Annotated in this window: 36 protein-coding genes; 12 read left to right on the plus strand and 24 right to left on the minus strand. The window is 73.0% G+C overall.

The genetic code is table 11. The features are described from left to right. From ABWU78_RS15650 to ABWU78_RS15665, 4 genes are all read right to left on the minus strand, one after another. Window positions 1-206 (minus strand): segregation/condensation protein A (locus tag ABWU78_RS15650; RefSeq protein WP_439158902.1); only part of this gene is annotated, 206 nt, incomplete at its 3' end. Beyond that, entirely contained in the window at window positions 190-1,053 is an 864-nt protein-coding gene (locus ABWU78_RS15655) for a ParA family protein (RefSeq protein WP_253050717.1), read from the minus strand. The genes ABWU78_RS15655 and ABWU78_RS15650, both read right to left, overlap by 17 nt. Before the next feature lie 235 nt (window positions 1,054-1,288). Beyond that, window positions 1,289-2,242, minus strand: coding sequence for a site-specific tyrosine recombinase XerD (xerD, locus tag ABWU78_RS15660; protein ID WP_253049648.1), 954 nt, complete (start codon window positions 2,240-2,242; stop codon window positions 1,289-1,291). Window positions 2,243-2,272: 30 nt separating this feature from the next. Next, window positions 2,273-3,301, minus strand: coding sequence for a heme o synthase (locus ABWU78_RS15665; RefSeq protein ID WP_439158903.1), 1,029 nt, complete (start codon window positions 3,299-3,301; stop codon window positions 2,273-2,275). A 354-nt stretch (window positions 3,302-3,655) separates the two neighbouring features. Here ABWU78_RS15665 and tkt point away from each other — a divergent pair, with 354 nt between their 5' ends. From tkt to ABWU78_RS15695, 6 genes are all read left to right on the plus strand, one after another. Next, on the plus strand, window positions 3,656-5,818 hold the full coding sequence (gene tkt / locus ABWU78_RS15670) for a transketolase (protein WP_439158904.1): 2,163 nt from the start codon (window positions 3,656-3,658) through the stop codon (window positions 5,816-5,818). 115 nt (window positions 5,819-5,933) lie between these two features. Further along, the gene (gene tal, locus ABWU78_RS15675; protein ID WP_253049652.1) at window positions 5,934-7,073 is read left to right on the plus strand and encodes a transaldolase; all 1,140 of its coding nucleotides are present in this window, start codon (window positions 5,934-5,936) and stop codon (window positions 7,071-7,073) included. A 145-nt stretch (window positions 7,074-7,218) separates the two neighbouring features. After that, a complete protein-coding gene (zwf, locus tag ABWU78_RS15680) occupies window positions 7,219-8,760 on the plus strand; it encodes a glucose-6-phosphate dehydrogenase (protein ID WP_253049653.1) in 1,542 nt (513 codons plus the stop codon). A 112-nt stretch (window positions 8,761-8,872) separates the two neighbouring features. Continuing rightward, window positions 8,873-9,790 (plus strand): glucose-6-phosphate dehydrogenase assembly protein OpcA, encoded by a 918-nt coding sequence (gene opcA, locus ABWU78_RS15685; protein WP_353709213.1) that lies wholly within the window; start codon window positions 8,873-8,875, stop codon window positions 9,788-9,790. Further along, entirely contained in the window at window positions 9,787-10,575 is a 789-nt protein-coding gene (pgl, locus tag ABWU78_RS15690; RefSeq protein ID WP_353709212.1) for a 6-phosphogluconolactonase, read from the plus strand. Before opcA ends, pgl begins: the two co-directional genes overlap by 4 nt. After that, window positions 10,572-11,258 carry an O-methyltransferase gene (locus ABWU78_RS15695; RefSeq protein ID WP_353709211.1) on the plus strand — a complete coding sequence of 229 codons (687 nt, stop codon included), beginning with the start codon at window positions 10,572-10,574 and terminating at the stop codon, window positions 11,256-11,258. The genes pgl and ABWU78_RS15695 overlap by 4 nt, the downstream gene beginning before the upstream one ends. 57 nt (window positions 11,259-11,315) lie before the next feature. Here the strand turns inward: ABWU78_RS15695 and ABWU78_RS15700 are convergent, their stop codons facing one another. The 9 genes from ABWU78_RS15700 to uvrC form a co-directional block, all read right to left on the minus strand. Further along, window positions 11,316-11,663, minus strand: a complete 348-nt coding sequence (locus ABWU78_RS15700; RefSeq protein ID WP_047232819.1) for an RNA polymerase-binding protein RbpA — start codon at window positions 11,661-11,663, stop codon at window positions 11,316-11,318. A gap of 128 nt (window positions 11,664-11,791) precedes the next feature. After that, a complete protein-coding gene (gene secG, locus ABWU78_RS15705; protein ID WP_253049657.1) occupies window positions 11,792-12,034 on the minus strand; it encodes a preprotein translocase subunit SecG in 243 nt (80 codons plus the stop codon). Window positions 12,035-12,241: 207 nt separating this feature from the next. Then, entirely contained in the window at window positions 12,242-13,015 is a 774-nt protein-coding gene (gene tpiA, locus ABWU78_RS15710; RefSeq protein WP_439158913.1) for a triose-phosphate isomerase, read from the minus strand. 108 nt (window positions 13,016-13,123) lie between these two features. Beyond that, window positions 13,124-14,323, minus strand: a complete 1,200-nt coding sequence (locus ABWU78_RS15715; protein ID WP_353709209.1) for a phosphoglycerate kinase — start codon at window positions 14,321-14,323, stop codon at window positions 13,124-13,126. A 157-nt stretch (window positions 14,324-14,480) separates the two neighbouring features. Continuing rightward, window positions 14,481-15,485 (minus strand): type I glyceraldehyde-3-phosphate dehydrogenase, encoded by a 1,005-nt coding sequence (gene gap, locus ABWU78_RS15720; RefSeq protein ID WP_021481805.1) that lies wholly within the window; start codon window positions 15,483-15,485, stop codon window positions 14,481-14,483. A 351-nt stretch (window positions 15,486-15,836) separates the two neighbouring features. Continuing rightward, window positions 15,837-16,817 (minus strand): DNA-binding protein WhiA, encoded by a 981-nt coding sequence (whiA, locus tag ABWU78_RS15725; protein ID WP_047232822.1) that lies wholly within the window; start codon window positions 16,815-16,817, stop codon window positions 15,837-15,839. Between the two features lie 81 nt (window positions 16,818-16,898). Further along, window positions 16,899-17,864, minus strand: coding sequence for a gluconeogenesis factor YvcK family protein (locus tag ABWU78_RS15730; protein WP_253049662.1), 966 nt, complete (start codon window positions 17,862-17,864; stop codon window positions 16,899-16,901). Between the two features lie 3 nt (window positions 17,865-17,867). Then, a complete protein-coding gene (rapZ, locus tag ABWU78_RS15735) occupies window positions 17,868-18,854 on the minus strand; it encodes an RNase adapter RapZ (RefSeq protein WP_253049664.1) in 987 nt (328 codons plus the stop codon). 20 nt (window positions 18,855-18,874) lie between these two features. Next, complete coding sequence (gene uvrC / locus ABWU78_RS15740; RefSeq protein ID WP_353709207.1) at window positions 18,875-21,088, minus strand: excinuclease ABC subunit UvrC; 2,214 nt, start codon at window positions 21,086-21,088, stop codon at window positions 18,875-18,877. A 114-nt stretch (window positions 21,089-21,202) separates the two neighbouring features. On the opposite strand from uvrC, the gene ABWU78_RS15745 reads away from it, so the two are divergent. Beyond that, window positions 21,203-21,688 (plus strand): OsmC family protein, encoded by a 486-nt coding sequence (locus tag ABWU78_RS15745; protein WP_439158905.1) that lies wholly within the window; start codon window positions 21,203-21,205, stop codon window positions 21,686-21,688. 103 nt (window positions 21,689-21,791) lie between these two features. Here the strand turns inward: ABWU78_RS15745 and uvrA are convergent, their stop codons facing one another. Next, on the minus strand, window positions 21,792-24,776 hold the full coding sequence (uvrA, locus tag ABWU78_RS15750) for an excinuclease ABC subunit UvrA (protein WP_253049670.1): 2,985 nt from the start codon (window positions 24,774-24,776) through the stop codon (window positions 21,792-21,794). Between the two features lie 120 nt (window positions 24,777-24,896). Between uvrA and ABWU78_RS15755 the strand changes: the two genes are divergently transcribed. Beyond that, on the plus strand, window positions 24,897-25,604 hold the full coding sequence (locus tag ABWU78_RS15755) for an MBL fold metallo-hydrolase (protein WP_353709206.1): 708 nt from the start codon (window positions 24,897-24,899) through the stop codon (window positions 25,602-25,604). 93 nt (window positions 25,605-25,697) lie between these two features. Next, the gene (locus tag ABWU78_RS15760; protein ID WP_053370964.1) at window positions 25,698-25,997 is read left to right on the plus strand and encodes a YciI family protein; all 300 of its coding nucleotides are present in this window, start codon (window positions 25,698-25,700) and stop codon (window positions 25,995-25,997) included. A 64-nt stretch (window positions 25,998-26,061) separates the two neighbouring features. Here ABWU78_RS15760 and ABWU78_RS15765 read toward each other — a convergent pair whose 3' ends face one another. The 4 genes from ABWU78_RS15765 to uvrB all read right to left on the minus strand — a co-directional run bounded on the left by ABWU78_RS15765 (window position 26,062) and on the right by uvrB (window position 31,747). Continuing rightward, window positions 26,062-27,189 carry a protein kinase family protein gene (locus tag ABWU78_RS15765; protein WP_439158906.1) on the minus strand — a complete coding sequence of 376 codons (1,128 nt, stop codon included), beginning with the start codon at window positions 27,187-27,189 and terminating at the stop codon, window positions 26,062-26,064. Window positions 27,190-27,192: 3 nt separating this feature from the next. Then, on the minus strand, window positions 27,193-28,320 hold the full coding sequence (locus tag ABWU78_RS15770) for a TerC family protein (RefSeq protein ID WP_439158907.1): 1,128 nt from the start codon (window positions 28,318-28,320) through the stop codon (window positions 27,193-27,195). After that, the gene (locus ABWU78_RS15775) at window positions 28,320-29,324 is read right to left on the minus strand and encodes a TerC family protein (RefSeq protein ID WP_439158908.1); all 1,005 of its coding nucleotides are present in this window, start codon (window positions 29,322-29,324) and stop codon (window positions 28,320-28,322) included. Before ABWU78_RS15775 ends, ABWU78_RS15770 begins: the two co-directional genes overlap by 1 nt. 314 nt (window positions 29,325-29,638) lie before the next feature. Next, window positions 29,639-31,747, minus strand: coding sequence for an excinuclease ABC subunit UvrB (gene uvrB, locus ABWU78_RS15780; protein WP_253049680.1), 2,109 nt, complete (start codon window positions 31,745-31,747; stop codon window positions 29,639-29,641). 247 nt (window positions 31,748-31,994) lie between these two features. On the opposite strand from uvrB, the gene ABWU78_RS15785 reads away from it, so the two are divergent. Beyond that, a complete protein-coding gene (locus ABWU78_RS15785; protein WP_439158909.1) occupies window positions 31,995-33,356 on the plus strand; it encodes a choice-of-anchor A family protein in 1,362 nt (453 codons plus the stop codon). Window positions 33,357-33,430: 74 nt separating this feature from the next. Here ABWU78_RS15785 and ABWU78_RS15790 read toward each other — a convergent pair whose 3' ends face one another. The 3 genes from ABWU78_RS15790 to ABWU78_RS15800 form a co-directional block, all read right to left on the minus strand. Next, window positions 33,431-34,048 carry a pyroglutamyl-peptidase I family protein gene (locus tag ABWU78_RS15790; protein ID WP_439158910.1) on the minus strand — a complete coding sequence of 206 codons (618 nt, stop codon included), beginning with the start codon at window positions 34,046-34,048 and terminating at the stop codon, window positions 33,431-33,433. Beyond that, a complete protein-coding gene (gene coaE / locus ABWU78_RS15795; RefSeq protein WP_253049686.1) occupies window positions 34,045-34,686 on the minus strand; it encodes a dephospho-CoA kinase in 642 nt (213 codons plus the stop codon). Before coaE ends, ABWU78_RS15790 begins: the two co-directional genes overlap by 4 nt. A 62-nt stretch (window positions 34,687-34,748) precedes the next feature. Beyond that, window positions 34,749-35,291 carry a MarR family winged helix-turn-helix transcriptional regulator gene (locus ABWU78_RS15800; protein ID WP_253049688.1) on the minus strand — a complete coding sequence of 181 codons (543 nt, stop codon included), beginning with the start codon at window positions 35,289-35,291 and terminating at the stop codon, window positions 34,749-34,751. 163 nt (window positions 35,292-35,454) lie between these two features. On the opposite strand from ABWU78_RS15800, the gene ABWU78_RS15805 reads away from it, so the two are divergent. Beyond that, a complete protein-coding gene (locus ABWU78_RS15805; protein WP_253049689.1) occupies window positions 35,455-37,422 on the plus strand; it encodes an ABC transporter ATP-binding protein in 1,968 nt (655 codons plus the stop codon). 199 nt (window positions 37,423-37,621) lie between these two features. On the opposite strand, the gene rpsA is transcribed toward ABWU78_RS15805, so the two are convergent. Continuing rightward, entirely contained in the window at window positions 37,622-39,103 is a 1,482-nt protein-coding gene (rpsA, locus tag ABWU78_RS15810) for a 30S ribosomal protein S1 (protein ID WP_253049691.1), read from the minus strand. Between the two features lie 212 nt (window positions 39,104-39,315). Continuing rightward, window positions 39,316-40,341: a 6-phosphofructokinase gene (locus ABWU78_RS15815; RefSeq protein WP_253049693.1), complete on the minus strand. Its 1,026-nt coding sequence runs from the start codon at window positions 40,339-40,341 to the stop codon at window positions 39,316-39,318. Window positions 40,342-40,569: 228 nt separating this feature from the next. Between ABWU78_RS15815 and ABWU78_RS15820 the strand changes: the two genes are divergently transcribed. After that, on the plus strand, window positions 40,570-41,430 hold the full coding sequence (locus ABWU78_RS15820) for a class I SAM-dependent methyltransferase (protein WP_439158911.1): 861 nt from the start codon (window positions 40,570-40,572) through the stop codon (window positions 41,428-41,430). Window positions 41,431-41,440: 10 nt separating this feature from the next. Here ABWU78_RS15820 and polA read toward each other — a convergent pair. Then, the coding region (polA, locus tag ABWU78_RS15825; RefSeq protein WP_439158912.1) for a DNA polymerase I at window positions 41,441-43,747 on the minus strand (2,307 nt) is incomplete at its 5' end.

Raw genomic sequence — 43,747 nt, forward strand, 5'->3', positions numbered from 1 at the left:
CCGGCGGCGCGCGCGGCGGCGGCCGCGCGCTCGGCGTCGCGGATGTAGGCGATGAAGTCGTCCGTCACGCGCGCGAGCGCGACCTCGGTGATGTCGAGCTTGTGCTTGGTGATGAGCGACAGCAGCAGGTCGAACGGGCCGCTGAAGTTGTCGAGGCGGACCTCGAACCCTCGACGCGCCGGCTCGGTCTCAGGCGGCGTCGCCACGGGCGACCAGCTCCCGGGCGAGCTGCCGGTACGCGACGGCGCCGGGGTGGGTCGGCGCGTAGACGGTGATGGGCTCGGCCGCGACGGACGCGTCGGGGAACTTCACCGTGCGTCCGATGACGGTCTGGAGCAGCTTGTCGCCGAACGCCTCGTGCACGCGCGCCACGACCTCGCGCGAGTGGAGCGTGCGCGAGTCGAACATCGTCGCGAGGATCCCGTCGATCTCCAGACGCGGGTTGAGCCGGTCGCGCACCTTCTCGATCGTCTCGACGAGCAGCGCCACGCCGCGCAGCGCGAAGAACTCGCACTCGAGCGGGATGAGGACGCCGTGCGCGGCGGTGAGCGCGTTGACCGTGAGCAGGCCGAGCGAGGGCTGGCAGTCCACGAGGATGACGTCGTAGTCGTCGACGACGGGCCGCAGCACGCGCGACAGGACGGACTCGCGCGCCACCTCGCCGACGAGCTGGACCTCGGCGGCCGACAGGTCGATGTTCGCGGGCAGGAGGTCGAGGTTCTCGACGTCCGTCGGGACGAGCACGTCGTGGATGTCCGCGCCCCGCTCCATGAGCAGGTTGTAGACCGTGCGGTCGAGCTCGTGCGGGTTGACGCCGAGCCCGACGGACGCCGCCCCCTGCGGGTCGAAGTCGACGAGCAGGACCTTGCGGCCGTACTCGGCGAGCGTCGCACCGAGGTTGATGGTCGTCGTCGTCTTGCCGACGCCGCCCTTCTGGTTGCACATCGCGATGATGCGTCCGGGGCCGTGCGCCGCGAGCGGCGCGGGGACCGGGAACTCGGGCAGGGGCCGGCCGACCACGTCGGTGGGCGCCTCGGCGGAGTCGTGGCTCACGCCGTTCGTGGCGTGGTCGACGACGGGTGCGTCGTCGCGCTCGGCGGAGGTCACGGGGGCGGCCGGACGGACGGCGTCGCCGTGCGAGCTCTGCGCGCCGCGCGTCTCGGGCTGGGTCTCGGCCTGGCTGCTCACGTCCGCCACGGTATCGCAGGACCTCGCCGCCGCTCGTGCGCACGCGCCCGCGCGCCGCGTTCCCGGCGACGGGCCTCCGGACGACGGGCGAGCGCCCCGGTCAGCCGAGCGCGCGGGGGTGCGCGGCGGCGTACACCTCGCGCAGCGTGTCCGGGGTGACGAGCGTGTAGATCTGGGTCGTCGTCACCGACGCGTGCCCGAGGAGCTCCTGGACGACGCGCACGTCGGCGCCGCCCGCGAGCAGATGGGTCGCGAACGAGTGCCGCAGCGTGTGCGGCGAGATCCGCTCCGGGTGGTCGATCCCCGCGCGCTCGGCCGCGGTGCGCAGCACGGCCCACGCGCTCTGCCGCGACAGGCGCGCCCCGCGCGTGTTGAGGAAGACGGCGGGTGTCCCCCGGCCCTGCGCGGCCAGCCCCGCACGCCCGCGCACCAGGTACGCGTCGAGCGCGCGCCGCGCGAACGAGCCGACGGGGACCACGCGCTCCTTGCCGCCCTTCCCGAGCAGGCGGACCGCACCGGTCCCGAGGTCGAGGTCGTCGACGTCGAGGCTCACGGCCTCGGAGATGCGGGCGCCGGTCGAGTAGACGAGCTCGAGCAGCGCGCGGTCGCGCAGGGGCCCGGGGCCGTCGCCGACGCCCGCGGCGTCGAGGATGCGCGCGACCTCGTCGGTCGAGATCGCCTTGGGCAGCCGCTTCCCCTGCGCGGGCGGGCGCACGTCGGCGGACGCGTCCGCGTCCGCCAGGCCCTCCGCCGCGCAGAAGCGGTGCCAGCCCCGCACGGCAGCCACGGACCGCGCCGTGGACGACGGCGAGAGGCTCGCCCCGCCGTCGGCCCCGGTGCGCAGCGCGGTGACGTACGCGGCGACGTCGTCCGCCTCGACCTCACGGACGGCGTGGTTGCCCCGGGAGGCGAGGAACGCGACGTAGCGCGCGAGGTCGCGCCGGTAGGCGGCGACGGTGTTCGCGGACAGGCCCCGCTCGACGGCGAGGTGCGCGAGGTACTCGCGCGCGGCACGGTCCAGCGCCTCGGGCACGTGCGCCTCGCCGGAGCCCATCGTCCTACCGTCCTCCCGGCACGGCCGGGCTCACAGGGGGAGGAAGACGTCGACCGCGACCGCCACGAAGAGCAGGGTGAGGTACGTGATCGACGCGTGGAAGACCTTCATCTCCCCGACCTTGCCGCCCTTCCCGTCGGCCTTCTCCCGGGCGCGGCGCAGCATCGTCACGCACGAGGACAGGAACCAGACCCCGAGGACGGTGGCGACGACGCCGTAGACCCAGGTCATGCCGGCGAGCGGCCACAGCGCGAGCGACGAGGCGACCATGGCGACGCCGTAGACGATCATCTCGCGCGCGACCCTGCGGTCGTCCGCGACGACCGGGAGCATCGGCACGCCGGCGTTGGCGTAGTCGCGCTTGAACTTCATGGACAGCGGCCAGTAGTGCGGCGGCGTCCAGAAGAAGATGACGAGGAACAGGGCGAGCGCCGCCCAGCTCAGCGAGCCCGTGACGGCGGACCACCCGATGAGCACCGGCATGCAGCCCGCGATGCCGCCCCAGACGATGTTCTGCGGCGTGCGGCGCTTGAGGATCATCGTGTAGCCGACGACGTAGATCGCGATCGCCGCGAACGTGAGCCACGCCGAGACGACGTTGACCAGGAGCGCGAACCAGACGAGCGACACGACGCCGAGGACGGTCGCGAACACGAGCGCGGCCCGCGGCGTCACCTCGCCCGTGACGAGCGGTCGCCGCTTGGTGCGGTTCATGACCTCGTCGATGTCGCGGTCGAGATAGCAGTTGTAGACGTTCGCCGAGGCCGCCGCGAGCGTCCCGCCCACGAGCGTCGCGAGGATCAGCCCGATGCCCGGCAGCCCGCCCTGGGCCAGGATCATCGTCGGGACCGTGGTCACGAGGAGGAGCTCGATGATGCGCGGCTTGGTCAGCGCGACGTAGGCACCGAGGCGCTCGCGCAGGGCGAGGGTCGCACGCGCGGCCTCGGCCGTCGGGTCGACGGAGGTCGCGGGGCTCGTCGGCGAGGACGGCTGCTGGGTCGACGCGGCGCCAGACGGGCTTCCGGTCCCGTCGATCGGTGCCTGGCTCGTGGTGTGCACGCGCTTCGGTGTTCCGTTCTGAGGTGGGGGGCGAGCTGGGGACGGACCGCCGGTCGTCCTCGCTCATCGTACGGCCCCGCCCGCGCCGGGGCCGACCGGACGGGCCGGGCGATTGTGTGACATCCGACCGAAATCCAGCACGTGGGCACCGCCCGGGCGCGAACGGCGTCCGCGTATAGGCTGGACCTGCAACCGTCCCGCGTCGGACCGCTCGTCGAGACCTGTGGCCCGCGGACGACGTGACCGGCACCGGGCCGCCCCGCCACCTGAGGCGTGAGGCCGGGAAATGTTCAACGGTTGTTTCGAGTTGTCGCGAGGATCCGGGGCGCGCGCTCCGGACGGGAATGAGGTTCGGTGAACGCGTTGTCCCCTGCTCACACGCCCCTGGACTGGACGGACCTGGACGACCGGGCCGTCAAGACGATCAAGGCGCTCGCCGCCGACGCGGTGGAGAAGGTGGGCAACGGCCACCCCGGCACCGCGATCTCGCTGGCCCCGGCCGCCTACCTCCTGTTCCAGAAGGTCATGCGCCACGACCCGTCGGACGACCGCTGGGTCGGCCGCGACCGGTTCGTGCTCTCGGCGGGCCACTCGTCGCTCACGATCTACCTCCAGCTCTTCCTCGCCGGGTACGGCCTGGAGATGGCGGACATCGAGGCCCTGCGCACGTGGGGCTCCAAGACCCCCGGCCACCCCGAGTACAAGCACACCAAGGGCGTCGAGATCACGACCGGCCCGCTCGGCCAGGGCCTCGCGTCCTCCGTCGGCATGGCCTTCGCGGCCCGCCGCGAGCGCGGTCTGCTGGACCCGTCGACCGCCCCGGGCGAGTCGCCGTTCGACCACCACGTGTACGTCATCGCGTCCGACGGCGACCTGCAGGAGGGCGTGACGAGCGAGGCGTCCTCGCTGGCCGGCCACCAGCAGCTCGGCAACCTCGTCGTCATCTGGGACGACAACAAGATCTCCATCGAGGACGACACGGACATCGCGTTCACCGAGGACGTCCTCGCGCGCTACGCGGCGTACGGCTGGCACACCCAGCGCGTCGACTGGACCAACGGCGGCACCGGCTACGCGGAGGACGTCGACACGCTGCACGCCGCGATCGAGGCCGCCAAGGCCGAGACCGGCAAGCCGTCGATCATCGCGCTGCGCACGATCATCGGCTACCCGTCGCCGACCAAGCAGAACACCGGCGGCATCCACGGCTCGGCCATGGGCGCGGACGAGATCAAGGGCCTCAAGATCGAGCTCGGCCTCGACCCCGAGGCGAGCTTCGCGATCGACGACGAGGTGCTCGCGTACACGCGCGCCGTCGGCGAGCGCCAGGGCGACGCGCGCGCCGCCTGGGAGACCGCCTTCGCCGCGTGGAAGACCGCGAACCCCTCGGGCGCCGAGCTCCTCGACCGGCTCGAGAAGCGCGAGCTGCCCGCGGGCTGGGAGGACGCGCTCCCCACGTTCGAGGCGGGCAAGGCCGTCGCGACGCGATCCGCGTCGGGCAAGGTCCTCACCGCGCTCAAGGACGTGCTCCCCGAGCTGTGGGGCGGCTCGGCCGACCTCGCCGGCTCCAACAACACGACCATGGACGGCGAACCGTCGTTCGTGCCCGTCGAGCACGCGACCAAGAAGTTCCCCGGCCACGAGTACGGGCGCACGCTGCACTTCGGCATCCGTGAGCACGCCATGGGCGCGATCCTCAACGGCATCGTCCTGCACGGCGGCACGCGCGCCTACGGCGGCACCTTCCTCCAGTTCAGCGACTACATGCGTCCCGCGGTGCGGCTCGCCGCGCTCATGGAGATCCCGACGACGTTCGTGTGGACGCACGACTCGATCGGCCTGGGCGAGGACGGCCCGACGCACCAGCCCGTCGAGCACCTCGCCGCGCTGCGCGCCATCCCGGGCCTCGACGTCGTCCGCCCGGCCGACGCCAACGAGACCTCGTGGGCCTGGCGCACGATCCTGGAGAACACCGAGCGCCCGGCGGGCATCATCCTCACGCGTCAGAACGTCCCGACGTTCCCGCGCGGCACCGAGGGCTACGCCGACGCCTCGGGCACCGCCCGCGGCGGCTACGTGCTGCTCGACACCGAGGGCACGCCCGACGTCATCCTCATCGGCACCGGCTCCGAGGTGCAGCTCGCCGTCGAGGCGCGCGAGATCCTCGCGGGCGAGGGCGTGCAGGCGCGCGTCGTCTCCCTCCCGAGCCGCGAGTGGTTCGACGGTCAGGACGCCGCCTACCGCGAGTCCGTCCTGCCGGCCGCCGTCCGCGCGCGCGTGTCCGTCGAGGCGGGCGTGGCGCAGGGCTGGCGCGAGCTCGTCGGCGACGCCGGCCGCTCCGTGAGCCTCGAGCACTACGGCGCCTCGGCCGACTACCAGGTGCTGTACCGCGAGTTCGGCATCACGTCCGAGGCCGTCGCCTCGGCGGCGCGCGAGTCGATCGCGGCGGCGCGCGGCGACGACGCCCCGGGCGCCGCGCCGACGCCGTCGGAGGGCGGCACTGGCGACCAGCGCTGACCCTTCGTAGATTCCGAGGTGGGGCCGTGCGCGGCCCCACCTCGGGCTGCCCCGGGGTGTCACGCACGGCCCGGGGCGCACGCCCGCAGCGAGAGCACCACCGAGAGGAAGTCCGATGACGCAGTCCCCCACCGTCCCCGGCCCCATCGAGCAGCTCACGGGAGCGGGCGTGTCGATCTGGCTCGACGACCTCTCCCGAGAACGGCTGCGCACCGGCAACCTCGCCGACCTCGTGGCGACGCGCGGCGTCGTCGGGGTGACCACGAACCCCACGATCTTCGCGGCGGCGCTCGCGAAGGGCGACGCCTACGACGCCCAGCTCGCCGAGCTCGCGCCCGCCGGCACGGACGACGCGGCGGTCGAGGCCGCCGTCGAGCGGATCACGACGGACGACGTGCGCGCCGCCGCGGACCTGCTGCGCCCCGTGTACGACGCGACCGACGGCGTCGACGGGCGCGTGTCGATCGAGGTCGACCCGCGCCTCGCGCACGACGCCGACAAGACGGTCGTCACGGCCGAGCGCCTGTGGGCCACCATCGACCGGCCCAACGTCTACATCAAGATCCCCGCGACGGTCGCCGGCCTCGACGCGATCTCCCGCACGCTCGCGCAGGGCATCAGCGTCAACGTGACGCTCATCTTCTCGCTCGCGCGCTACCGCGCCGTCATGGACGCGTTCGCGATCGGGCTCGAGCAGGCGCGCGCGGACGGCATCGACCTCGCGCCCGTCGGCTCGGTCGCGTCCTTCTTCGTCTCCCGCGTCGACACCGCGGTGGACGCCGCGCTCGAAAAGGTCGGCACCCCGGAGGCGCTCGACCTGCGCGGCCAGGCCGCGATCGCCAACGCCCGGCTCGCGTTCGAGGCCTACGAGGAGTTCCGCCAGACGGACCGCTGGCGCTCGCTCGCCGCGTCCGGCGCGCACCCGCAGCGCCCGCTGTGGGCCTCGACCGGCGTGAAGAACCCGGAGTACCGCGACACCATGTACGTCGACGAGCTCGTCACGGACGGGATCGTCAACACCATGCCCGAGGCGACGCTGCAGGCGTTCGCCGACCACGGCGTCGTGACGGGCGACACGGTCACCGGCACGGCGTCCGCCTCCCGCCGCACCCTGGAGACGGTCGAGTCCTTCGGCGTCTCGCTCGTCGAGGTCACCGACCGCCTCGAGGAGGAGGGCGTGCGCAAGTTCGAGGACAGCTGGACCGACCTCCTCGCCACGACGCGCGACGGCCTGCGCGACGCCGCCGGCTCCTGACCCGTCGACGCGTGGCCGCCCCGACGGGCACGCGTCCGACCAGCGGGAACGACGGCGCGCCCGTCCGGGCCGCCCGTATCATCCCGCACACGCCTCAGTCCTTCTGCAGTCCTCCCGACCCCTCGAAACGGAACGGTGCCACCAGGTGAGACCGGCCAAGATCACGCCAGAGCACAACCCGCTGCGCGACCCCCTCGACCTGCGCCTGCCCCGGATCGCGGGCCCCTGCGGGCTCGTCATCTTCGGCGTCACGGGCGACCTCGCCCGCAAGAAGCTCATGCCCGCGGTGTACGACCTGGCCAACCGCGGCCTGCTCCCCCCGGGCTTCGCGCTCACGGGCTTCGCGCGCCGCGACTGGGCGGACCAGGACTTCGCGCAGGTGGTGCACGACGCCGTCAAGGAGCACGCGCGCACGCCGTTCCGCGAGGCCACCTGGCGCCAGCTCTCCGAGGGCATCCGGTTCGTCCAGGGGTCGTTCGACGACGACCAGGCGTTCGAGCGCCTGCGCGAGACGGTCGAGACGCTCGACGCCGAGCGCGGCACGGGCGGCAACCACGCCTTCTACCTCTCCGTGCCGCCGAGCGCGTTCCCGGTCGTGTGCCGCCAGCTCGCCGAGTCCGGGCTGTCGCGCTCGCAGGAGGACGCGTGGCGCCGTGTCGTCATCGAGAAGCCGTTCGGGCACGACCTCCAGAGCGCACGCGAGCTGGACGCCGTCGTGTCGGAGGTCTTCCCGCCCGACTCGGTGTTCCGCATCGACCACTACCTCGGCAAGGAGACGGTCCAGAACCTCCTCGCCCTGCGGTTCGCCAACCAGATGTTCGAGCCGATCTGGAACGCGAACTACGTGGACCACGTGCAGATCACCATGGCCGAGGACATCGGCATCGGCGGTCGCGCGGGCTACTACGACGGGATCGGCGCCGCGCGCGACGTCATCCAGAACCACCTGCTCCAGCTCCTCGCGCTCGTCGCGATGGAGGAGCCGGTGTCGTTCGACGCCCCGTCGCTGCGCGCCGAGAAGATCAAGGCGCTCTCGGCCGTGCGCCTGCCGCGCGAGCTGTCGAAGCACACCGCGCGCGGCCAGTACGCCGCCGGGTGGCAGGGCGGCGAGGAGGTCATCGGCTTCCTCGACGAGGACGGCATCCCCGCGGACTCGACGACCGAGACGTACGCCGCGATCCGCGTGGACATCGACAACCGCCGCTGGGCGGGCGTCCCGTTCTACCTGCGCACGGGCAAGCGCCTCGGGCGCCGCGTGACCGAGGTCGCGGTCGTGTTCAAGAAGGCCCCGCATCTGCCGTTCGAGACCTCGCAGGCCTCCGACCTCGGCAACAACGCCCTCGTCATCCGCGTCCAGCCCGACGAGGGCGTGACGATGCGGTTCGGCGCGAAGGTCCCGGGCACCGCCATGGAGGTCCGCGACGTCACGATGGACTTCGGGTACGGGCACGCGTTCACCGAGTCCTCCCCCGAGGCCTACGAGCGGCTCATCCTCGACGTCCTCCTCGGCGACCCGCCGCTCTTCCCGACGCGCGAGGAGGTCGAGCTCTCGTGGAAGATCCTCGACCCGATCACCGCGCACTGGGCCGCCAAGGGCACGCCCGACCAGTACCGGTCCGGCACGTGGGGGCCCGAGTCGGCCGACACGATGCTCGCGCGGGACGGCCGCTCGTGGCGGCGCCCGTGACGGCCGCCGTCCCCGCGCCGGCCCCGCGGAGCGCGGCGCCCCTGAGAGAGACCCCCCGACCCCGTCGTGCGCCGCAGGGCCGCACGACCTCCCGACCGGCGAGGACCCCGCGATGATCATCGACCTGCCCGACACGACGACGAACGCGGTGAACAAGCGCCTCGTGCGGCTGCGCGACGAGGGCGGCGCGATCGCGCTCGGCCGCGTCCTCACGCTCGTCGTCATCGCGCGCGAGTCCGACGTCGAGACGTCGATCGAGGCGGCGAACGACGCGAGCCGCGAGCACCCGTGCCGCGTCATCGTCGTCGCGCCCTCCGGTCGGAGCACCGTCCCGCACCTCGACGCCCAGATCCGCGTGGGCGGCGACGCCGGCGCGTCCGAGGTCGTCGTGCTGCGGACCGCGGGCCCGCTGCTCGAGCACGCCGACACGCTCGTCATGCCGCTCCTGCTCCCCGACGCGCCGATCGTGGTGTGGTGGCCGGGCCAGCCGCCCGCGTCGGTCGACGACGACCCCGTCGGCGCGATGGCTCAGCGCCGGATCACCGACTCGATCACGTCGAAGGACCCCGAGGCGACGCTCGCGCAGCTCGCGACGTCGTACGGCCCCGGGGACTCCGACCTGGCGTGGGCCCGCGTCACGCTGTGGCGCGGGCTCATCGCCGCCGCACTCGACCAGCCGCCGTACGAGCCGGTGACGAACGTCCTGGTCGAGGGGCAGGCGAAGCACACCTCGCTCGACCTGCTCGCGGCGTGGCTCGGCTCTCGGCTGCGCTGCCCCTCGCAGGTCGTGCGCCGTCGCGGCGCCGAGGCGATCACGCGCGTCACGCTCGAGCGCAAGAGCGGGCCGATCATCCTCGACCGCCCGGACGGGCGCATCGTGACGATCAGCCAGCCGGGCAAGCCCGACCGCCGCGTCGCGCTGCCGATCCGGACGCTGAGCGAGGCCCTCATCGAGGAGCTGCGCCGCCTCGACCCGGACGAGATCTACGGCGAGGTGCTCACCAAGGGGCTGCAGAAGGTGGGCGCGTGACCGCCACCCGGCCCGGGGACGCGCACGCGTCCCACGGGCGCCTCGTGGTCGTGCACCCCGACGCCGGCGTCCTCGCCGAGGCCGTCGCGTCGCGGCTCGTGACGCGCCTGCTCGACGTGCAGTCGGTGCGCAGCCCGGTGCACGTCGTGCTCACCGGCGGCACCGTCGGCATCGCGAGCCTCGCGGCGCTCGAGCGCCACCCGGCCCGCGACGCCGTCGACTGGTCGGGCGTTCACCTGTGGTGGGGCGACGAGCGCTTCCTGCCCGCCGGGGACCCGGATCGCAATGAGACGCAGGCACGCGACGCGCTGCTCGCCCACCTGCCCCAGCTCCCGGCCGGGAACGTGCACCCGATGCCCGCGGCGGACGTCGCAGCGACCCCCGAGGAGTCGGCCACGGCCTACGCGGCGACGCTCGCCGCGTACGCCCCGGACGGCGCCGAGGTGCCCGCGTTCGACGTGCTCCTGCTCGGGATGGGACCCGACGGCCACGTCGCGTCGCTCTTCCCCGGGCACCCGGGGCTCGACGTGACGGGCGTCCCGACCGCCGGCGTCCACGGTTCGCCGAAGCCGCCGCCGGAGCGCGTGACGCTGACCTTCGAGGCCATCGCGCGAGCCCGTCAGGTGTGGGTGGTCGCCGCGGGTGCGGAGAAGGCACCGGCCGTCGCGTCGGCGCTCGGCGGGGCCCCGGCGTCCGAGACCCCGGCGGCTGCGGTCACGGGCACCGAGCGCACGCTGTGGCTCGTCGACGCCGCGGCGGCGGGCACGCGGGACGCCGACCGATGACGACCGGCGGCGAGCACGTGGACCCCGCGGTCACGTGGGACGCGGTCGACGCGTACTTCGGTCCGCTCGTGGGCGAGGACGACGTGCTCGCCGCCGCCGGCGCGAGGGCGCGCGCTGCGGGCCTCCCGGAGATCCAGGTCTCCCCCGCGCAGGGGCGGTTCCTGCAGCTTCTCGCGCTCGCGTCCGGCGCGCGCCGGGTGCTGGAGGTCGGGACGCTCGGCGGCTACTCGACGATCTGGCTCGCCCGCGCGCTGCCGCCCGACGGCGCGCTCGTCACGTGCGAGATCGATGCCGCGCACGTCGCGGTCGCGCGGGAGTCCCTGGCCGAGGCCGGTCTCGCGAGGATCGTCGACGTCGTGCACGGCCCGGCCGCGGACACGCTGCGGGGCCTCGTCGATGAGGGCGTCGAGCCGTTCGACCTCGTGTTCGTCGACGCCGACAAGCCGTCGAACCCCGTCTACCTCGACCTCGCGCTCCGGCTGTCCCGCCCCGGCACGCTGATCGTCGTGGACAACACCGTCCGTGGCGGCGCCGTCGCCGACGCGGAGAGCACCGACCCGAACGTGCTCGGGGTGCGGGAGATGGTCGAGCGCGTCGTCGCGGACCCTAGGCTCGACGCCACCGCCCTGCAGACGGTGGGGTCGAAGGGCTACGACGGGTTCGTCCTGGCGCGCGTGCGCTGAGGCGCACCGGCTCTGCGCACGGGCCGAGCCGGTCCCGACCCGAGCTCGACGGACCGGTCAGCGGCCGCGGCGAGCACGCAGCGCAGCGAGCGCCTCGTCGAGGATCGCGACGCCGTCCTCGTCGCTCCGGCGCTCCTTCACGTACGCGAGGTGCGTCTTGTAGGGCTCGTTGCGCGACGGCGTCGGCGGGTTCTCGCGGTCCTGCCCGGCCGGGAACCCACAGCGGGGGCAGTCCCAGGTCTCGGGCGCCTCGATCTCCGCCTCCGAGGAGAAGCTCGGGCGCGTCTCGTGGCCGTTCGCGCACCAGTAGGAGACCCAGAAGCGCGGCGCGATCTCGCCGCGCTCGGACTCCCCGAGCGGCCCCGCCCCGACGCGCGACCCGCGGATCGCGTTACCACCTGCCACGTGCTCTCCCCCGTCCGTGCCGTCGTCGGCACTCGATCCTGCCCGTACCGCGCCGTCCGGCGCGGCTGCCCCCCTGCCGGCTCCTCGAGCCCGTTCGATCCCGCGGCGCCCTCACGAGGCGCCGCAGGTCAGCTCACCTTCTGGAGGAGCCCCAGGAGCACGATGACGACCGTCCAGACGAGGGCGAACGACACGGTGATCCGGTTGAGGTTGCGCTCGGCGACGCCGGAGCTGCCCACCGAGCTCGAGATCCCGCCGCCGAACATGTCGGAGAGGCCGCCGCCCTTGCCCTTGTGCATGAGCACGAGCAGGGTGAGGAAGCCGCTGGTGAGGACCAGCAGGATCTGGAGGATGATGCGCAGCACGTCCACGAGTACGTCCTTGAGGCTCAGGGCCGTCCCGACCGATGTCGAGCGCGACCGCACGGTTGTCGTGCGCAGGCGTGACCTGCTGCACAGGGGACAAGAGTAGGCGACGCGGGGCCGCTGCGGCCAACCCCGGCCGGCGGCGTCTCACGCCAGGGGCCGACGGCCCCGGGATCCGCTCCCGGGGCCGTCGGTGCGAGGGTCTCGCAGAGGTCAGGCGCCGGTCGCGTGCGACTGGTAGCGCACGATCTTGGCGAACTCCTCGGGGTCGAGGCTCGCGCCGCCGACGAGCGCGCCGTCGACGTCGGGCTGCGCCATGATCGCGGCGACGTTGGACGACTTCACCGAGCCGCCGTACAGGATGCGCGTCGCGTTCGCGAGGTCGGCGTCGTACAGGTCGCCCAGGGCGCCGCGGATGGCACCGCAGACCTCCTGCGCGTCCTCGGGCGTCGCGACCTCGCCCGTGCCGATGGCCCAGACGGGCTCGTACGCGATGACGAGCGTGGCGAGCTGCGCGGCGGGGATGCCCGCGAGGGCGCCCTCGACCTGAGCCAGCGTGTAGGAGATCTGCTCGCCGGCCTTGCGCACGTCCAGGCCCTCGCCCACGCACAGGATCGGGGCGACGCCCTGACCCACGGCGGCGACGATCTTCTCGTTGACCTGGGCGTCCGTCTCGCCGTGGTACTGCCGGCGCTCCGAGTGGCCGATCGCGACGTAGCTCGCGCCGAGCTTGGCGAGCATCGTCGCCGAGATCTCGCCCGTGTAGGCGCCCTCCAGGTGCGCGGACACGTCCTGCGCGCCGTACTTCAGCTCGAGCTTGTCCGCGTCGACGAGCGTCTGCACCGACCGGAGGTCGGTGAAGGGCGGCAGCACGGCCACCTCGACGGCCGCGTAGTCGTGCTTCGCGTCCTTGAGCGTCCACGCGAGCTTCTGCACGGTGTGCGTCGCCTGGTGGTGGTCCAGGTTCATCTTCCAGTTGCCCGCCATGAGCGGGGTACGGCTGTTCGCCACGGTCCTTCTTCTCTCTGTGGGGGTCGCACCGCCCGCGCGCACGGCGTGCCGCGGGCGGTGCGTGAGGTGGGTTCGGGAGGGCGCTCAGCCCTCGAGGACGGAGATCCCCGGGAGGTCCTTGCCCTCGAGGAACTCGAGGCTCGCGCCGCCACCGGTCGAGATGTGGCTGAAGCCCGCCTCGTCGAAGCCGAGGATCCGGACCGCGGCGGCCGAGTCTCCGCCGCCGACGATCGTGAACGCGCCGTTGGCCGTCGCGTCGACCAGGGCCTGGGCCACGGCGCGCGTCCCGCCCGAGAACGCCTCGAACTCGAACACGCCGGCGGGGCCGTTCCACACGACCGTCTTCGCGTCGACAATCTTGCTCGCGAAGAGCTGCGCCGACTCGGGGCCGATGTCGAGACCGATCTTGTCGGCCGGGATCGCGTCCGCCGCGACGACCTCGTGCGGGGAGTCCGCGGCGAACGCGTCGGCCACCACGATGTCCGTCGGCAGGACGATCTCGACGCCGTTCTTCTCCGCGTCCGCGAGGTAGCCCTTGACCGTGTCGATCTGGTCCTCCTCGAGGAGGGACTTGCCGACGCCGTAGCCCTTCGCCGCGAGGAACGTGAACACCATGCCGCCGCCGATGAGCAGACGGTCCGCCTTGGTGAGCAGGTTCGCGATGACGCCGAGCTTGTCCGAGACCTTGGAGCCGCCGAGCACGACCGCGTACGGGCGGGCCGGGTCCTCCGTCGCCTTGCGCAGCGAGTCGACCTCCTTGAGGACGAGCTCGCCCACCGCGGACGGGAGCACCTGCGCGACGTCGTAGACCGACGCCTGCTTGCGGTGCACGACGCCGAAGCCGTCGGAGACGAACACGTCCGCGAGCTGCGCGAGGTCCTGAGCGAGCGCCTGGCGCTCCGCGTCGTCCTTCGACGTCTCGCGCGGGTCGAACCGGATGTTCTCGAGCAGCGCGACCTCGCCGTCGCCGAGCGCGGCGACCGTCTCGCGCGCCGAGTCGCCGACGACGTCCTGCGCCAGGTGCACCGGCACGCCGAGCAGCTCGCCCAGGCGGGCCGCGACGGGCGCGAGGGAGTACTTCGGGTCCGGCTCGCCCTTGGGGCGGCCGAGGTGCGCGGTGACGATCACCTTCGCGCCCGCGTCCGTCAGCTTCTTGAGCGTCGGGAGCGCGGCGCGGATGCGCCCGTCGTCCGTGATGGTCGTCCCGTCGAGCGGGACGTTGAAGTCGGAGCGGACGAGGACGCGCTTGCCGCGCAGGTCGCCCAGGGAGTCGATGGTCAACATGTGGTCTCCTACGGTTCTGTCGCCGTCGTGCGGGGCGCCTGCCTGCAGCCGGCCAGGCCCGCACATGAGGACGTCCGCGTGCACGTCACCGGGCGGTGCCGGGACGCGCACGCGGACGCATGGTGCTACGCAGGGATGTGCTGCGTCAGCAGGTGGCTCAGAGCTTCTCGCCGACCAGGGCGGTCAGCGCGACGAGGCTGTTCGAGTAGCCCCACTCGTTGTCGTACCAGGAGACGACCTTGACCTGGTCGCCGATCACCTTCGTGAGCTTCGAGTCGAAGATGCTCTGGTGCGGGTTGGTGACGATGTCGCTCGACACGATCTCGTCGTCGACGTACTCGAGGATGCCCTTGAGCGGGCCCTCGGCCGCCGCCTTGAGCGCAGCGTTGACCTCGTCCACCGTGACCTCGCGCGAGGCGGTGAAGGTGAGGTCCGTCGCCGAGCCCGTGATGACCGGGACGCGCAGCGCGTAGCCGTCCAGCTTGCCCTTGAGCTCGGGCAGGACGAGCGACACGGCCTTGGCCGCACCCGTCGAGGTCGGGACGATGTTCTGCGCGGCGGCGCGGGCGCGACGCAGGTCGCGGTGCGGGCCGTCCTGGAGGTTCTGGTCACCCGTGTAGGCGTGGATCGTGGTCATGAGACCACGCTCGATGCCGATCGAGTCGTTGAGCGCCTTGGCCAGCGGGGCGAGGCAGTTCGTGGTGCACGACGCGTTCGAGATGATGTGGTGCGCGGCCGGGTCGTACTGGTCCGAGTTCACGCCCATGACGAACGTGGCGTCCTCGTTCTTGGCCGGGGCCGAGATGATGACCTTCTTGGCGCCGGCGTCGATGTGCGCCTTCGCCTTGGTCGCGTCGGTGAAGAAGCCGGTCGACTCGATGACGATGTCGGCGCCGAGCTCGCCCCAGGGGAGGTTCGCGGGGTCGCGCTCCGCGAGCGCACGGATCTTCTTGCCGTCGACGATGATGTTGTCGTCGTCGAAGTCCACGCTCAGCGGGAAACGGCCGAGGACCGTGTCGTACTTGAGCAGGTGCGCGAGCGTCTTGTTGTCCGTGAGGTCGTTGACGCCCACGATCTCGATGTCGGCGCCCGACTCGACGATGGCGCGGTAGAAGTTCCGTCCGATACGACCGAAGCCGTTGATACCGACGCGGATGGTCACAATGCCCTCCTCAGGGCGCGCCGGTTGTCCCGACGCACACGGTTGATGCCGAACGATCACGTACGCCGTCGTACGCAGGTGGTGATCGCGCCCGTGCCCCGCTGCCCGGCATCCCGGCACAGCACCCTCCGTGCCCGTGGACCGTCACGGCGACAGCCGGGACCACCCACGCCCATGAGGGGTGTCAGCGAAGGAGCACGTCGTTGTCACCTGACGCATCCGAGCCTATACCAACACCACGCCGACATGTGACCTGGATCCCACGGTTCGGGACCATCGTCCCGTCGGTGCATGACGTCCAGGGGCCGGGCGGGTCGCCGGGCGCCGGGCGCCGGGTCGAGGCTCGGCGGGTCAGAGGTCGAGCAGCTCCGGGCTCAGCCCCGCCTCGGTGTCCGGGATGCCGAGCTCGGCGGCGCGCTTGTCGGCCGTCGACAGCAAGCGGCGGATGCGTCCCGCCACGGCGTCCTTGGTCAGCGGCGGGTCCGCGAGCTGCCCGAGCTCCTCGAGCGACGCCTGCTTGTGGGCGAGGCGGAGCTCGCCGGCCTCGCGCAGGTGGTCGGGCAGGTCCGGGCCGAGGATCTCGAAGGCCCGCTCGACCCGCGCGCCCGCCGCGACCGCCGCCCGGGCCGAGCGGCGCAGGTTCGCGTCGTCGAAGTTCGCCAGCCGGTTCGCGGTCCCGCGCACCTCGCGCCGGGCACGCCGCTCCTCCCAGACGAGGACCGCCTCGTGCGCGCCAAGACGCGTGAGGAGCGCGCTGATCGCGTCCCCGTCCCGGATGACGACGCGGTCGACGCCGCGGACCTCGCGCGACTTCGCGGAGACGCCGAGGCGGCGGGCGGCACCGACGAGCGCCAGGGCCGCCTCGGGGCCCGGGCACGTGATCTCGAGCGCCGACGACCGGCCCGGCTCGGTGAGCGACCCGTGCGCCAGGAACGCGCCGCGCCACGCCGCCTCCGCCTCCTCCACCCCGCCGGAGACGACCTGCGGCGGGAGCCCCCGCACGGGTCGCCCGCGCTGGTCCAGGAGACCCGTCTGGCGGGCCAGCGACTCGCCGTCGCGCACGACCCGCACGACGTAGCGGCTGCTCTTGCGCAGACCACCCGCCGAGACGACGATCAGCTCGCTCGTGTGCCCGTAGACGTCCGCGATCGTCTCGCGCAGGCGGCGCGCCGCGATCGCGGTGTCGAGCTCGGCCTCGATGACGACGCGGCCCGAGATGAGGTGCAGCCCGCCCGAGAACCGGAGCATCGCCGAGACCTCCGCCTTGCGGCACGAGGTCTTGTCCACCCGCAGCCGAGCCAGCTCGTCCTTCACCTGTGCCGTGAGCGCCATGCGGGACATCCTGCCACCGATGCCGACGCGTCGCGGCGGCGGGCCGGGCACCCCCGGGGGCCCGGCGCCGCGGCGCGCGGATCAGCGGGCGGGCGAGCCGACGTCGCCGAGGAAGTCGTCGAACACGTCCCGGTAGGCCGCCGCCAGGCGCAGCGCGTCGTGGCGCGCCGTGCCGTCCCCGCGCCGCACCTGCCGCAGGAGGAGCCGGGCGCCCATGCGCGCCGCGGCCTCCGCGAGCTGCTCGGTGTCCTCGACGGCGGACGGGTCCGCGACGACGGCATCGATCCGGAGACCGGGTGCGTGCTTGTGCAGGGCCTCGAGGTGGTCGGTGGCGGAGAGCCCGTACGTCTCCCCCGTCTCGCTCGACAGGTTGAGGGTGACGCAGCGTCGCGCGCTGGTCTCGTGCAGGGCGCGCGCGAGGTCGGGCACGAGCAGGTGCGGCATCACCGACGAGAACCACGACCCCGGCCCGAGCACGACCCAGTCCGCCTCCTCGACGGCCTGGACCGCCTCGGTGCACGCGGGCGGGTCCGCGGGCACGAGCCGGAGCTGCTCGATGCGGCCGTGGGTGACGGCGACGTGGCTCTGCCCGACGACGGTCTCGAGCCGGTCGCCGGTCCGCACGTCGGCCTCGATCCCGAGGGGCACCGCCGCCATGGGCAGCACGCGCCCGCGAGCGCCGAGCAGCTTGCCCACCCAGTCGAGCCCGGCGACCGGGTCGTCGAGGAGCTCCCACAGCGCGACGATGAGCAGGTTTCCCACGGCATGGTTGTCGAGGTCGCCCTCGGACGTGAACCGGTGCTGCAGGAGCGCGCTCCACGTGCGGCCCCACTCCGAGTCGTCGCACAGGGCCGCGAGCGCCATGCGCAGGTCCCCCGGGGGCAGGACGCCGAGCTCGGAGCGCAGACGCCCGGACGACCCGCCGTCGTCGGCCACCGTCACGACGGCCGTGAGCCGGTCGGACATGAGCCGCAGCGCGGAGAGGCTCGCGGACAGGCCGTGGCCGCCGCCCAGGGCGACGACGGCGGGGTTGCGCTTGGCGACCACCGGTCACTCCTTGCCGAGGTCGCGGGCGGTCACGATGACGCGCTGCCCCTGGGCGCGCAGGCGTGCGGCGATCGCCTCGCTGATCGCGACGGAGCGGTGCTTGCCCCCGGTGCAGCCGACGGCGATCGTCACGTAGCGCTTCTCCTCGCCCAGGTACCCGGCCAGGACCGGCTCGAGGGCGCTCACGTACCGGTCGACGAACTCGAGCGCGCCGGGACGCCCGAGCACGTAGTCGCGCACCGGGGCGTCGCGCCCGGTGAGGTGGCGCAGCTCGGTGATCCAGTACGGGTTCGCGAGGAACCGCACGTCGACCACGTGGTCCGCGTCGAGCGGCAGCCCGTACTTGAACCCGAACGAGACGACGTTGATGCGCAGCGTCTCGGGGGTGCCGTCGGCGACGGCGGCCCGCACCTCGCGCGCGAGGTCGTGCACGGTGAGCTCGGACGTGTCGATGACGACGTCGGACCGCTCCTCGAGGCTCGCGAGCAGGCGTCGCTCCTCGGCGAGGCCGTCGAGGATGCGCCCCTCCCCCTGCAGCGGGTGCGGTCGCCGGACCTGCTCGTACCGGCGCACGAGCACCTCGTCGGACGCGTCGAGGAACAGGATGCGGTAGAACACCCCGCTCTGGCGGAGGTGGTCGAGCACCTCGACGAGGTCGGTGAAGAACTCGCGCCCGCGCACGTCGACGACCGCCGCGATGCGCTCGAGCGTCGAGCCCGACCGGGTCATGAGGTCCACGAGCGGGACGATCATGCGCGGCGGCAGGTTGTCGACGACGTACCAGTCGAGGTCCTCGAGCACGGCGGCCGCCCGTGTGCGGCCCGCGCCCGACATGCCGGTGATGATCAGCACCTCGGCCTCGCGCGCCTCCGGGGGGTGGGTCGCCGCCTCGATCGCGGGGATCCCGCTCGGGACGGTGGTCGGCGAGGGCTCCGGCACGCGGGCGGGCGGCCCCTGCGGGCTGAGGTCCGGGGTCGGCTCCGAGGTCATGGCACCAGCATGCCAGCCGCTCACGCCCGGGCCGCGGCCCCGTCGCCCACCGGAGTGTCCCGCGCGCCGTCCTCCACACCGTCCTCCACACCGTCCTCCACGCCGTCCTGCACGGGGTCCGGGCGCACGTCGCCCTCGGCGGGCGCCCGCTCCGCCGGGGCCGCGCCCGGGGACGGCTCGGCGGCTCCGCCCAGGGCGGCGACGACGGCACGCGCCGTGCGCTCGCCCATGCCCCGCACCGTCGCGATCTCCTCGACGCTCGCCGCCCGGAGGCGCTTGAGCGAGCCGAAGTGCTTGAGGAGCGCGGTGCGCCGCGCCGGCCCGAGGCCGGGGACGTCGTCGAGCGCGGACGCCGTCATGCCCTTGCTGCGCTGCCTCCGGTGCTGGGCGATGGCGAACCGGTGCGCCTCGTCACGCACGCGCTGCAGCAGGTAGAGGCCCTCCGACGAGCGCTGGAGGATCACGGGGTAGTCGTCCCCCGGGACCCACACCTCCTCGAGCCGCTTGGCGAGGCCGCAGAGCGCGACGTCGTCGATCCCGAGGTCGGCCAGCGCCCGCGCGGCGGCCGCCACCTGCGGCGGGCCGCCGTCGACCACGACGAGGTTCGGCGGGTAGGCGAACCGGGCCCGCCGGTCCACGGGGGCGTCGGCGTCGACCTCGCCGCTGCGCGGCACGTACCCCGCGGCCTCCGCGGCCCGCTCCGCGCGGCGGCCCGCGGCGTCGGACCCGGTCGCGACGTCGTCGGCCTCGAGGTCCAGCTCGACCTCGCCCGAGCGCGAGCGGTCGGACAGGTAGCGCTTGAACCGGCGCGTGATGACCTCGTACATCGCCGCGGTGTCGTCCGCGGCCCCGTCGCCGTCGGGCCCGCGCACGGTGAAGTGCCGGTACTCGCTCTTGCGCGCGAGCCCGTCCTCGAACACGACCATCGACGCGACCTGGTAGGTGCCCTGGTTGTGGGAGACGTCGTAGCACTCGATCCGCAGCGGGGCGGTGTCGAGGTCGAGCGCCTCCTGGATCTCGCGCAGCGCCTGGCTGCGCGTCGTGAGGTCGCCCGCGCGGCGCGTGCGGTGCAGGGCGAGCGCGTGCTCCGCGTTCGCCCGCACGGTCGCGGCGAGCTCCTTCTTGTCGCCACGCTGCGGCACGCGCACGTCGACGCGCGCGCCCCGCAGGCCGGAGAGCCACGTCGTGACCTGCGCGGTGTCCGGCGGCAGGACGGGGACGAGCACCTCGCGCGGGACGACGTCGCGCACGCCGGCCCGGCCCTGGCCGGTCCCCGGGTCGGCCGCCGCGGCCTCCTCGGCCGCGCCGTAGACCTGCTGGAGCAGGTGCTCGACCAGCTCCGCGTCGGTCACGTCCTCGACCTTCTCGACGATCCAGCCGCGCTGGCCGCGGATCCGCCCGTCGCGCACGTGGAACACCTGGACGGCCGCCTCGAGCTCGTCGCCGACGAGCGCGAACACGTCCGCGTCGGTGCCGTCGCCGAGCACCACCGCGTTCTTCTCGGTCGCGCGCTGGAGCGCGACGATGTCGTCGCGCAGGCGCGCCGCGGCCTCGTACTCCATCGCGGCGGCGGCCTCGTTCATCTTGCGCTCGAGTCGCCGCACGAAGCGCTGCGTGTCACCCGCCATGAAGTCGCAGAAGTCCTCGGCGAGCGCCCGGTGGTCCTCGGGCGTGATGCGCCCGACGCACGGGGCCGAGCACTTGTCGATGTACCCCAGGAGGCACGGGCGGCCCGTCTGGTGGGCTCGCTTGAACACGCCCGCCGAGCAGGTGCGCACCGGGAAGACGCGCAGCAGGAGGTCGAGCGTCTCGCGGATCGCCCACGCGTGCCCGTAGGGGCCGAAGTACCGGGTGCCGGGTCGCTTGGCGCCGCGCATGACCTGGGCGCGGGGGAACTCCTCCCCCATCGTCACCGCGAGGTACGGGTAGGACTTGTCGTCGCGGTACTTGACGTTGAACCGCGGGTCGAACTCCTTGATCCAGGAGTACTCGAGCGCGAGAGCCTCGACCTCGGTGCCCACGACGGTCCACTCGACGGACGCCGCGGTCGTCACCATCGTCTGGGTGCGGTGGTGCAGGTTCGCGACGTCCTGGAAGTAGTTCGACAGGCGCGCGCGCAGGTTCTTGGCCTTGCCGACGTAGATCACGCGCCCGTGGTCGTCGCGGAACCGGTAGACGCCTGGCGAGGTGGGGATCTCCCCCGGCGCCGGGCGGTACGTCGCGGGATCAGCCATGTTCTCCAGCCTAGGTCAGGCCACCGACGGCGCGGCGGCAGGGGACGTGCGCGGCCGCGGCGGCCCGGCGAAGACGTGGTGTGACCTGCACCACCGCCCGCTAGGGTGGCGGCCATGAGCGCACAGCACGGGTACGCCGCGACGGTCCGCTGGACGGGCGCGGGCGACAGGGGCACCGCCTCCTACACGGCCTACGGCCGGGACCACGACGTCCTGCTCGAGGGGAGGCCGCCGCTGCCCGGGTCCGCGGACCCGGCGTTCCGGGGCGACCCGACGCGCTACAGTCCCGAGGAGCTGTTCGTCGTGAGCCTCTCGCAGTGCCACATGCTGTGGTTCCTCCACCTCGCCGCGGCGGCGGGCGTCGTCGTGCGGGAGTACGTGGACGACGTCACCGGCACGATCCGCGTCGAGTCCGGCGGCGAGGGGCAGTTCACGGACGTCACGCTGCACCCCCGCGTCGTGGTCGACGACGGCCCGGGGACCGACGAAGAGTCGCTGGCCGCCCTCCACCAGCGCGCGCACGACCACTGCTTCATCGCACGCTCGGTGAACTTCCGCGTGCTCGTCGAGCCGGCGCCTCCGCGCCGGGCCGCCGCCTGAGCGGCCCGCCCCGCGGCCCTCGACACCCGCGGCGGCGCGTCGAGGACGCGTCGCCGCGGGGTCACGCCAGGGCAGCAAGCCGGCGCACCGCGTCGGCTCTCGGCTAGGCCGCGGACGCCTTGCGGCGCGGGCGGGTCGTGCCCTCGTCGGTCGCCCGGCGGGCCTTGGCCGAACGACCCTTGGCTCCCTTCGCGGCGGGCGCCGGCGCCGCACCGGGCTTCGTCGGCGCACCGACCGGCACGGGGTCGTGCTGGTCGAGGATCTCCGCGAGGAAGCGGCCGGTGTGGCTCGCCTCGACGCGCGCGACCTGCTCGGGCGTGCCCTGCGCCACGACCTTGCCGCCCCCCGAACCACCCTCCGGGCCCATGTCGACGACCCAGTCGGCGCTCTTGATGACGTCGAGGTTGTGCTCGATGACGAGGACGCTGTTGCCCTTGTCGACGAGCGACTGCAGCACGCCGAGCAGCTTGCGGATGTCCTCGAAGTGCAGGCCCGTCGTCGGCTCGTCGAGCACGTAGATCGTGCGCCCGGTCGAGCGCTTCTGCAGCTCGCTCGCGAGCTTCACGCGCTGCGCCTCGCCACCTGAGAGCGTCGGGGCGGGCTGCCCGAGGCGGACGTACCCGAGGCCGACCTCGACGAGCGTCTTGAGGTGCCGCGAGATCGCCGGGACGGCCGCGAAGAACTCCGACGCCTCCTCGATCGGCATGTCGAGGACGTCGGCCACCGTCTTGCCCTTGAAGTGCACCTCGAGCGTCTCGCGGTTGTAGCGCGCGCCGTGGCAGACCTCGCACGGCACGTAGACGTCCGGAAGGAAGTTCATCTCGATCTTCAGCGTGCCGTCGCCCGAGCACGCCTCGCAGCGGCCGCCCTTGACGTTGAAGGAGAAGCGGCCCGGCGTGTATCCGCGCACCTTGGCCTCGGTGGTCTCCGCGAACAGCTTGCGCACGTGGTCCCACACCCCCGTGTACGTCGCCGGGTTCGACCGCGGCGTGCGCCCGATCGGCCCCTGGTCGACGTGCACGACCTTGTCGAGGTGGTCCAGGCCCGTAACGCGCGTGTGCCGGCCCGCGACCTGACGCGCGCCGTTGAGCTCGTTGGCGAGCACCGTGTAGAGGATCGAGTTCACGAGCGTCGACTTGCCCGACCCCGACACCCCCGTCACGGCGGTGAGCGTCCCGAGCGGGAAGCTCACGTCGATGCCCGTGAGGTTGTGCTCGCGCGCGCCCACGACCGTGACCTGACGGCCCGGGTCGGTCGGGCGACGCTCGGCCGGGAGCGGGATGCTGCGACGGCCCGCGAGGTAGGCGCCCGTGACCGACTCCGGCGCCTCCAGCAGTCCGGCGTAGTCGCCCGAGTGCACGACGCGTCCGCCGTGCTCGCCCGCGCCCGGGCCGATGTCGACGACCCAGTCCGCGGTGCGGATGGTGTCCTCGTCGTGCTCGACGACGATGAGCGTGTTCCCGAGGTCGCGCAGGCGCGTGAGCGTCTCGATGAGCCGGCGGTTGTCGCGCTGGTGCAGGCCGATGCTCGGCTCGTCGAGGACGTAGAGGACGCCCACCAGGCCCGAGCCGATCTGCGTCGCGAGCCGGATGCGCTGCGCCTCGCCGCCGGACAGCGTCGCGGCCGGTCGCTCGAGCGAGAGGTAGTCGAGGCCGACGTCGAGCAGGAACCCGAGGCGCGCGTCGATCTCCTTGAGGACCTCCGTCGCGATGGCGCGCTCGCGCGCGCCGAGCTCGAGCGAGCCGAGGAACGCCGCGGCCTCGCGCAGCGGGAGACGGCACACGTCCCAGATCGACTTGCCGCCGACCTTGACGGCGAGGACCTCGGGCTTGAGGCGCGCACCCCGGCACACCGGGCACGGGACCTCGCGCATGAAGGCCTCGTACTTCTCCTTGGACCAGTCCGACTCGGTCTCGGTGTGCCGGCGCTCGAGGAACGTGATGACGCCCTCGAACCCGGTCGAGTACTGCCGCTCGCGGCCCCAGCGGTTCTTGTACCGGACGTGGACCTGGTGGTTCTGCCCGTGCAGGACCGCCTTCTTCGCGCGCTCGGGCAGCGCCCGCCACGGCGTGTCCATGGAGAACCCGAGGTCGTCCGCGAGCGCCGTGAGCACCCGCTCGAAGTACTCCGAGGAGATCTGCGCCCACGGCGCGACCGCGCCCTCGCTCAGCGACTTCTCGACGTCCGGCACCACGAGGTCGGGGTCGACCTCGAGGCGGAAGCCGATGCCCGTGCACTCGGGGCACGCGCCGTAGGGCGCGTTGAAGGAGAACGTGCGCGGCTCGATCTCGTCCAGCGCGAGCTCGTGGTCGTTGGGGCACGCGCGCTTCTCGGAGAAGCGGCGCTCGCGCGCCGGGTCGTCCGCGTCCGCGTCGACAAGCTCGACGACGACGAGCCCGCCCGCGAGCCCGAGCGCGGTCTCGACCGAGTCGGTGAGCCGGCGCTGCACGCCCTCGCGTGCCACGAGGCGGTCGACGACGACCTCGATGTCGTGCTTGAGCTTCTTCTCGAGCGCCGGGACGTCGGTGAGCGTGCGTACCTCGCCGTCGACGCGGGCGCGCGCGAAGCCCTTGGTCTGGAGCTCCTTGAAGAGCTCGGAGTACTCGCCCTTGCGCCCGCGCACCACCGGCGCGAGCACCTGGTACCGCGTGCCCTCCGGCAGCTCGAGGAGACGGTCCACGATCTGCTGCGGGGTCTGCGCGGTCACGCGCTCGCCGCACACGGGGCAGTGCTGCGTCCCGGCGCGCGAGAAGAGCAGGCGGAGGTAGTCGTAGACCTCGGTGATCGTGCCGACGGTCGAGCGCGGGTTGCGGTTCGTGGACTTCTGGTCGATCGACACCGCGGGCGACAGGCCCTCGATGAAGTCGACGTCGGGCTTGTCCATCTGCCCGAGGAACTGGCGCGCGTACGCCGACAGCGACTCGACGTAGCGGCGCTGCCCCTCCGCGAAGATGGTGTCGAACGCGAGCGAGGACTTGCCCGAGCCGGAGAGCCCCGTGAAGACGATGAGCTTGTCCCGCGGGAGGTCGAGGTCGACGTTGCGGAGGTTGTGCTCGCGGGCACCGGAGATGACGAGGCGATTGCTCACCGCAGCATCGTACGACCGACCACCCACATTCGCACAGGTGTTCGACGTCACCTTCGCGCGTCCTCCGACGGACGCTCACCGTGGCCCGCCCGCGCCCGGCGGGCGAGGCAGACTGACCGCATGACGTACACGGGACAGGTTGTGGTGGGCGGGCCCGCCGACGTGCGCCGTCTCGACGAGGTCGAGATCCGCAAGCTCGCCGTCGGGCCGCTCGCGAACGACGTCTACCTCCTCACGTGCCGGCGCACGGGCGCCCAGGTCCTGATCGACGCGGCCGACGCGCCCGACGACGTCCTCGCGCTCGTCCGCGAGGGGTCGCCGACCGCGCGCCTCGACGTCGTCGTCACGACGCACCGCCACCCGGACCACCTGCGCGCCCTCGCGTCGATCGTCGCCGTCACGGGGGCGACGACGGCCGTCGGTGGTCCCGACGCCGACGCCGTCGCGGAGGCCGCCGACGTGCACGTGGTGCGGCGCCTCCGCCACGGGGACCTCGTCCGCGCCGGGGACGTCGTGCTCGAGGTCGTCGCGCTGCGGGGCCACACGCCGGGGTCGGTCGCGCTCGCCTATCGCGAGCCCGCCGAGGTGCGCGCGCCGGAGGCCGTCGCGGGCCGGGTGCACCTGTTCACGGGCGACTCGCTGTTCCCGGGCGGGGTCGGGAGCACGGGGCACGACCCCGCGCGCTTCGAGCGGCTCCTCGCGGACGTCACGGAGCGCGTCTTCGACCGGTACGACGACGCGACGTGGGTCTACCCCGGCCACGGCGCGGACACGACCCTCGGCGCCGAGCGACCGCACCTCGACGAGTGGCGCGAGCGCGGCTGGTAGCGGAGGGCTGACCAGCCCGGGTCGCCACCGCGGTGACGACCGAGGCGCGGACCCCGACCGCGCGCCGTCGGGCGGGTCTGGTTCACTCACGGCATGCCGATCCACGCCGTCACCTACGTCTACGCCGACCGCGCCCCCGAGCTCGACGCCCTGCGTCCGGAGCACCGCGCGTTCCTGGGCGACCTCTACGCCCGGGGCACGCTCCTGGCGTCCGGCCCGCTGCCCGCGCACGAGGGAGCTCCCGCCGGGGCGCTGCTCGTCCTCGACGGAGAGACACCCGACGCCGTCGCCGCGGTCCTCGACGAGGACCCGTTCGGACGCGCCGGCCTCGTCGCCGAACGCACGGTGCGCCCGTGGGCCCCGGTCATCGGCGACTGGGCCGACCGCGCCTGAGGAGGGCCCGGCCCCGCCCGGCGCGATCCCGCCTGCGTGACGGCGAGCCGTCTTCGGGGTCGGTCTACCGAGCGCCGGCCCGGCCGGGCCCGCGGTCGGCGCGACCGAGCCGGTCGACCGCCTCCCAGGGGTACGGCGTCGCACGGCTCTCCCGCTGGAACGCGCGGTAGAAGTCCCCCACCACCGCCGCGACCGGGGCGTGTCGCACCAGCGTCGCGGCGACCCCCGCCGAGACGTCGGTCGGCGGGTTGCCCTGAGCCCAGGAGCGCACCAGCGCACGGCGCTCCTCGGGCCGGCACCCGAACAGGGCGACGGCCAGCCAGCTCACCAGGTGCGTGACGCCGTAGCAGTCGTCGTAGTCCTGGTGCGCGGCGACGAAGTCGACCTCGTCGGGCGAGAGGTCGAAACCCGAGGAGATGGCGAGGCCGAAGTCGGCGAAGTAGAGCCGCTCGCCGTCGGTCAGGACGTTCTCGAAGTGCGCGTCGAAGTGCAGCAGGCCACGTGACCTCATGAACGCGATCCCGTCGCGCAGCCCGTCCTCCACGAGCGCACAGGCCCGCTCGGCGGTCTCGCCGCCGGCCCCGACCTGGACGCCGAGCCAGTCGTGCAGCGTCTGCGGGACGTGTTCCAGGAACAGCACGATGCTCGCCGAGGAGTCCCGCAGGGCCTCGATCCGGCGGCGCACCGCCGTGCCGCCGCCCCAGTACTCGACGGCGCGCTCGACGTCGGCCAGCTCGTTGGGCAGGGGCCGGCCCCCGTCGGGCAGCACTCGCCAGTGGTGCATCAGGGGAAAGCCCTCGTGCTCCCCGGCGATCACCCAGCCCGTCGTCATGACGTGCACGGCCAGCTCCCGCCAGGCACCGAAGCCCGGGGCGCCGATGGTGCCGACCCCGTAGTGGCAGAAGGTGGGGAGGTCGAACAGGTTCGCCGTGGAGCGGACGTTGTCCGCCCGGCGCTCGAGGTCGCTCAGGCGCACCCGCTTGACGAACACCGGTGTGCCGTCGACGTCGAGCGACGACGTCTCGCCGCCGATGCCCGCACCGACCCGCGGGGCGGCGTCCACGAGCTCGCGGAGCCGGCGGTCGCTGTGCAGCGACAGCGCCGTGCTGACCGCCGCGTGCCGGGCCAGGCGGGCACCGCGGGACCCGTCGGTCCGGGCCGGCACCGTCTCGCTCCGCGGCTCGTCGGGCACGCGCTATCGCCCGGTGCCGTCCTGCGGGCCCGTGCCCCACGGCGGTGTCTCGCCGACCGGCGCGCCCCCGTCCACCGACTCCCCCTCGGGCTCCTGGACCGCGTCCTCCACGACGGCGGCAGCGCCGCGCGTCGCGGCCACCTCGGAGTCGTCCTGGGCGTGCAGCGCCCGCGTGCGCAGGAGGCTCGCGACCGTCGTGACGGCGAGCGCGCCGATGATCACGACCAGCGACAGCCAGATCGGGACCGTCGGGACGGCGTCGAGGTGCTCCCCGCCGTTGATGAACGGCAGCGTGTTCTCGTGCAGCGCCTCGAGGATCAGCTTCACGCCGATGAACCCGAGGATCACCGCCAGACCGATCGGCAGGTAGACGAGGCGCTCGAGCAGGCCGCCCAGGAGGAAGTAGAGCTGGCGCAGGCCCATCAGCGCGAAGACGTTCGTCGTGAAGACGATGAACGGGTCCTGGGTGAGCCCGAAGATCGCGGGGATCGAGTCGAACGCGAAGAGCAGGTCGGTGCTGCCGATCGCGAGGAACACGATGACCAGCGGCGTGAAGACCCGCTTGCCGTCCTCGACCGTGCGCAGCCGGCCGCCGTCGTACTGCGTGCCCAGCGGCAGGACCCGCCGCAGGGCCCGGACGGCGCGGTTCTCGTGGTACTCCTCGGGCTCGTCCCCGCCGGCCACGAGCTTGACGGCCGTGTAGATGAGGAACGCGCCGAACAGGTAGAACACCCACACGAACTGGGCGATGATCGCCGCACCCGCGAGGATGAACGCCCCGCGCAGGACGAGTGCGACGATGATGCCGACCATCAGCACGCGCTGCTGCTGGTCCCGCGGGACCGCGAACCTCGCCATGATGATGACGAACACGAAGAGGTTGTCCACGGAGAGGCTGTACTCCGTGAGCCAGCCCGCGTAGAACTCCCCGGCCGGTGCCGCCCCGCCGACCGCGCCCACGATCGCCCCGAAGACGAGGGCGAGCGCGACGTAGAAGCCGACCCACAGCGCGCTCTCGCGCATCGAGGGGACGTGCGGGCGGCGCCCCACGACGAACAGGTCGACGAGGAGCAGCACCGCGAGCGCCGAGAGCGACGCCCACTCGAACCAGACGGGAAGCTCGTGAACCATCAGCGTGAGCCCTCCGAGCTCTCGACGGAGCGCCGACGGTCGGCGCGGTCCTTGGCGAGGCTCGCGACCGTGGTGATCGTGAGCACGACGACGATGAACCCGAGCGACAGCGCCGTCGAGATCTCCGGGACGGCGGTGATGTGCTCACCGCCGTTGATGAACGGCACCTCGTTCTTGTGCAGCGCGTGGATGAGCAGCTTGACGCCGATGAAGCCGAGGATCGCCGCGAGGCCGTACGCGAGGTAGACGAGGCGGTCGAGGAGGCCGTCGATGAGGAAGTAGAGCTGGCGCAGGCCGAGCAGCGAGAACGCGTTGGCGGCGAACACGAGGAAGGTCTCCTGCGTGAGGCCGAAGATCGCGGGGATCGAGTCGACCGCGAAGAGCAGGTCCGCGCTGCCGATCGCGATCATCACGATGAGCATCGGGGTGATGTAGCGCTTCCCGTCGATCCTCGTCGTCATCTTGTCCTCGACGTACGTCTCCGTCGTCGGGAACAGGCGGCGGGTCAGCCGCAGCGCGCCGTTCTCGTGGAACTCCTCGTCGTGGCCGGTGCCGGCCTTGACCTGCGTCCACGCGGTGTACAGCAGGAACGCGCCGAAGACGTAGAAGACCCAGCTGAAGTTCTCGATGAGGGCCGCGCCGAGGAAGATGAAGATCGTCCGCAGGACCAGCGCGATCGTGATGCCGATGAGCAGCACCTTCTGCTGGTAGAGCCGCGGGACGCGGAAGCTCGTCATGATGAGGACGAACACGAAGAGGTTGTCGACTGACAGGCTCTTCTCGGTGATGTAGCCGGCGAAGTACTCGCCGCCGTACGTCGAGCCCCAGACGGCCCAGACGATGCCACCGAAGGCCACCGCGACGGCGACGTAGCCCGCGGACCACCACGTGGCCTCGCGCAGGCTCGGGGCGTGGGGCGTGCGCACGTGCCCCACGTAGTCGACGGCGAGCATCGCGAGGATCACGCCGACGGTGACGAGCCAGACCCAGACGGGCACATCCATGAAGATTCCTCCGGTACGTGGGGAGCACTGTGTACCGAAGGTCTCTTCCGCCACGCACCGCCACCCGCACCCGCACGGGACGCGGGCTGGTGGTAGTGGGACCGGTGACACCGGGCCGACGACTGCGCCGGCCGTGATGACGACATCACCGCGGAGGAATACTCCCCTTCAACGAGGAGCCAGCATAGGCCATCGCCCCTCTGCACAGGACAACCTGACGCGCGGGCGAGATGTTCCTCGGCCCCGGCCGACCGCTCGGTCCCGCGCAGGTCACTGGAGGCAGAGCGCGCCCGACGACCGTCCGGGCCTCCGCGTCAGGCCGTCGCGGCCTGCATCTGCCGCAGCTCCTTCTTGAGCCCCGAGATCTCGTCGCGCAGCCGGGCGGCGAGCTCGAACTGCAGCTCGCCCGCGGCCGCGTGCATCTGGTCGCTGAGCTCCTGGATGAGCTCGGCGAGGTCGCTCGCCGCCGCGCCGGCAAGCCGGTTGCCCGACGACGCGCCCTCCTTGGGCGCTCCCGGCACCGGCGCCCTGCCCTTCGCGCCCTTGCCCGGCTGTCGGTACCCGCCCGCGAGCAGCTCGGCCGTGTCGACGTCCTCGCGCGCGAGCATGTCCGTCACGTCGGAGATCCGCTTGCGCAACGGCGTCGGATCGACCCCGTGCTCCGTGTTGTACGCGATCTGCCGCTCGCGGCGCCGCTCGGTCTCCTCGATCGCCGCCGCCATCGCCGGCGTGATCTTGTCCGCGTACATGTGCACCTGGCCCGAGACGTTGCGGGCCGCGCGGCCGATCGTCTGGATGAGCGACTTGGGCGACCGCAGGAATCCCTCCTTGTCGGCGTCGAGGATCGCGACGAGCGACACCTCGGGCAGGTCGAGGCCCTCGCGCAGCAGGTTGATGCCGACGAGGACGTCGTACTCGCCGAGGCGCAGCTCGCGCAGGAGCTCCACGCGCCGCAGCGTGTCGACCTCCGAGTGCAGGTACCGGACCCGCACGTCCTTCTCGAGCAGGTAGTCCGTGAGGTCTTCCGCCATCTTCTTGGTGAGCGTCGTGACGAGGACGCGCTCGTTCCGCTCGACCCGCTCGCGGATCTCGTGCAGCAGGTCGTCGATCTGCCCCGTGGTGGGCTTGACGAGCACCTCCGGGTCGACCAGGCCGGTCGGCCGGATGATCTGCTCGACGACGCCGTCGGCCATCGAGAGCTCGTAGTCGCCGGGCGTCGCCGACAGGTACACGGTCTGGCCGATGCGCTCGACGAACTCCTCCCAGCGCAGCGGCCGGTTGTCCATCGCGCTCGGCAGCCGGAACCCGTGGTCGACGAGGCTGCGCTTGCGCGACATGTCGCCCTCGAACATGGCGCCGATCTGCGGCACGGTCACGTGCGACTCGTCGATGACGAGGAGGAAGTCCTCCGGGAAGTAGTCGAGCAGCGTGTTCGGCGCCGAGCCTGCCTCGCGGCCGTCGATGTGCCGCGAGTAGTTCTCGATCCCGGACGCGGTGCCGATCTGGCGCATCATCTCGATGTCGTAGGTGGTGCGCATGCGCAGCCGCTGTGCCTCGAGCAGCTTGTTCTGCCGCTCGAGCTCGTCGAGCCGCTCGGCGAGCTCGGCCTCGATCGAGGAGATCGCGCGCTCCATGCGCTCCGGCCCGGCGACGTAGTGCGTGGCCGGGAACACGTGGATGCTCGGCTCGGACCGGATCACGTCGCCCGTGAGCGGGTGCAGGGTCTGGATGCTCTCGATCTCGTCGCCGAAGAACTCGATGCGGACCGCGAGCTCCTCGTACACCGGGATGATCTCGACCGTGTCACCGCGCACGCGGAACGTCCCGCGCGTGAACGCCATGTCGTTGCGCGTGTACTGCATCGTCACGAACTGCCGCAGCAGGTCGTCGCGCTCGACCTGCATGCCGACGTCGAGCCGGACCATCCGGTCGACGTACTCCTGCGGCGTGCCGAGACCGTAGATGCACGACACGGAGGCGACCACGACGACGTCGCGCCGGGTGAGCAGGGAGCTCGTGGCGGAGTGCCGCAGCCGCTCGACCTCGTCGTTGATGGACGAGTCCTTCTCGATGTAGGTGTCCGTCTGCGCGATGTACGCCTCGGGCTGGTAGTAGTCGTAGTACGAGACGAAGTACTCGACCGCGTTGTGCGGCAGCAGCTCCCGGAACTCCGTCGCGAGCTGCGCGGCGAGCGTCTTGTTCGGCGCCATGACCAGCGTCGGGCGCTGCAGCTCCTCGATGAGCCACGCCGTCGTCGCCGACTTGCCCGTGCCGGTGGCGCCGAGGAGCACGACGTCCTTCTCCCCCGCGCGGATGCGCTGCGCGAGGTCAGCGATCGCCGTGGGCTGGTCGCCCGACGGCTGGTACTCGGAGATGACCTCGAACGGGGTGGTCGCACGCTGGAGATCGGTCACGGGACGCATGCCTCCACGGTACGTCGACCCACCCACACGGACCCCTCCGTGCGCGGTCGGCGCCCCCTGGAGGAGTCGTTCCGGGAAATCACCCCGACGTAATTTGGAAGGTGTCATTCGCAACCTCTAGGGTCGCCTCGACCCTGCCGCGCTCCCCGACGCCCGTGGAGCAGCACGACAGCACGGACCACGGGCGGCGGAGTCCGTGCGCAGTAAGTCAGCGCCGCTAGCGAACCCTCGACCTGGAGCCGACACCATGCGCCTTCACCCCGCGCGCCCCCGCGGAATCCCCCTGCTCGCCCTCACCGCCCTCGCCCTGACGACCGTCGGCCTCGCCGCGCCGGCGACCGCCGCGCCGCTGGCCACCACGCCGGAGGTCACCGCCGACGACGTCTGCACCGCGGACCCGTCCACGCGACCGGTCGACGTCTACGAGCTCACCGCCGTGGAGGACGCGGGCGTCGGTATCTGGGCGGGCGGCGGGCTCACCGTCACGACCGCGACCGAGCTCGAGGGCCGCGTCGTCGTGGGCGGGGACGCCGACCTCTCCGGAGCCGGGAGCCTCAACGTCGGGACCGCAGGGGGCGGCGGCTCGGCGATCACCCCGGCCGGCGGGACCGACATGCTCGTCGTCGGCGGCGACCTCGCGACCGCGACGAACACCCAGGTCGGCTTCCACGCCTCGAGCGGTGGCAACGTCGTCGTCGGCGGGAAGATCACCGGCGCGACCCCGAGCACCGAGAGCCGCAACGCGCCCGGCCGTCCGGGCACGGTCACGCAGGGCGTGGGCCGCGACGTTGCGCTGCGTCCCTACGTCGCGCTCCCCGGGCTCGTCACGGGCATCGCGGCCGACGCCGCCGACGGCGCCGTCGCCGCCGCGCCCGAGGGCGGGGTGCTGACGGTCGAGGCCGGAGCGCGGTACACGCTCACGGCCGACCAGGCATCGACTCTCACCGCGCTGTACGTCACCGGGACGGGGCCGGTGCTCCTCACCGTCACCGGCACCTCCGTGGACGTGTCGCGGCTGCAGCACGTCGAGTACGGCGGCGTGCGCGTCTACCAGACCGCCCAGCACCTGTCGGCGCACTTCCTGTGGAGCTTCCCGGACGCGACCCGGGTGACGCTCGGCACGAACGACCAGTTCCCCGGGACGGTCGTCGTCCCGCGCACGGACGCGACCCTCACGCTGGCGACCTCGACCAACGGGCGCATCCTGTCGAACGGCGCCGTCTCCTACACCGGTGGCGCCGGGATCGAGCACCACAACTACCCGTTCGCCGGCCCGTGCGAGTCGACGCCGTTCGTCGAGGAGCCCGAGCCCGAGCCGTCGCCGGAAGGCCCGAACCCGGGCGAGGGCGTGACCACGCCGCCGACGACCGAGGAGACCCCGTCCACGGAGGAGCCGGGCGAGCCCACGGTGGAGGCGACCCCGGCCGCCGAGACCCCGGCCGCCAGCCCGGACGCGACCCCTGCGTCCGCCGAGAAGGGCGACGACTCGCCCGAGAGCGGCCTCGCCACGACGGGCGCGTCGGTCGTCGTGCTGGCCGTCGTCGCTGCGCTGCTGCTCGCCGGGGGCGCGACGATCCTCGTCGTGGCACGTCGGCGCGCGACGAGCTGACGCCTCGACCACGAGCACGCACCGAGGGCCCGGCAGGCGAGACCTGCCGGGCCCTCGGCGTCCCCGCGCTCGGCTCAGCTCTCCGAACCGGCCGCGAGGGCCGGCTCGGGACTACCGAGGAGCGCGTGCCGCACGACGGCGGCCACGGCCGCGACCTGGTCCGCGATCGGGACGACGTCGGCCCCGGGGACGTGGACGAAGCCGGCGCGCCGACCCGGCCCGGCACCCCAGTGATGCATGAGGGCGTAGAAGACGTCGTTGCACACGTAGGTCCCCGCGGTGCTCGACACCGCCACCGGAACACCCGTCGCGCGGATCGCCGCGAGCGACACCTTGAGCGGGAGCGTCGACCAGTACCCGACCGGCCCGCCCTCGGCGACGGGCAGGTCGACGGGCTGCGCGCCCGCGTTGTCGGGGATCCGGGCGTCGCGCACGTTGACCGCGACCCGTTCGAGGCGCACGCCCGACGCACCTCCCGCCAGGCCGAGCGCCACGACGACCTCGGGGTCGTGCTCGCGGATCGCGGCGTCGAGCACCGGCCACGCTCCGGCGAACGTCACCGGCAGCCGGACGGCGACGACCCGGTCGCCGACGAGCGCCTCCCCGCGCTCGGCGAGCCGCGCCGCGGTCTCCCACGACGGGTTCTCGAGGGCACCGTCGAACGGCTCGAACCCGCTGACGACGACCGTCACGCCTCGTGCTCCTCGATCTCGGCCTGGACCTCGGCGTCGACCTCCGCGCGCACGCGTGCCCACAGCTCGTCGACCTGCACGCGCAGCGCCTCCGGGGAGCCGGACCCGTCGAGGGTCACGTCCGCCGCGGCGAGGCGCGACGCGTCGTCGGCCTGGGCGGCGACGCGGGCGAGGGCCTCGTCCTCGGTCAGCCCGCGTCCCTCGACGAGCCGGCTCACCCGCACGTCCACGGGCGTGTGCACGACCACGACGCAGTGGAACCGGGCGGGGTCACCCGTCTCGACGAGGAGCGGGATGTCGTGCACGACGACGGCCCGGGGGTCGGCCGCGCCGGCGGCCGCCTCGCGCTCGGCCGCGAGCCGACGCACCTCCGGGTGGACGATCGCGTTGAGACGCTCGCGCGCGGCGGCGTCGCCGAACACGACCCGACCGAGCGCGGCCCGGTCGAGCGCGCCGTCGTCGTCCAGGACGTCCGGCCCGAACGCCTCGACGACCTCGTCGAGGCCGACCGTCCCGGGCGCCACCGCGTCGCGCGAGAGCGCGTCGTAGTCCACGACGACGGCGCCGAGCTCGGCGAAGCGTGCGAGCGCGACGGACTTCCCCGCCGCGATTCCTCCGGTCAGGCCGATGCGAAACATGCGCCCCATCCTGCCAGCCGGTGGGCGTCCTCGCGCCGGGACGGTCGACCACGCGGAGCGGCTCAGCCGTGCGCGCCCGACGGCTCTCCCGAGCCGCCCTCCGACCGGTGGTCGGCGTGCGCACCGTCCGGTCGCTCGCCCGCGACGGCGCGCAGGAGCCGCAGGAGCTCGGCGCGCTCGGCGGCGTCGAGGCGCGCGAGGAGCGTCCCGGCGCTCGACGACCGCTCCGCTCCCACCTGCGCGACGACCTCCCGCCCCCGCGGGGTGAGCGCGACGAGCGTCGCCCTCCGGTCGTGCGGGTCGGGGGTGCGCCGGACGAGCCCGGCCCGTTCGGCGTCGTCCACCTTGGACGTCACCGACCGGGGCGCGACGTCCAGCGCGGACGCGACCGCGCCGAGCCGACAGGGCTCGTCGCAGCGGGCGAGGAAGCGCAGCATCCGGTACTGGCCGGGGGTCGTCCCGGCGGGCTCGGCGCGCTCGCTCGCCTCACGGCGCACGCTCCGGAGCGCCGCGTGCAGGAGCGAGAGGAACTCGCCCGCCTCGTCCGTGGAGGTCGGGCCGCCCACCGCGCCCCGTGCGGGGCGCGCGCTCGCATCGCTCGTCACGAGGCCGAGCGTACCCGGCGGACGGGGGTCTTGTGGAGCACACTCATTGTGAGTTAAACTCACTATCGCTGTCGCGCGAGCGGTCGCACGACCGCGCCCGCCGCCGCGGACGACCATGCCGCCGCGGACGACCGCGCCGCCCCTCCCCCACCCAGGAGGCCCCATGTCTTTCCCCTCACCCCTCCCCGGCTCCGGCGGCGGGCGCGGCATGCGCTCGTTCCGCCAGGACTCCTCCGTCGCGTCCCGTCGGCTGCACCGCGGCACGATCCGACGCGTCCTCACGTTCGCCCGGCCCTACCGGCGCCAGCTCGCGGCGTTCCTCGTGCTCATCTCGGTCGACGCCGCGGCGGGCGCGGCCACGCCGCTGCTGTTCCAGCGCATCATCGACGACGGCATCACGGCAGGCGACGTCGGCGTCGTCGTCGCGCTCTCGCTCGTCGCCGCCGGGCTGGCGGTGCTCTCGGGCGCGCTCGGGGTCGCCCAGCGCTGGTTCTCCTCGCGCATCGGCGAGGGCCTCATCGTCGACCTGCGCACGGCCGTCTTCGACCACGTGCAGCGCATGCCGCTCGCCTTCTTCAGCCGCACCCGGACCGGTGCGCTCGTGCAGCGCCTCAACGGCGACGTCCTCGGCGCGCAGCAGGCGTTCACGTCGACGCTCTCGAACGTCTTCTCGAACCTCCTCACCGTCGTGTTCGTCCTCGCCGCGATGCTCTCCATGTCCTGGCAGCTCACGCTCCTCGCCCTGACCCTGCTGCCCGCGTTCGTGCTCCCGGCCCGCTGGGTCGGCAAGCGCCTCGCCGCGATCACGCGCGAGAGCTACGAGCTCAACGCCGAGGCCGCGCAGACCATGAACGAGCGGTTCAACGTCGCGGGCGCCCACCTCGTCAAGGTCTTCGGCGACCCGGCCCGCGAGTCGTCCCGGTTCGCCGCCCAGGCCGGCCGCGTCCGTGACATCGGCGTGAAGCAGGCCATGTACGGCACGGTCTTCCGCGTCGGCCTCACCGTCGTCGCGTCGGTCGCCGTCGCCATCGTCTACGGGCTCGGCGGCGTCATGGCGATCTCGGGCACGCTGACGGTCGGCACCGTCGTCGCGCTCACCGCCTACCTCGGGCGCCTCTACGGCCCGCTCACCGCGATGTCCAACGTCCAGGTCGACGTCATGACCGCGCTCGTGAGCTTCGAGCGCGTGCTCGAGGTGCTCGACCTCGAGCCCACCGTCACCGACGCACCCGATGCCGACGACCTCGCCGACGACGTCGAGCGGCACGGGGCGAGCCTCGAGCTCGACGGCGTGACGTTCCGCTACCCCAGCGCGTCGGAGGTCTCCCTCGCCTCGCTCGAGTCCGTCGCCGTCGAGGGGACCGACCCCACGACCGACACCCTGCGCGACGTCACCTTCTCGGTCCCCGCGGGGGCGATGGTCGCTCTCGTCGGCTCGTCCGGCGCAGGCAAGACGACCGTGTCGCAGCTCGTCACGCGCATGTACGACCCGACCTCCGGGCACGTGCGGATCGCCGGGCGCGACCTGCGCGACGTCACGCAGGAGAGCCTGCACGACGCCGTCGGCGTGGTCACGCAGGAGGCGCACCTCTTCCACGACTCGATCGCCGAGAACCTCCGGTACGCCAAGCCGGACGCGACGGACGCCGAGCTCGAGTCCGCGCTGCGCCGCGCGCACGTGTGGGACGTCGTCGCCGCCCTGCCGTCCGGCATGGACACCGTCGTCGGCGACCGCGGCTACCGGATGTCCGGCGGCGAGCGGCAGCGGCTCGCGATCGCCCGGGTGTTCCTCAAGGCCCCGCAGCTCGTCGTCCTCGACGAGGCGACGGCGCACCTCGACTCGGACTCCGAGGCCGCGGTCCAGGCGGCCCTCGCCGAGGCGCTGCGCGGGCGCACGTCGCTCGTCATCGCGCACCGGCTCTCGACCGTCCGGGAGGCCGACCTCATCGTCGTCCTCGACGCCGGCCGCGTCGTCGAGACGGGCACGCACGCCGAGCTCCTCGCGCGCGGCGGCCGCTACGCCGCGCTCTACCGGACGCAGTTCGCCGACTCACCCGCGCCGTCGGGCAGCGAACCGAGCACAGTCCTGGCCGCTGCCACGGCCCCCGAGCCGGCGACGGCGACCGCCTGACGGCCGACCGCCGAGCAGGTGGTCCCGGCCCGTCGACCAGGCGGTCCCGGCTCGTCCGCGGCCGCTGACGGACCAGGACCACCTGGTCGGCGCTGTGAGCGCCAGGGCACGTGCCGGGCACGACGAAGGCCCGCCACCCCGAGGGGTGGCGGGCCTTCGTCTGCTCAGCGTGGCGTCCCGCGCGGGGCCGCCGGCCGGGTCAGTTGCCCGTGAGCTTCTCGCGGAGCGCGGCGAGCGCCTCGTCCGACGCGAGCGTGCCCGTGGCCTCGGCGGCCGGGGCCGACGAGTAGGACGTGCTGCTCGAGGACGACGAGCTCGAGGAGCCCGAGTCGCCCGACGCGGCGTCGAAGTCGGCCTTGACGGCCTCGGCGACCTGCTTGCGGTGCGCCTCCCAGCGCTCGTGCGCCTTCGCGTACTCCGCCTCCCAGGCCTCGCGCTGCGCCTCGAAGCCCTCGAGCCACTCGTTGGTCTCCGGGTCGAAGCCCTCGGGGTACTTGTAGTTCCCCTGCTCGTCGTACTCGGCGGCCATGCCGTAGAGCGCGGGGTCGAAGTCGTCCGACTCCGGGTCCACGCCCTCGTTGGCCTGCTTGAGCGACAGCGAGATGCGACGGCGCTCGAGGTCGATGTCGATGACCTTGACGAAGACCTCGTCGCCGACGTTGACGACCTGCTCCGGCAGCTCGACGTGGCGCACGGCCAGCTCCGAGATGTGCACGAGGCCCTCGATGCCGTCCTCGACGCGCACGAACGCACCGAACGGGACGAGCTTGGTGACCTTGCCCGGGACGACCTGACCGATCGCGTGGGTCCGGGCGAACGTCTGCCACGGGTCCTCCTGCGTCGCCTTCAGCGACAGCGAGACGCGCTCGCGGTCGAAGTCGACGTCCAGGACCTCGACCGTGACCTCCTGGCCGACCTCGACGACCTCGGACGGGTGGTCGATGTGCTTCCAGGACAGCTCGGAGACGTGCACGAGGCCGTCGACGCCGCCGAGGTCCACGAACGCACCGAAGTTGACGATCGAGGAGACGACACCGGGGCGCACCTGGCCCTTCTGCAGCGTCTGCAGGAAGGTGGAGCGGACCTCGGACTGCGTCTGCTCGAGCCAGGCGCGGCGCGAGAGGACGACGTTGTTGCGGTTCTTGTCGAGCTCGATGATCTTCGCCTCGATCTCCTTGCCGACGTACGGCTGGAGGTCGCGGACGCGACGCATCTCCACCAGGGAGGCCGGGAGGAAGCCACGGAGGCCGATGTCGAGGATGAGACCACCCTTGACGACCTCGATGACGGTGCCGGTGACGACGCCGTCCTCCTCCTTGATCTTCTCGATCGTGCCCCAGGCGCGCTCGTACTGGGCGCGCTTCTTGGACAGGATCAGACGGCCTTCCTTGTCCTCCTTCTGGAGGACGAGGGCCTCGACCGCGTCGCCGACGTTGACGACCTCACCGGGGTCCACGTCGTGCTTGATGGACAGCTCGCGGGAGGGGATGACGCCCTCGGTCTTGTAGCCGATGTCGAGGAGGACCTCGTCGCGGTCCACCTTGACGATCGTGCCTTCGACGATGTCGCCGTCGTTGAAGTACTTGATGGTCGCGTCAACGGCGGCGAGGAAGTCCTCCTCGGTGCCGATGTCGTTGACGGCAACCTGGGGTGCGGACTTCGCGGGGGTAGAGATGGTCATTGAGTTCGATGCTCCGATGCGGACAGGTGTAGTCGAGCGGGTAGGGTTCTCGGCGCGCCGCTGCCGCTGACCCGGTGACGTCATGGTGGGCGTCGTGGTCCGGGACGAAGGCAGGCGCAACGCACCGCCGTCCACCTTATCCGGGTGTCACCCCGGCGGTCAACGCGACGCCGGTGCGCGGCACCGCCCCCGCCCGGTCGCACCCGGGGCGCTCACGCGAGCACGCGCGCGACGCGCAGCAGCTCCTCCGGGACACGCTTGGGCCGGCCCGCGACCTCGGCCAGCGACACGAGCTCGACGCGCTCGCCCCGCAGCGCCGTCATCACGCCCGACGTCCCCGCGCTCACCGCGTCGACTGCCGCGACCCCGAACCGGCTCCCGAGGATGCGGTCGGTCGGCGTCGGCTCCCCGCCGCGCTGCACGTGCCCGAGCACCGTGAGCCGCGTGTCGAACCCCGTGCGCTCCGCGATCTCCGCGCTCACGCGCTCGCCGATCGACCCCGCGACGATCTCGCCGAAGCGGCCGAGCTGCTGCGTGAACTCCATCGACGACCCCTCGCGCGGGACCGCGCCCTCCGCGACGACGACGATCGAGAAGTTCGCGTGCGCCCGGTGCCGGTGCCGCAGGAACTTCACGAGCTGGTCGATGTCGAAGGGCTCCTCGGGGGCGAGGACGACCTCGGCACCGCCCGCGATGCCCGCGTTGACCGCGATCCAGCCGGCGTGGCGGCCCATGACCTCGACCACCATGACGCGGTTGTGGCTCTCCGCCGTCGTGTGCACCCGGTCGAGGGCCTCGGTCGCGATGTTCACCGCCGTGTGGAAGCCGATCGACAGGTCCGTCCCCTCGACGTCGTTGTCGATCGTCTTGGGGATCGCGACGATCTTGACGCCCGCCTCGGCGACGCGGCTCGCCGCGTGCAGCGTGCCGTCGCCGCCGATGCAGATCAGGGCGTCGAGGTGCTCGGCCTCGACCGTCGCGAGCACGGCGTCCATGCTGCCGTCCTCCTCGCGCGGGTGGAACCGCGCGGTACCCAGCAGCGTCCCGCCGACCGGCAGCACGTTGCGGATGTCCTGGCGCCCCAGCGGGTGCACGTCGCCGTCGACCACGCCGCGCCATCCGTTGCGGAAGCCGATGATGGTGTGCCCGTACTCCCCCGTCCCCTGCTTGACCACGGCCCGGATCGCCGCGTTCAGGCCGGGGCAGTCGCCTCCGCCGGTGAGAAGTCCGATGCGCACCTGTTCCTCCGTCTCGTCGTCCCGTCGCGCGTCCTCGCGCGCGTGCCCGGCGTCGACGGAGGTGCCGACCTCCGCGGCACCGCGTCACGCTCAACCCTAGTCAACCCCGCGGCCCGGGTCACGGCCCGTCCCGGTCCTCGGGCACGCCGACGACCAAGGTCCCGCGCGTCCGGGCCGTGCGGCGCCCTGCGGTGCCCGGGGCCGGTGGTGCCCGGGACAATGGGCCGCATGAGCCAGACCCCCGCCCCCGTGCCGCCGCAGGTCCCGGTCCCGGACGTCGCCCCGCCCGGCCCGACGGCGGACGCCGGCTACCGGGACGTGCCCGCCGCCGAGGGTGGCCGCGCCGGGCGCGGGTGGTGGGACGCGAACGCCGCCGAGTATCTCGACGAGCACGGGGCGTTCCTCGGCGCGGCGGACTTCTGCTGGTGCCCGGAGGGACTTCGGGAGCGCGACGCGCGCCTGCTCGGCGAGGTGACCGGTCTCCGCGTCCTCGAGGTCGGGGCCGGCGCGGCACAGTGCTCGCGCTGGCTCGTCGCCCAGGGCGCGCAGGCGGTCGCCACGGACGTCTCCCGGGGCATGCTCGCCGCGGGTGCGGCGCTCGACCGGGCGACGGGGATCCGCGTGCCCGCCGTCCAGGCCGACGCGCGCCGCCTGCCGTTCGCCGACGGGAGCTTCGACGCCGCGTTCACGTCGTTCGGCGCGATCCCGTTCGTCCCCGACGCCGACGCGATCCACCGCGAGGTCGCCCGGGTGCTCCGACCGGGCGGCACCTGGACGTTCTCCGTCACGCACCCCTCCCGCTGGGCGTTCCCCGACGACCCGAGCGCGCACGGGCTGACCGCGAACCGCTCGTACTTCGACCGCCGTCCCTACGTCGAGACGGACGCCGCCGGCCGTGTCGTCTACGCCGAGTACCACCGCACGCTGGGCGACCACGTGCGCGAGGTGGTCGCCGGCGGGCTGGAGCTGCGCGACGTCGTCGAGCCCGAGTGGCCCGCCGACAACACCGAGGTGTGGGGCGGCTGGGGCCCGGTGCGCGGTGCCTACCTGCCCGGGACGGCGATCTTCCGCACGCGCCTCCCGGGCTGACCCGGCCGGGTCAGTGACCCGCCTCGTGCCACGTCGCGCCGACACCGACCGAGACGTCGAGCGGCACGTCGAGGTCCGCCGCCGCGCCCATCTGCGTGCGCAGCACCTCCTCGACGGCGTCGCGCTCGCCCGGGGCGACCTCGACCACGAGCTCGTCGTGCACCTGCAGGAGCAGCCGCGAGCGCAGTCCGCGCTCGTCGATCGCGCGCTGGACGCCCAGCATCGCGACCTTGATGATGTCGGCCGCGCTCCCCTGGATGGGCGCGTTGAGGGCCATGCGCTCCGCCATCTGGCGCCGCTGCCGGTTGTCGCTCGTGAGGTCGGGCAGGTATCGCCGGCGCCCGAGGATGGTCGCCGTGTACCCCGTCGCGCGCGCCTCGTCGACGACGCCCGTGAGGTAGTCGCGCACGCCGCCGAAGCGCTCGAAGTAGTCGTCCATGAGCTTCTGCGCCTCGCCCACCTCGATGGTGAGCTGCTGCGACAGCCCGAACGCCGACAACCCGTACGCCAGGCCGTAGGACATCGCCTTGATCTTCGAGCGCATCGCGGGCGTGACCTCGGCCGCCGGGACCTCGAACACGCGCGACCCGACGTAGGAGTGCAGGTCCTCGCCGGACCGGAACGCCTCGATGAGCCCCTCGTCACCCGACAGGTGCGCCATGATGCGCATCTCGATCTGGCTGTAGTCGGCCGTCATGAGCGTCTCGTAGCCCTCCCCGACGACGAACGCGCGCCGGATGCGACGGCCCGCCTCCGTCCGGATCGGGATGTTCTGGAGGTTCGGGTCGGTCGAGCTGAGGCGCCCGGTCGCCGCGATGGTCTGCTGGAACGTCGTGTGGATCCGTCCGTCGTCCGCGACGGACTTGAGCAGGCCCTCCACGGTCTGGCGCAGGCGCGAGGCGTCACGGTGCGCGAGCAGGTGCTCGAGGAACGGGTGCTGCGTCTTGACGAAGAGGTCCGCGAGCGCCGACGCGTCGGTCGTGTAGCCCGTCTTGATCTTCTTCGTCTTGGGCATCCCGAGCTGGTCGAACAGCACCTCCTGCAGCTGCTTGGGCGAGCCGAGGTTCACCTCGCGCCCGATGACGGCGTACGCCTCCGACGCGGCGGTCGCGACGAGGTCGCCGAAGTGCTGCTCGAGCTCGCGCAGGTACTCGACGTCCGCGGCGATGCCGCGCTGCTCCATGCGCGCAAGCACCTGGGAGAGCGGCAGCTCGAGGTCGGTGAGGAGCGTCGTGGCCCCGCGGTCCTCGAGCTCGCCCGCGAGGGCGTCGCCGAGCTGGGCGACGGCGAGCGCGCGGACGGCGTCGCGCTCCTGCTCGCCGTTCCCGTCGAGCGAGAGGTCGAGCGCGCCCTGGGCGTCGTTGCCCGCCTCGGTGTCGGGGCGCAGCTCGCGGTGCAGGTGGCGCACGACGAGGTCGCCGAGGTCGTAGCCGCGCTGGTCCGGATGGCACAGGTAGGCGGCGAGCTCGGTGTCGAACGTGACGCCCGCCAGGTCGTAGCCGCGCGCCGCGAGCTCGTGCCACGCGGACTTCGCGCCGTGCACGACCTTGGGCCGCGCCGGGTCCGCGAGCCACGCGGCCAGCGCCTCGTCGTCGGCCCCCGCGACGTCGGCGAGCTCGAGCGCCACGGCCGCCCCGGCGTCGTCGGACACCGCGACCGCCCAGGCGTCCCCGCCACCGGGCACCGCCTTGCCGGCCACCTCGACCCCGAGGCACCGGTCACCGTGCTCGGCGAGCCACGCGCCGAGCCCCCCGGGCAGGACGTCGGCGAGCTCGACGTCGAACCCCGCCTCGGTCTCGACCTCGCCCTCGGGCGCGATCGCGAAGAGCCGGTCGCGCAGGGCCCGGAACTCGAGCGCGTCGAGGACGCGGTGCGCGGCCTCGCGGTCCCAGGGACGCGTCACGAGGTCGTCGGGGCCGACGGGGAGCTCGAGGTCGCGCAGGAGCGCGTTGAGCCGTCGGTTGAGGCGGACCTGGTCGAGGTGCGCACGGAGGTTCTCCCCCGCCTTGCCCTTGATCTCGTCCGCGTGGTCGAGCAGGCCGTCGAGGTCGCCGTACGCCGTGATCCACTTGGCGGCCGTCTTGGGCCCGACGCCGGGGATGCCCGGCAGGTTGTCGGACGTCTCGCCCACGAGCGCGGCGAGGTCCGGGTAGCGCTCGGGCGGCACGCCGTACTTCTCGACGACGGCGGCGCTGTCCATGCGCGCGAGCTCCGAGACGCCCTTCTTCGGGTAGAGCACCGTGACGTCGGGGCCCACGAGCTGGAACGAGTCGCGGTCGCCCGAGCAGACGAGGACCTCCATCCCGGCGTCCGCGCC

The sequence above is a fragment of the Cellulosimicrobium sp. CpK407 genome (genome assembly GCF_051844275.1).
Lineage (GTDB): Bacteria > Actinomycetota > Actinomycetes > Actinomycetales > Cellulomonadaceae > Cellulosimicrobium > Cellulosimicrobium cellulans_G.

What these genes read in the sequence shown, in the direction of transcription:
- xerD (WP_253049648.1), bottom strand. Translation starts at nt 2,242, where the DNA reads ATGGGCTCCGGCGAGGCGCACGTGCCCGAGGCGCTGGACCGTGCCGCG.
- tal (WP_253049652.1), top strand. Translation starts at nt 5,934, where the DNA reads ATGACGCAGTCCCCCACCGTCCCCGGCCCCATCGAGCAGCTCACGGGA.
- opcA (WP_353709213.1), top strand. Translation starts at nt 8,873, where the DNA reads ATGATCATCGACCTGCCCGACACGACGACGAACGCGGTGAACAAGCGC.
- ABWU78_RS15695 (WP_353709211.1), top strand. Translation starts at nt 10,572, where the DNA reads ATGACGACCGGCGGCGAGCACGTGGACCCCGCGGTCACGTGGGACGCG.
- tpiA (WP_439158913.1), bottom strand. Translation starts at nt 13,015, where the DNA reads ATGGCGGGCAACTGGAAGATGAACCTGGACCACCACCAGGCGACGCAC.
- ABWU78_RS15715 (WP_353709209.1), bottom strand. Translation starts at nt 14,323, where the DNA reads ATGTTGACCATCGACTCCCTGGGCGACCTGCGCGGCAAGCGCGTCCTC.
- whiA (WP_047232822.1), bottom strand. Translation starts at nt 16,817, where the DNA reads ATGGCGCTCACGGCACAGGTGAAGGACGAGCTGGCTCGGCTGCGGGTG.
- rapZ (WP_253049664.1), bottom strand. Translation starts at nt 18,854, where the DNA reads ATGACCTCGGAGCCGACCCCGGACCTCAGCCCGCAGGGGCCGCCCGCC.
- uvrC (WP_353709207.1), bottom strand. Translation starts at nt 21,088, where the DNA reads ATGGCTGATCCCGCGACGTACCGCCCGGCGCCGGGGGAGATCCCCACC.
- ABWU78_RS15745 (WP_439158905.1), top strand. Translation starts at nt 21,203, where the DNA reads ATGAGCGCACAGCACGGGTACGCCGCGACGGTCCGCTGGACGGGCGCG.
- ABWU78_RS15755 (WP_353709206.1), top strand. Translation starts at nt 24,897, where the DNA reads ATGACGTACACGGGACAGGTTGTGGTGGGCGGGCCCGCCGACGTGCGC.
- ABWU78_RS15760 (WP_053370964.1), top strand. Translation starts at nt 25,698, where the DNA reads ATGCCGATCCACGCCGTCACCTACGTCTACGCCGACCGCGCCCCCGAG.
- ABWU78_RS15770 (WP_439158907.1), bottom strand. Translation starts at nt 28,320, where the DNA reads ATGGTTCACGAGCTTCCCGTCTGGTTCGAGTGGGCGTCGCTCTCGGCG.
- ABWU78_RS15775 (WP_439158908.1), bottom strand. Translation starts at nt 29,324, where the DNA reads ATGGATGTGCCCGTCTGGGTCTGGCTCGTCACCGTCGGCGTGATCCTC.
- uvrB (WP_253049680.1), bottom strand. Translation starts at nt 31,747, where the DNA reads ATGCGTCCCGTGACCGATCTCCAGCGTGCGACCACCCCGTTCGAGGTC.
- ABWU78_RS15785 (WP_439158909.1), top strand. Translation starts at nt 31,995, where the DNA reads ATGCGCCTTCACCCCGCGCGCCCCCGCGGAATCCCCCTGCTCGCCCTC.
- coaE (WP_253049686.1), bottom strand. Translation starts at nt 34,686, where the DNA reads ATGTTTCGCATCGGCCTGACCGGAGGAATCGCGGCGGGGAAGTCCGTC.
- ABWU78_RS15805 (WP_253049689.1), top strand. Translation starts at nt 35,455, where the DNA reads ATGTCTTTCCCCTCACCCCTCCCCGGCTCCGGCGGCGGGCGCGGCATG.
- rpsA (WP_253049691.1), bottom strand. Translation starts at nt 39,103, where the DNA reads ATGACCATCTCTACCCCCGCGAAGTCCGCACCCCAGGTTGCCGTCAAC.
- ABWU78_RS15820 (WP_439158911.1), top strand. Translation starts at nt 40,570, where the DNA reads ATGAGCCAGACCCCCGCCCCCGTGCCGCCGCAGGTCCCGGTCCCGGAC.